The following is a 57,671-nucleotide window of genomic DNA, read 5'->3' as shown; positions in this document are numbered from 1 at the left end:
AAGAGCAGTTCTGTGACGTCATCATGCGTCATACCAATATGACTCGCGCTCAAGCAAAAACACGCGCTGAAGGTCTGCTGGAAATCGTTGATATCCACCCTAGCCGATTGAGTGATTACCCGCACCAGTTCTCTGGTGGTATGCGTCAACGTCTAGTAATCGCAATCGCTTTGGCTCTGAACCCAAAAATGATCATCATGGACGAACCGACTACCGCATTGGATGTAGTGGTTCAACGTGAAATTCTACAAAAAATTTACGCGCTTAAAGAAGAGTTTGGTTTCTCAATTCTATTCATCACACATGACTTGTCATTGATGGTCGAGTTCTCGGATCGTATCGGCATCATGTACTCAGGTGAGTTGATTGAAGTCGCGCCTTCTAAGCAAATTCTGGAAAGTCCTTACCACCCTTACACCAAAGGTTTGGGTAGCTCTTTCCCTCCACTAACTGGACCAAAGACCAAATTGACTGGTATTCCAGGTAACCCGTTGAACTTGCTAGAAGTTCCACAAGGCTGCCGCTTCCAAGCTCGTTGCGACCGCGTACATGAAGCATGTACACGTGTACCAACCCAATTACGTCAAATTGAACCAGGTCGCCTCTCAAATTGCCATTTGTACGGCGACACCATTGCTCAAGCTAAGGTTTAACAACAAAAAAACGCTAGCTAAGAACAAAAATTACACTGGAGAGAATTATGAGCAAACAATTCGGCGAACTGCTGATTGAGGGTAAAAATGTCGTTAAGGACTTCCCTTTAAACAGTAACTCAATCAAACAATCTAAGATGCGCGCAATCAACGACGTCTCTTTCAAAATGTACAAGAGCCGCGGCTTGTCAGTGGTAGGTGAATCTGGTTCAGGTAAGTCTACTACTGCAAAAATGATTGCAAAAATGTACGCACCAACCGATGGCATCATTGAATACAAAGGTCGTGATATCCAAGACATCACCTCTCGTCACGATTTAATGACCTACCGTGAAGGTGTACAAATGGTGTGGCAAGACCCGTTTGGCTCGCTAAACCCAACGCACAATATCTTCCACCATATTGCGCGCCCGCTGCTGATTCATAAGAAAGTAGCACCGGGCAACAAGAAAGAACTGGAAGAGCGTGTGTACGACCTACTTGAACAAGTTGGTCTTATTCCACCAAAAGAAACGGCGCAAAAGTTCCCGCACCAGCTATCTGGCGGTCAGCGTCAACGTGTAAACCTAGCTCGTAACATCGCAGTTGGTGCTGAAGTGGTATTGGCGGATGAGCCAACATCGATGCTCGATGTATCAATCCGTGCCGGTGTTCTGAACTTGATGGAAGAGATGAAGTTCGAGAAACAAATGTCTCTTCTTTACATCACTCACGACATCGCGACAGCGCGTTACATTGCTGAAGATCTCGCGGTCATGTACGTAGGTCACATGGTTGAATGGGGCGATACTGAAGAAATCATTCACGATCCTCAACACCCATATACGCAACTGTTGGTATCTGCGGTTCCAGATCCATCGAAGTCTATTCACGAGAAACTGAAAGGCAACAAAGGGGAAATCCCACTTTGGACACCAGAATCTGTCGGCTGTCCATTTTCTGGACGTTGTGTACACGCTACCGACAAATGTCGCGAACGACTACCGGGCGTCACTCAACTGTCCGACAACCACTTTGTCCGCTGTTACTTATTTGAAGATTAATCATAACGAACGAGGGTCAGGTTCAGCCTGGCCCATTCCTGTTTTTATCGTTTCCCGGAGACATTGAATGCTGCTACTGACTAACCACATTGGTTATGAACGTCTGGGCCCAAAGAAAGCCATTATCCAGACCGAACAACCACACTTGTCTTCTTACACTGCTCAATTGATTTGTACCACTAGCGAGCAAACCGTGGCAACTTTTGCGGTTGAAGAACAAGGTAAAGTGGCGAACTGGCATCAGGGCTATTTCTACCTCATCGACTTTTCCTCTTTCACAACGTCAGGTGACTATTTCTTGCAAGTAGAAGATACGCGCTCTTCCTCTTTCATCGTTGGCGAACACATTCTGTTGGATCAAACTTTGTCAGATGTGATCCACTACTTCAAATCGCAACGTTGCGGCGGGATCTTCGATCAACAAGATCGACAACTTCCAGTACTAAACTCCAATAAAAAGGTTGATGTACACGGCGGCTGGTACGACGCATCAGGAGACGTTAGCAAGTATTTAAGTCACCTTTCATACGCGAATTATCTGAATCCTCAACAAACCCCAATGGTGGTTTGGAACATCCTAAAAGGGGTTTCGTTGCTTGAAGGAAGCGAAGACATTGCAGCTTTCACACGTACACGTCTGATTGAAGAAGCCCTGTTCGGTGCAGACTTTCTTGTGCGTATGCAAAACGAAAAAGGCTTTTTCTACATGACGGTCTTTGACAAGTGGAGCAAAGATACTGCGCAACGCGAGATTTGCGCGTACGAAACTCAACTTGGTCACAAATTTGACGACTATCAAGCAGGCTTTCGACAAGGTGGCGGTGTCGCCATTGCAGCGCTAGCGGCAGCGTCGCGTTTAAGTGTTCACGGTGAATACGATCAACAAAAATACCGCAACGCTGCCGAAAATGGTTACTGGCACTTAAAAGAGCACAATACACAGTACCTCAATGATGGGGAAGAAAACATTATCGACGAATACTGTGCGCTACTGGCTTGTGTAGAACTGTTTAAAGCAACCAAAGAAACTCGCTACTTGAAAGAGAGCCGTTTGTGGGCGCAACGTTTAGTTGCACGCCAAATGAGCGACGAGCAGATTCAACACTTTTGGTCAGCAAACCAAGACGGCAGCCGTCCATATTTTCACGCAGCCGAAGCTGGTCTACCAGTTATTGCCCTATGCGAATATCTATCAATTGAAGACGACTCAGCACGAGCGGAATCGGTAAAACGTATCGTCAACCTAGCGTGTGAGTTTGAGATCACAATATCGAATAAAGTGATCAACCCATTCGGTTACCCTCGCCAATATGTTAAAGGCGTAAATGAGTCAAAACGCGAGGCATTTTTTGTCGCACACAACAATGAATCCGGCTATTGGTGGCAAGGCGAGAATGCTCGACTGGGCTCACTCGCGACCATGGCGTACCTTGCTCAACCGCATATAGCGTCGCAAGAAGTACTGCAACAACTTTCTGTGTTTGCTCAAGATGCATTGAACTGGGTTGTAGGCTTAAACCCATACGACATGTGCATGCTAGATGGCCATGGTCGTAACAACCCTGATTACCTCCCTCAATATGGTTTCTTCAACGCAAAAGGTGGCGTGTGTAACGGAATCACTGGCGGCTTTGAAGACGAGGAAGACATTGCATTTAATCCACCAGCACAAAAAGAAGACGTGTTACAAAACTGGCGCTGGGGCGAACAATGGATCCCGCATGGCGCTTGGTACTTACTCGCGATAATCAGTCAAGCTCAGCATGTTTCTCAGTTGGCGACCTCTAAAAATATGAAGGAAGAATAATCATGGGAATGTATTTTGTCGGTATCGATGGTGGCGGCACGTCATGTCGAGCCAGGATTAAAGATTCACAAGGTAATTTTCTTGGCGAGGCCAAAAGCGGCAGTGCCAACATCATGCTAGGTGCTGAAATAGCAATGGCTTCGATTCTTGAATCCATCACTTCGGCTACCGAGCAAGGCGGTCTAACACAACAAGATTTCGCGTCGATGCACGTCGGCTTAGCCCTTGCTGGCGCAGAGCACAAAGCATCTTGGCAAGCCTTCATGTCTCTTCCTCATCCATTTGCCAGTATAACTATGAATACCGATGCTTACGGTGCGTGCGTTGGTGCACACAATGGCGAAGATGGCGCAATCATGATTGCGGGAACCGGTTCTTGTGGCATCTACCTTAACGGATTCGAGCAACATGTTGTCGGTGGTCGTGAGTTCCCTATTTCGGATCAAGGTGGCGGCGCAGTGATGGGGCTACGCCTAGTTCAGCAAGTTTTGTTAGCTGAAGATGGCATCAGAGAAAAAACGCCCCTAGCACAACACGTTATGACGCATTTCGAAAATGAGGTCGACAACGTGGTGGCGTGGTCAAAACAGGCGCTTCCTCGTGATTATGGGCAGTTTTCTCCGGCTATTTTCCAACATGCGGAACAAGGCGATGCACTGGCCATTGAAATGCTGAAGCAAACCGCAGCGGATATAGAAATGTTTCTCGTGGCATTAAACAAGCGCGGCGCAACACGTATTTGTTTAATGGGCAGCATAGCTGAACGCATTGTACGTTGGCTTTCACCACCAGTTCAGCAATGGATTGTTGAGCCACAGTTTGACGCGATTGAAGGCGCAATTATGTTTGCTGGCAAACCAGAACATAACCTTTACTCGCTCAGTGCGGCGTAGGAGTAGATATGGAATATCGTGTTGATCTCGTAGTCCTTTCTGAGCAGAAACAAAACTGCCGCTTTGGCCTCACCTTTCATAACTTGAGCGACCAAGACCTAAACAGCTGGAGCTTAACTTTCGCTTTCGATCGTTACATTCTTCCAGACAGCGTTTCAAATGGTCAACTGACTCAAATTGGTAGTTTTTGCACACTTAAGCCAGAAGGGGTGGTACTGGCTGCCAACCATCACTATTACTGTGAATTCAGTATTGGTTCGAACCCATTCCGTTATTACTCGGATGGCTTTAACGAAGCGATGATCAACTTTGTCGTTGATGGAAACCCACAGCGCGCACAAGTGGATGTCACGCCTATCGTATTAGCTTCACCATACCGTGAACGCAGTGAGATTCCTGCAAGTTTAACCCATGCACAGCCCTTGCTGCCAAAACCAAACCATATTGAGGTCAGCGATCACTATTTTAGCTTTGATCATCATGCTGGCGTCGCGGTTTATTCAAGCCTGGCCAATTCAGCTAAAGAATGGCTACTTGATGAGCTTAAGCGCATTCACCAATTTGAGTTCGCATCAGACAATGGCAGTCAGATCATCTTCAAAGGCAACCCAACCTTGGATGAAGGCGCTTACAAACTGAAAGTAGCCGAAGAGTCAATCAAAATTGAAGCAGGATCTTCGTCTGGTTTTACCCATGCTTGTGCAACGTTATTACAACTAATCAAAGTTGGCGATCAACCTAACTCAATGGAAGTAGTTTGCTGTTCAATCAAGGACAGGCCACGCTTTCGTTACCGCGGTATGATGCTGGATTGTGCTCGTCATTTTCACTCCGTTGAGCAAGTCAAACGCTTGATCAACCAACTGGCTCATTACAAGTTCAATACGTTCCATTGGCATCTTACCGACGATGAGGGTTGGCGAATTGAAATCAAATCACTGCCTCAACTGACCGATATTGGTGCTTGGCGCGGATTGGATGAGATCAATGAACCACAGTACACGCACTTTGATGAACGTTACGGCGGCTTCTACACACAAGAAGACATCAAAGACGTTATCGAATTTGCATCGCAACGCGGCATCACCATCATTCCTGAAATTGATGTACCTGGTCATTGCCGAGCCGCCATCAAGTCGTTACCACACCTATTGGTAGAAGCGGAAGATACCACCGAATACCGCAGTATTCAGCATTACAACGACAACGTCATTAACCCTGCTCTGCCGGGGAGTTATGAATTTATCGACAAAGTGCTAGAAGAAGTCTCTGCGCTTTTTCCTGCGCCTTACGTTCATATTGGTGCCGACGAAGTACCTAACGGCGTATGGTCAAAAAGCCCAGCATGCCAAGCACTAATGGAACAACTGGGTTACAGCGACTACAAAGATTTGCAAGGACACTTCTTGCGTTATGCCGAAGACAAACTTCGTAAATTGGGCAAACGCATGCTGGGCTGGGAAGAGGCTCAACACGGCGACAAAGTCAGTAAAGATACGGTGATCTACTCATGGCTAAGCGAAAAAGCGGCATTGAACTGTGCTCGCCAAGGCTTTGATGTGGTGCTGCAACCAGCACAAACCACTTACCTAGATATGACCCAAGACTACGCACCTGAAGAACCGGGCGTGGACTGGGCAAACCCACTGCCACTAGAAAAAGCTTACAACTACGAGCCGCTCGCTGAAGTGCCTGCTGACGACCCAATACGTAAGCGCATTTGGGGCATTCAAACAGCATTATGGTGCGAAATTATCAATAACCAACCTCGCATGGACTACATGATCTTCCCTCGTTTAACTGCAATGGCAGAAGCATGTTGGACAGACAAACAACACCGAGATTGGACCGACTATTTATCACGCTTGAAAGGCCATCTACCTCTGCTTGATTTGCAGGGAGTGAATTACCGTAAACCGTGGAAGTAATACAAAACTGATGTCGAAACATCACGCTTGAAGAGTTTTTAAATTTTGGCTGCTGATGCAGCTTCGTAAAAAGGAAAGACACAAATGAAATACGGCTATTTCGATAACGAGAATCGCGAATACGTCATCACTCGCCCTGACGTACCAGCACCATGGACCAACTACCTAGGTACTGAGAAGTTCTGTACGGTTATCTCGCACAACGCGGGTGGCTACTCGTTCTACAACTCTCCAGAATACAACCGTGTTACTAAATTTCGTCCAAATGCGACATTCGATCGCCCAGGACACTACGTTTACTTGCGTGATGATGAGACAGGTGATTACTGGTCAATCTCTTGGCAACCAGTTGCGAAGAGCCTAGACGAAGCAAACTACGAAGTTCGTCACGGCTTGTCTTACTCTAAGTTCAAATGTGAATACAGCGGTATTACCGCAACAAAAACTCTGTTCGTGCCAAAAGGCGAAGACGCTGAAATCTGGGATGTAGTGATTAAAAACACCTCTGACAAACCACGTACGATCAGTGCATTCTCATTTGTTGAGTTCTCATTCAGCCACATTCAATCTGATAACCAAAACCATCAGATGTCTCTGTACTCAGCAGGTACGGCTTACAATGAAGGCGTGATTGAGTACGACCTGTACTACAACACCAACGATTTCGAAGGTTTCTACTACCTAGCTTCAACATTTGATCCAGATTCATACGACGGTCAACGTGACAGCTTCCTTGGCCTATACCGTGACGAAGCAAACCCGCTAGCGGTAGAACAAGGTAAGTGTTTCAACACAGCACAAACGTGTTACAACCACTGTGGCTCTCTGCACAAGCAATTCACTATCCAGCCGGGTGAAGAAGTTCGCTTTGCTTACATTCTAGGTATCGGTAAAGGCAATGGTGACCGTCTACGTGCTAAGTACCAAGACCTTGCAGAAGTCGACAATGCATTTGCGGGTATCAAAGCACACTGGGATGAGCGTTGTGGCAAGTTCCAAGTGAAATCACCAAACGAAGGTCTAGATACCATGATCAACGCTTGGACGTTATACCAAGCGGAAACGTGTGTGGTGTGGTCTCGCTTTGCTTCATTCATCGAGGTGGGAGGCCGTACTGGTCTTGGTTACCGCGATACAGCGCAAGATGCAATCTCAGTTCCTCACGCTAACCCAGCAATGACGCGCAAACGTATCGTTGACCTACTGCGCGGCCAAGTAAAAGCGGGCTACGGTCTACACCTATTCGATCCAGATTGGTTTGATCCAGAAAAAGCGGATGTTAAACCATCGAAATCCCCAACCGTAGTTCCAACACCTTCTGATGAAGACAAGATTCACGGCATCGAAGACACTTGTTCCGATGACCATCTATGGCTAGTTCCAACCATCTGTAAGTACGTGATGGAAACCGGTGAGCACAGCTTCTTCGACGAAGTGATCCCTTACGCCGACGGTGGCGATGCAACGGTTTATGACCACATGAAAGCCGCGCTAGACTTCTCGGCGGAGTACGTAGGTCAAACCGGTATCTGTAAAGGTCTGCGTGCAGACTGGAACGACTGTCTGAACCTAGGTGGTGGCGAATCTTCAATGGTGTCGTTCCTACATTTCTGGGCACTGCAGGAGTTCATCGACCTAGCGAAATACCTAGGCAAAGAAGCCGACGTAGAGAAATACACGGAAATGGCAGCAAACGTGCGTGAAGCTTGTGAAACCCACCTTTGGGATGACGAAGGCGGTTGGTACATCCGTGGTCTGACGAAGAATGGCGACAAGATCGGTACTGCGCAACAAGCGGAAGGCCGAGTACACCTCGAGTCAAACACGCTTGCGGTACTTTCCGGAGCGGTATCTCAAGAGCGCGGCGAAAAAGCGATGGACGCTGTCGATGAGAACCTATTCTCTGAATACGGCCTCCACCTAAACTCACCATCTTTTGCAACACCGAATGATGATATCGGCTTCGTAACTCGTGTTTACCAAGGCGTAAAAGAGAACGGTGCGATCTTCTCGCATCCAAATCCATGGGCTTGGGTAGCTGAAGCGAAACTGGGTCGTGGTGATCGTGCAATGAAGTTCTACGATGCACTTAACCCATACAACCAGAACGACATCATCGAAAAACGTATTGCAGAACCTTACTCATACGTACAGTTCATCATGGGTCGTGACCACCAAGACCACGGTCGTGCAAACCACCCATGGTTAACAGGTACGTCAGGCTGGGCTTACTTCGCTGTTACCAACTTTATCCTTGGTGTGCGTACAGGCTTCGATGGCCTAACTATCGATCCATGTATCCCAACGAACTGGCCTGGTTTCGAAGTGACTCGTCAATGGCTAGGTGCAACGTACAACATCAAAGTAGTTAACCCAGACTCAGTAAGCAAAGGCGTTAAGTCGATTACTGTGAACGGTGAAGCAGTGAATGGTGCCTCTGTCCCAGTTCAAGCGGAAGGTTCAGTAAACGAAGTTATCGTTACTCTAGGTTAATCATCTTTTGGGGGAGTCCTTCTCCCCTTTTGATTTATCCGGTGCATTTATGTTTTACAAGTGCATCGGTTCGCTAGCAAAGATTTAAGACGCGGTGGGATGCCGCTCTTATCGAGGATCGAATCATGATCAAATTTGGTACAGGCGGTTGGCGTGCATTTATTGGTGAGGAGTTCACCAAAGATAACGTACGCTTGGTTGCCCAAGCAGTTGCAAACATCACGAATAACGAATCGGTTGCTGATCGCGGTTTTGTGATTGGCTATGACCGTCGTTTTCTTTCCGATAAAGCAGGTCGTTGGTTCGCTGAAGTTTTAGCAGCAAACGGCATTGTTGTCAGCTTTATCGACAAATTTGTCCCAACACCTATCGTAATGTTTAAAGCGAAAGAAATGGGCTGCGCATACTCGGCATGTATTACCGCATCACACAACCCTGCCGATTACAACGGCATTAAAGTCTTCATTGAAGGCGGTCGTGACGCAGATGAAATCATCACCCAAAAAATCGAATCACAAATAGACGCGCTCACTGCGCACGATGTAAAAAGCGTCGACTTTGAACAAGCGGTTGAAGATAAGCTGATTGAAATCATCAATCCGATGAACGAATTCGTTGACTCAATCATCGACTTTATCGACATCGAAGCGATCAAGAAGGCGAATTTACGTGTTTTGATCGACCCAATGTTTGGTGTCGCGAAAAACGCACTGCAAACCGTATTAATCAACGGCCGCTGTGACGTTGATGTGATTAACGATGGCAAAAACCCAGATTTCGGTGGGTTAATGCCTTCGCCAAGCGCTGCAACACTCTACCGTTTGATGCACCTAGTGAAAGAGCAAGGTTACGATATTGGCATCGGTACTGATGGCGATGCGGACCGTCTTGGTATTATCGACGAAAAAGGTAACTTCATTCATCCAAATGAAGTGCTACTGCTGCTTTACTACTACCTACTTGAATACAAAGGCTGGAAAGGCTCCGTGGTACGTAACATCGCAACCACCCACCTTCTCGATAAAGTCGCCGAAGATCATGGCGAGAAATGCTTTGAGGTTCCTGTAGGCTTTAAGCACATCAGCTCCCAAATGGAAGCGGATGACTCACTGATTGGCGGGGAAAGCTCTGGTGGCCTAACCATTCGCGGCCACATCAAAGGTAAAGACGGCGTATTCGCATCAAGCCTATTGGTAGAAATGATTTCAGTAACCGGCAAGAAGCTGTCTGAGTTGCTGGATGAAATCTACGGCAAGTACGGCTATGCCTACATGGCAGAAGGCGATTGCAAGTTCAAACCAGCGCAAAAAGACGTACTGTTCAACAAGATTTATGTTGAAAAGCAGTTGCCTGAGTTTGAGTTTGAAATCGAAAAAGTCAGCTATGAAGATGGTGCGAAAGTCTACTTCAAAAACAGCGGTTGGATAATCGCTCGCTTCTCTGGCACTGAGCCACTGCTACGAATTTTTGCAGAGATGCAAGATAAGGACACTGCGGAACGTGTTCTTCAACAGTTTAAAGACTTCTTGTCTTTATAACTGAACCTTGTGCCCGCTTCGAGCACTATGATGAGAGTCAACGCTGTCTGAAAAGGCGCTCATCAACAGGAGAAGAGCACTTGCCCGGCTCCACAGCCGGGCTTTTTTATTGTATGTTGGAAAGTCGTAAACGAGATAGCAAAGATACTCAGGAGCGTTAAGCAAATGCCAGGACGCCTTGCGTTTCAATTTTCACCGCGACGGACTCACCTATATTTAATGCTTGCGAAGCTGTAGCTAACAAACGGTCACCATTCGCGTTAATCACATAACGGCAGTGATCACCCATAAAATGCTGTTCCAATACGGTTACCGAACTATCTTCATCGGATTGAATTTGTACATGCTGCGGTCTTAGCAGTAAAGAGCACTCCGCCTGTACTGGAATATCTTGTTGAGCCGTGGCTTCAACCACGCCCAAGTGGGTTTCATATTCTGAATTCGAAACCCGTTTAGCAGCAAGGTAACTGCCACCACCTAAGAAATCAGCGACAAATTTACTTGAAGGTTGGTAGTAAAGCTCAGATGCTGTGCCATATTGCTCGATGACTCCATTGTTCATCACTGCCATTTTATCGGCGAAAGCAAAAGCCTCTTCACGGCTATGCGTAACAAAAATGGCAGTCACACCTTGGGCCTTAAAAATCTTACGGATCTCACTTATCAACTCATGGCGAACTTGCGTATCAATATTAGAAAACGGTTCATCCAGTAACAGTAAGTCTGGGCTGTAAGCTAATGAGCGAGCAATCGCAACACGCTGCTGCTGTCCACCAGACAATTGATGAGGATAACGATCGCCATAACCTTGAAGATGCACGAGTTCTAACATCTCTTGAACTTTGGCATTTTTCTCTTTTGTCGAGCACTGCTTTAAGCCAAAGGCAATGTTTTGCTCCACCGTCAAGTGAGGAAAAAGTGCGTAATCTTGGAAAATCATCCCTATATTACGCTGTTCTGGCGGCAACCAGTTTTCCCCATCATCAATTGTGACGCAATTTAGACTCATTTCGCCTGACGTTAACGGCAATAATCCCGCAACGGCCTTTAATAGTGTTGTTTTCCCACAGCCACTAGCTCCTAGCAAACAGACAATCTGCCCTTGTTCTACCTCAAGAGACAATGATTCGAGTACGGTTTGATCATCATATTGGCACGTTAGGTTTTTAATTGATAATGCACAGCTCATCAGTGATTTTGCTCCAGTGAACGGTTAACAACAACAAGCGGGATCAACCCAACAAGAACCAACAGGACCGCTGGTAAAGCGGCCAATTCTAAATGCTCATCCGAGGCGAAGTTATAAACGTATGTGGCTAGTGTTTCAAAGTTAAACGGACGAAGTAACAAAGCCGCATTGAGCTCTTTCATTGACTCGATAAACACTAATAAAGCCGCAATCAGTGCACCGCGCTTAACCAGCGGAAAGTGCACGCGCCACAGCATGGCATTGGGCTTACAACCCATAGTGCGCGATGCCATATCTAACGACGGAGAAATTTTATTTAAATTACTTTCGATACTACCAATCGCTACCGCGGAAAAGCGCACAACCATGGCAAATACTAGTGCGAACATGGAACCAGAAAAGATAAGTCCCGGCCTTCCCCACTCCATGGCTTTAGCAACGTCGTTGACACGATGATCCATAAACAGCACAGCGACCATCACACCGATGGCTAGTACCGTTCCTGGTACTGCATAGCCCATAGAAGAAAGACGCATAAATGCCAAGCTTTCTCGTTTACCATTGACTCGATGGGTAAAGTTAACGATCAGTGCGACAGCAACACCAATAATCGCAGCAATAACAGACACAACTAAGCTATTCCATGCGTATTCACGAAACTCTGAGGTCCAACTCTGTGCAAAATAAGTGATCGCATAATCAATCAGCTGTAGTAGCGGCAAAATAAACGCGACCGAAACCAAGCCCCAGCACCAAACTAGTGCGGTCCACTTTTTCCAGCCCGTCAACTCGTAACGAAAATCTTCGTGACTGTTAAATTGGCTTTGAAAAAGCTTTTGTTTACGGCGGCTGTATCGTTCTGCACTAAGAAGCAGTACTACAATGACGAGCATCATGGCAGAAATCTTGGCTGCCGCATTAAGATTAGAGTACCCCAACCAAGTATCGTAGACCGCTGTGGTTAACGTATTCACAGCGAAGTAACTTACCGTACCAAAGTCGCCAATGGTCTCCATTGCGACCAATGATAAACCCACTGCGATAGAGGGTCTTACTAACGGCATCGAGATGCGCCAAAAACTTTCCCATGGAGAGCACTTGAGCAAACGCGCGCTTTGCAATAAAGAGACATTTTGCTCCATAAACGCAGCCCGGCACAATAAATACACGTAAGGATACAACACCAAAGCCAACACAAAGGTCGCACCAGGCAACGTACGAATGTCAGGGAACCAATACTCGCCAGGTCCCCATCCGGTTACATCACGCAAAAAGATCTGAATCGGGCCTGCAAAATCAAACCAATCAGTAAAAATATAACCAATGATATAACCTGGCATTGCAAGAGGTAGTACCAATGCCCACTGCAACCATTTTTCGGTCGGCAGTTTACACATGGCCATTATCCAAGCGCTTGGAATACCAAGAATTAAGGACAGCACCATTACGCCAACAGTTAGCGCAACCGTGTTAAAAATATAAGTCGGCATGACCGTTGCCATTAAATGAGCAAACAAATCATCCGTTTCACCAATCGCGGTGTAGAAGATCGCTAAGATCGGCAAAACCAGTAGCAGAGTTATTACCCCACTACTGGTTTTCCATAAAGAGTGTTTATCTTTCATCGCCTAATTACTGCAAGGCTGTATGAAATACAAATGCTGTTGCAAATACATCTCATATCCTTTAATCAAATGGGGGTACTGTTATACCCCCACAAGGAATTAAAGGTCAAATTTCACTTCGTCTAATAGCTTAATTGCCGCTTCGTGGTTGGCTGCAATATCGTCTAGAGAAAGCTTGTCTGCTTTAAAGTCACCCCAAGATTCCACAAGCTCAGAACGCTTCACGCCTTCTTTAACTGGGTACTCATAGTTAACTTCTGCGTACATTTGCTGCGCTTTGTCACCCGTTAGGAATTCCATTAGCTTCACAGCATTGTCTTTGTTTGGAGAGTACTTCGCCATCGCCATACCAGAGATATTCACGTGAGTGCCTGTAGTCTCTTGGTTAGGGAAGTTGATGTAAACTGCATCAGCCCAAGCTTTTTGCTCTTTGTCGTTAACCATTTTACCTAGGTAGTAGCTGTTACCTAGAGAAACATCACATAGGCCTTCTTTGATCGCTTTAACTTGTGCACGGTCGTTGCCTTGTGGTTTGCGAGCAAGGTTTGCTTTCACGCCTTCCAACCACTCTTTGGTTTCTGCTTCGCCATTGTGAGCAATCATTGCTGAAACTAGAGAAACGTTGTACGGGTGCTTACCGCTACGAGTACAAATTTTACCTTTGAACTCTGGCTTAGCTAAGTCTGCGTAGTTGAAATCTGCGCCTAGTTTACCTACGCGATCACGTGATGAATAAACGCTACGAGAACGTAGAGTTAGAGCAAACCACTCATTCTCTTTATCTTGGTATTGAGCAGGTACGTTTTCTTCAATGATTTTGCTATCGACTTTCTGAACTAAACCTTTGTTTGTCAGTTCAGCTAGACGGCTGATGTCTGTCGTAAGAATAACGTCAGCAGGGCTGTACTCACCTTCTTGAGCTAGCTTTTCTGCTAAGCCTTTTTTAGCAAATTTTACGTTTACTTTGATGCCAGTTTCTTTAGTGAACTCATTGAACATAGGTTCAACTAGGAAAGGTTGACGGTAAGAGTAGACGTTCACTTCTTCAGCAGCCATTGCTGTTGGAGCTAGAGTAGCGCAAGTTAGTGCTGAAAGAGTTAGCAGTTTTTTCATTGTTTAATCCTTTACCATGCTAATGATAACGTTTATCAGTTGCGTTATTATATGTATGTTCAATAAGAAGACAATGACGAATATTAAAAAACCTGCTCATCGGAGCAGGTTTTATTGTGTTAAGTGTGTAACCATTTATTACAAGCTAATGATTATTTCACCGTAACAAACTCTGGGTAAGCACCAACACCACAATCATGCATGTCCATACCTTCCATTTCTTCATCTTCTGTAACGCGAATCCCAACGGTTGCTTTCAAGATTGCCCACACAACTAGGCTGGCACCAAATACCCAAGCAAAGATAACTACGGCACCTAAAAGCTGTGCACCAAACGTTGCATCACCGTTGCTCAGTGGCACTACCATTAGGCCGAAGAAACCACACACACCGTGAACTGAGATAGCACCTACTGGATCGTCAATTTTAAGTTTATCTAGAGCAATGATACTGAATACTACTAGTGCACCCGACACCGCACCAATCGCAACCGCGTACAGTGGTGATGGCGATAGAGGGTCTGCAGTGATGGCAACCAAGCCAGCTAGCGCGCCATTGAGAATCATCGTTAAATCGGCTTTACCCCAAGTAGTTTTACAAACGAATAGCGCCGCAATTGCACCGGCAGCCGCTGCTGCGTTAGTGTTTAGAAAGATCTGACCTACCGCTGTAGCATTCTCAAAATCTGAAACCATCAACTGAGAGCCACCGTTAAATCCAAACCAGCCAAACCAAAGGATAAAAGTACCCAACGTTGCCAAAGGCATGTTAGAACCTGGAATCGGATAGATTTCACCATTTTTACCGTACTTACCCTTACGCGCGCCAAGCAGTAACACACCAGCAAGAGCAGCAGAAGCACCAGCCATATGTACGATACCAGAACCCGCAAAGTCACTAAATCCAGCTTCTGCTAGGAAGCCTCCACCCCATGTCCAGTAACCTTCCATTGGATAGATAAACGCAGTTAAAATCGCAGAGAAAATCAAGAAAGACCAAAGCTTCATGCGCTCAGCTACCGCACCAGAAACGACGGACATGGCAGTTGCAACGAAGACAACTTGGAAGAAGAAGTCAGACTCTAAAGAGTGGTCGGCCCCTTCACCTTGAGTACCAATTAGCGTACCAAATGAAGGTAACCAGCCTCCTTCTCCATTATCGACATACATGATGTTATAACCGACAATCAGAAACATCGTACATGCGATAGCGTACAAACAGATGTTCTTCGTAAGAATTTCTGTTGTGTTTTTAGAGCGCACAAGGCCAGCCTCTAGCATCGCAAAGCCTGCTGCCATCCACATTACCAACGCACCGGAAATGAGGAAGAAAAAGGTGTCAAGTGCGTAACGTAACTCGGTTACTGTTGTTGCTAATTCCATAATAAGTATCTCCAATCCTTTGAATTCTTAAAGTGCTTCTGCGTCCATTTCGCCAGTTCGGATACGCACCGCTTGGTTCAGATCGTAAACAAAAATTTTACCGTCGCCGATTTTTCCGGTTTGCGCAGCTTTTGTAATTGCTTCAACAACGCGATCTACATTGTCTGCGTGAGTCGCGATTTCAATTTTCACCTTTGGTAGAAAATCGACTTGATACTCTGCACCGCGATACAATTCCGTGTGACCTTTTTGACGACCGAACCCTTTAACTTCTGATACTGTCATCCCTTCGATACCGACATCAGCCAATGCTTCTCGTACATCGTCTAATTTAAACGGCTTAATAATGGCATTGATTATTTTCATTGAGTTATCTCCGAAGCTTTCATCCTGAAACACTTCTTATAATCCAATCTACGTGCCAAGTTTTTAAGTTATTGAATAATAAAAACTAACCTCAATTTACATATCTATAAACAAAAAGGGCGCACCATATCGGTGCGCCCTTTTCACAAATTTAAAGCAACGGCAGAGAAGTTACCCAAAACTGTGCATTAAATGTTCAAAAAGTCTTTCCACTGTTCGATAAGTGCCATGAAATCCTCTATCCCACAACTTGCTGTACTTTCTGCATTGTAGAAGTCGAACTCACTTTCCATCTCGACATCATATTCATGGGCTAATGCGTTTTCTTGTACAAGAACTTCGTCGCCCTGAATCATCAAGCTAATTTCCGTGCCTGTTAGGTTATGCTCCTGAGAAGGCGCTGAAAATGACCGCTCAATTAGCTTTTCAACCTGTGCAATCTTCATCGGATCTTTGCCAATTTCTTCTTGCAACCAGCGCCCTACAATCTCATGTCCCATGCTACATTTTACGTAGTACTCGCCCATCAACGTGTTACGAATGAATTCAAATTCCACCGAGATTGCCTATTTCGTATCAATTTGGTGCGAGTATAGCGAATTGCTCCCATAAAAAAAGCACCTCATATGAGGTGCTTTCGAATTGTGCATTTCTGATTATGCCGGTTCTTGGAAGATCACTTCGTCCGCTTTCTTGGTGTATTGATCCATTTTATGGAAGTTCAAGTAGCGGTATGTATCCGTTGCCGTAGCGTCGATTTGCTTCGCGTATTCTAGGTATTCTTCTTTGGTTGGAATCTTACCTAGAATTGCACCTACTGCAGCTAGCTCAGCTGACGACAGGTAAACATTCGCACCAGTACCCAGACGGTTCGGGAAGTTACGCGTTGAAGTCGACATTACTGTTGATTTATCTGCAACACGCGCTTGGTTACCCATACAAAGTGAACACCCTGGCGTTTCAATACGCACCCCTGCACGTCCGAAGATACCGTAGTAGCCTTCTTCAATCAGTTGGTCTTTATCCATCTTTGTTGGTGGCGCTACCCAAAGGCGCGTTGCTAACTGGCCATTGAACTTATCAAGCAATTTACCTGCTGCGCGGAAGTGACCGATGTTCGTCATACAAGAGCCGATGAACACTTCATCAATCGCTGTGCCTTGTACTTCAGACAACAAACGAGCGTCATCTGGGTCATTCGGTGCACATAGTACTGGCTCATTGATTTCAGCCATATCGATTTCAATCACATGTGCGTATTCAGCGTCTTTATCTGCTTGCATCAGCTCAGGGTTTGCTAGCCACTCTTGCATTGCAGTAATGCGGCGCTCGATAGTACGGCGATCACCGTAGCCTTCAGAGATCATCCACTTCAGCATCACGATGTTAGAGTTTAAGTACTCTTCGATCGACTCTTGAGACAATTTCACAGTACAACCTGCCGCAGAACGCTCTGCAGATGCATCAGAAAGCTCAAATGCTTGCTCAACCGTTAGCGTTTCTAAGCCTTCAATCTCAAGGATACGGCCAGAAAATTCGTTGATCTTGCCCGCTTTTTCTACCGTTAGTAGCCCTTGCTGAATCGCGTAGTAAGGGATGGCATGAACAAGATCACGCAGTGTAATACCCGGTTGCATTTCACCTTTAAAACGAACCAAGATTGACTCTGGCATGTCTAGCGGCATAACGCCTGTCGCAGCTGCAAAGGCAACCAAGCCCGAGCCAGCTGGGAATGAAATACCCAGAGGGAAACGAGTATGTGAGTCACCACCCGTACCAACAGTATCCGGCAGTAGCATACGGTTCAGCCATGAGTGGATAATACCGTCACCAGGACGAAGAGATACACCACCGCGGTTCATAATAAAGTCCGGAAGTGTATGGTGAGTGTTAACGTCTACTGGTTTTGGATAAGCCGATGTGTGACAGAAAGACTGCATGACAAGATCAGCAGAGAAGCCGAGACACGCCAAGTCTTTAAGTTCATCACGAGTCATAGGGCCAGTAGTATCTTGCGAACCTACTGTCGTCATCTTCGGCTCACAGTAGGTTCCAGGACGGATGCCTTCTACGCCACATGCTTTACCAACCATTTTCTGTGCAAGCGTGTAACCCTTGCCAGAATCTGCGATTTCACCAGGTTTACGGAATACATCCGAAGGCTCAAGACCTAGCGATTGACGCGCTTTGTCTGTCAAACCACGACCGATGATCAATGGGATACGACCACCAGCACGAACTTCATCAATCAGTACTTCTGTTTTTAGCGAGAACTCAGCTAGAACCTCACCAGTTTCGTGGTTGCAAACTTTACCTTCATATGGGTAAACATCGATAACATCGCCCATGTTGAGCTTAGTTACGTCAACTTCAATTGGTAGTGCGCCAGCATCTTCCATTGTGTTAAAGAAGATAGGGGCAATTTTGCCACCAAGCACATACCCACCAGCTCGTTTGTTTGGAACGTAAGGGATATCATCACCCATAAACCAAAGCACTGAGTTGGTTGCCGATTTACGTGAAGAGCCAGTACCAACAACATCACCAACGTAAACCAATTGATGACCTTTGTCTTTTAACTCTTCAATTTGCTTGATCGGGCCAATAGTACCCGGTTGATCAGGGTTTATTCCTTCACGCTCGTTTTTAAGCATCGCCAGTGCGTGTACTGGAATATCAGGGCGAGACCAAGCGTCAGGTGCAGGTGAAAGGTCATCCGTGTTCGTTTCACCTGTTACTTTAAATACGGTTAGAGTGACTTTTTCTTCAAGCTTAGGCTTAGAAAGGAACCACTCAGCATCAGCCCATGATTGAAGTACTTTCTGTGCATGCGCATTGCCTGCTTTTGCTTTCTCTTCTACGTCATAGAAAGCATCAAACATCAGCAGCGTATGAGACAGCGCTTTTACTGCGATCTCTGCCAGTGCTTCATCATCCAATAGCTCAACTAGTGGCTCGATGTTGTAACCACCTTGCATAGTGCCTAGCAGTTCAGCCGCTTTTTCACGACTCACTAATGGTGATTTAACTTCACCTTTTGCTACTGCTGTTAGGAAACCCGCTTTTACATAAGCAGCTTCATCAACACCTGGAGGGATACGATTTTCAAGTAGGTCAAGAATGACTTCTTCTTCACCTTGCGGGGGATTTTTCAGAAGTTCTACAAGTCCAGCAACTTGTTCTGCGTCTAGCGGTTTAGGAACAACTCCTTCAGCAGCACGCTCTTCGACGTGTTTACGGTAGGCTTCAAGCACGACTTTTTCCTCTCATTGCGGTTCCTCCTCTATTATTACTATTGTTAAAGTAAAGGAGTGAACATCCTTGGAAACTTGGCTCTCCATTGCCCTTGTTTTCATTCAATTATGATTGAGAAACAGCGCCGTAGAGGCCAAACTGTGGGCAAAATAATAGCAAATTTAACCTTAAATTAAAATCTTATCATTTTGACCAACATAGCAACTTACGACTAAAGTTCTGCTAATTTTGACCAAATATGCCAAGTTTTTGCTTTCTCATACCCGGTTAATTAAACGATGTTCCTACGATCAAATACACAGCATCCAAATCTTGCTCGGTACGACCGTATGCCAACATTATTGGTCCTATTGGTGAGTCAACACCAAAGAAGATGGAGCCAGCATTGTAAAGCGGCGCTTCGTTTAGTTTCAGATCATTATCAGACCAAACGCCGCCATATTCGACCGATGCGCCCAGGTAGACTGGAGCTTCAAACAATCCGAAATCATTATCAAACCACTTATATCGGTACACCAAACTGCTGAAAAATAAGTTCTGTCCGATCAGGCTATTTCTTGGGATTCCAGATAGGCTTAAAAAGCCGCCCAACTCTCTGGGATCAAGCGGTAAAGATGAGTTTTTACTCTCTACAAAACTATATTCAGCATGTCCGACTAAAGTATGACGCTGATGACTCACTGCACCTTTAAATCGTGCAGAGATTTCATAAACGGTATCTTCAATAATTTTGTCAGTTTCTAAAAGGCTAACGCCTTGAGGACTTTGATCATGAGACACTAAATATTCGAGATCGACTAAAAGCCCACGAGTCGGAAATGCGAAATCATCGAGTGTATCTAGGCGATAATTGGCAAACAGGCCACGACGTTCAAAATCCAATTTACCAGCAGAAGCCAAAGTAGAAAGCTCAATATCTCCGGTTGAGTAGCGAGCGCCAAATCGAAGTTCTTGCCACAATGTGGGTTGGATACCTATCGCTAACTCTGTTGTAAAATCATCGTAAGTGACCGGAAAAAAGTCATTTACTGACTCTAAATCTGGTGCTTGAGGCTCTGTTAAAGGTAAGTTTCGGCTCTCACTACCATAGGAAATTCGCCCCGATACAAAAAGTTCTTGGCTAGATAAAACAGGGGAATACAACTCAGCTTCAATCAGCTTATCCGTGCCCATTTCTACGTTGAACGCCAACTCCGCGCCATGAGAGTTTAAATTGGTAAAGTTGGTCGATATTCCTATGCCGTACTGGCTATCTGTATCGAAGTCATCTTCAAGAAAAAATCGGAAGTTGAGATAATTAGGCCCCCACGACTTCTCGTTAACATCAAAAACCAACAATGTCTCACCATCAACCTCTTCAAAGTGATAAGTGATGAGCTCGAACCGATCTAACGCGTAGAGGTTTTCAACGGCTTTCTCAATTTCGGCCGTTGAAATACGACGTCCGGTTTCTAATTCAATACGATTCGTCAACAACACATCGCTGTAGTGCGTGTTATTAACAATCACTATGTCATCAACCACACGCTGATCGCCATAAATCAAAGTTTTACGAACTTCTTGTTTGCGATCGATGTATTTTTGATAGTCCGCATTGGACAAGCGCAACCCTTTCAGCTTGTCTTTTAACTGCTTGGTAATATCGTACCCAGCTTGAAAAGCCCAAGGCATTTTGTCGAACTCGACAGTTTCCATGGTGCCCACATTGGGACGAATATAGATATCTTGAGATTCAAGCTCGTCCACTTGCTGTTGTGTACTACGACGAACGAGATAGTTAGAGAGTTGGTCCGCGACAGTAAACAGCCCCGTAAATTCATCTTCGGTTTTGTAGTCGGTGCTAATATCGACGGCAATAACGACATCAGCCCCCATGGCGCGAGCCACATCGACAGGCATGTTATTGACGACACCGCCATCGACAAGCATATGGCCATTGAGCTTATAGGGAGGAAGCGCTCCTGGTACAGACATGCTAGCCATCATGGCGTCCACAAGGTAACCATTGCCCAGTACGACTTCTTCTAGGGCAAGAATATCTGTCGCAACAGAACGATAGGGAATGGCAAGATCATCAAAAGAATCGAATCGCCCTAAGTTCCCTGTAGTCTCACGCAATACTCGCAACATGTTCTGGCCTTGCACCACACCCGTTGGTGCTCGTACCTCACCGAACCTTAAGCCGAGGTCGGTATTAATTTGATAGCGGTCTTCATACTCTTTGTCACGAACTCGACGTTGGCTACGGTCAACACGATCTCGATAACCGCTGCCCCAATCGACGGTGTAGATAAAACTCTCAATTTCATCAGCACTCATCCCCGTGGCATAGAGCCCACCCACATAGGCGCCCATACTGGTACCGGTCACAATATCGACAGGGATCTGCATTTCTTCCAATGCTTTTAAAACCCCAATGTGTGCCGCCCCTTTCGCTCCGCCACCAGCGAGCACAACCGCCACCTTTGGTCGAGGTTCCAAGTCATCCGTTTTTGTTAGAGAGTTTGCGAGGGAAACAGAAGGAGTGATCATCAAAAAGGTACTAACCCAAAGCGCAAAGTTGCGAACCGATGGGCTTGATAACAGCTTTTTGAACATTCACTTCTTCCTTTATTGAATATCTGATCAAGTAGGGCGTGCTAGCAGTACTGTACTAACACGCCCTAATATGTACTAAGAATTAATCAGATAAACAAGCTAATGTTGTTGATTTGGCGATGCTACCAATCAAATATGCTATTTAACCAGTTTGATTTCTTCTCACACTGTTGCTTTATCTGACCGGTTTTATCCCAAACCGGCAGTTTGTAATCACTACGGCAGTTCATTTCTAAACCTCCACCTGATGTCGGCTTGAACCCTAATGTGGTGATTTCTCTTGGCCATGGGAGCTCTAAGCGCTCAGGAATACGCTGCTTCAAGTACTCTGCGTACACTCGTAATGCACCACTCGACCCCGTTAGATTCACGGGTTTATTATCGTCGCGGCCTAGCCAAATTGTCGTCACCTCACGACCATCAACACCGACAAACCAACTATCGCGGTTGTCATTACTGGTACCCGTTTTTCCTGCCAATGCAGCCCAACCAAACTGGCTTTGTAAGAAGCGGCCAGTGCCTTGAGCAACCCCTTGTTTCATCGCGTAGGTCGTTAGCCATGCAGCTTGTTCATCCACGGCTCTTGATGAACGAGGCAAGGATTGATACAGCACATTACCTTCCATATCCATGACTGAGCGCAGAGCGGTCAGTTTTGCACGCTTACCTGAATTCGTCAGAGTCTGATACATCTGTGCAACTTCGAATGGCGTCAAAGAAAACGAACCCAAAAACATCGAAGGCACTGGGCGAATTTCGTCTTTGTTCACGCCCAAACGCTCTAAAGTATTGGAGACTTCAGGAATGCCAAGTGCCATACCTAAGCGCACGGTTGGTACGTTAAGTGATTTCGCTAAAGCAATGTAAAGTGGCACATCACCACGATATTTTCTATCGTAGTTGCGCGGCGTCCACACGTTACCTTTACTGCTCTTCAGACTTAACGGCGTGTCGTGTAGCGTCGTGCCTAGGTTGTATTTATCCGGTTGTTCTAGAGCCGTTAAGTAAATCGCTGGTTTCACCAAAGAACCAATCGGACGACTGGCATTGAGCGCGCGGTTAAAGCCTTCATAACCGACACGTTTACCACCTACCATCGCACGGATTTCACCACTATGGCGATCAACGGCCACAGCTGCGGCTTCTAACTCTTTACCACCCCGTTTAGCTAGTTCTGGGATCTTTTTCGCGATAGCTTGTTCCATTTTGCTTTGCGATACTGGGTCCAGAGACGTAAATACGCGCAGTCCGGTCTCTGCCTTAAATCGCTCCCCAACTTTTTCTTTTAATTCAATACTCAATTGTTGGAAATAAGCTGGCTGACGGCTCGCAATACGTGGCTTGCTTTGCGTATCGAGTGGACGACTTACAGCTTGTTCATACTGCTCTGAAGTCAACATGTTTTGCTGCATTAACAGGCGCAGAACGAGATCACGACGCTCTTTCGTTCTCTCAGGGTAACGAATTGGGTTGTAGTAAGACGGTCCTTTTACCATCCCAACTAACATCGCCAGTTGATCGATTCGCAACTCCTGAATTGGCTGCCCAAAATAGTAACGCGACGCCAAGCCAAACCCGTGGATCGCTTCACCTCCACTTTGACCTAGGTACACTTCGTTTAGGTAGGCTTCTAAGATACGATCTTTGCTGTAACGGTAATCCAAAATTAGCGCGATATACGCTTCTCGAACTTTACGCCACAGTGTTTTATCACGAGTCAAAAACAGGTTTTTTGCCAATTGCTGAGTCAGCGTACTACCACCTTGAACAGTACGACCCGCCTTAATGTTCGCAACCAATGCACGTGCAATCGCGAGCGGTGACACCCCGTCATGTTGATAAAAATCCCGGTCTTCGGTCGCAAGCAGTGCATCCACCAAAATTTCAGGGAACTGATCACGACGTAAGAAAAGGCGCTGTTCATCACGGTCTTTCTCCAGCATGCCCAACATCTTCGGTTCTAGGCGCAAGTAACCAAGGTCTCCTCGAGATTCTAAAGACTGAATACGTTGCAAGCCGGAATCAGAGAAATGCAGCATAATGTGACGATCCGGCTCGGGACCATCGGCAAACTCGAATGGACGACGAATCAATTCAATCCGAGTGGAAGAAGAGGAATATTCGCCTGGGTAACGAGGTTGACTCACTTTACGGTAATTCAACACATCTAGCTCGTTGCGCAGTTCTTGGATGGTGATATTCTCACCAGGGCTTAGATTCAAGATACGGGCATAAACCACCGTTGGCAGCTCAAACAGCTGGCCTTCAAAGCGTTCTTTCACCACACTATCTAAGTAAATCCCAACAAACAGCAAAACAGCGGCAAGTGCAACGCCAGCTTTCCAGCTAAACGACCACAGAACTTTCAACCACGAACGTTTCTCGTTAGTCGGTTTTTTACTCGGCGTACGTCGAGTCTGTTTTGCGGTTCCTTTATTGGTTGTACTTTTCTTCGCTGGCGCTTTTTTCGCGCTAGGCTTCTTGCTGTCAGTCATTATTCAATTGTCTTTTTGTTTTCGTTGTTGCTACATGATTGGCAGGATCATCTGGCCAAACGTGTTTTGGGTAGCGCCCTTTCATCTCTTTTTGAACGTCTTTGTAGCTTCCGTTCCAGAAAGCCGCCAAGTCCGACGTTACTTGCAATGGACGTTGTGCCGGTGAAAGCAGTTCAAGCACCAAACGCTTGCGGCCAAGAGCCACCGTTGGGGAACCACTCTCCCCAAATACTTCTTGCATACGCACCGATAATATCGGCTCGTGGCCATATTGGTAACGGATACGCTTCTTTGAACCTGTGGGCAGTTGGTAATGCTCAGGTAACCATTCATCCAGTTGTTGATTGAGTGGCCAACCTAATCGAGCATTAAGCGCTTCGACCAAGTTTATCTTGCTCAGGTCTTTAACCGAGCTGACAGACGTCATGTATGGCTCTAACCACTCCTCTAATGAATCCAGCAAACTGGCTTCATCAAACATTGGCCATGACTGCTCAGGTAACCATTCCACCGCACAACGAATCCGAGCCAACAAGCTCTCCGCTGCCGGTGTCCAGTTTAGACTCTGTAAGCCCTGGCGGCGGACATACGTGAGTAAAGCTTGTGTCATTTTTTCTTTGCCAGGGCTTGGCAACGGCTCGCGTTCAACGACCAGCAGACCGAGTTTTGTTTGTCGCTCAGCTATTAGACGGCCTCTTTTTTCATCCCAGTCCACTACTTCTTCAGACGAAAATAGCGTATCAAAGGTCGTTCGCAATATATTGACATCCAATTCACATGCCGAATGAATTTGACTTGAGTTAGAATGAGAACGCATTAAGTCAACGGCAACCAAATACTCACAGCCACCTAGCATGTCTTCCTGACGACATTCTGCACCATGACCATTAGCCAAAGTAAATCGCCCAAATTGATTTGTGCGCTGCTGCGCAATGCGATCTGGAAATGCCAAACTTAACACCAGCGGTAATGCATCTTCATCCACGCCTTTCAGGTCAAATACCGTATCCAATTTGTACGCTAGAGATTGAGCACGCTTGAACAATATCGACTTTTTTGGATGAGTACCAACAAGCCAACGATGCAAGCTATGAGCGATATTGGTAACATTTCTCTCTGGCTCTTCAATCAGTGCGACCGCCGCCAAAGCAGCATTTAACATCTTATCACTGTAAGATTGCGCTTTAATTAGCATCGCAGCCGCACGAGGCTCAACGCCTAGTTCATGCGCCTGTTTTCCTTCGGACGTTAATTGCCCTTTTTCCGTCAGTAGTCCCAATGACACCAATAGCTGCTTCGCTTGTTCCAATGACGCATTAGCGGGAACATCAAGCCACTTTAGATCGTGGATATCACTCGCTCCCCAAAAGGCAAGCTCCATAACTAAACTAGCTAAATCGGAATGCAAAATTTCGGGTTGGGGAACCAGCGGTTGCTGCTTGAACTGGTTTTCAGAATAAAGACGAACACAAATGCCCTCTTCTATTCGTCCCGCTCGTCCTGCACGCTGAATCGCTGAAGACTGTGCAATGCGTGTTTGCTCTAAGCGTGTTAAACCGTTTTTCAAATCAAAGCGGGCAATACGCTCTAACCCAGAATCAACGACGAGGCGAATGCCTTCAATCGTTAGTGAAGTTTCTGCAATGTTGGTCGCTAGAACGACTTTACGCTTACCTTGTTCTGCTGGCGTAATCGCTTTTTGTTGATCTGCAAAGCTCAGTTGACCATAAAGTGGGCATACGTCGATATCATCCGCTAAATGAGACAACCGCTCTTCAACTTGTTTTATGGCACCAACACCCGGTAGGAAAGCTAACAAAGATCCAGACTCTTTGTTCATAAGACTTTCTATTGTTTTTGCCATACTCGTAGGTAAATGCTCGTTCACACCTAACGGCTGGTAGCGCATTGCCACATCAAAGCTGCGCCCTTCAGATTCAATGTAACTGGCTTCCGGCAACAACGATTGTAATGCTTGTTGGTCAAGCGTTGCCGACATTACCACCAGCTTGAGATCGTCTCGCAATGCCTCTTGAACTTCTAAACTGAATGCCAAAGCGATATCGGCATGAATGCTGCGTTCATGAAACTCATCAAAGATCAGTAGATCAACCCCATCCAGTTCAGGGTCAGTTTGAATCATCCGAGTCATGATCCCTTCGGTCACGATCTCCAGCTGCGTTGCAGAACTTACCTTTGCCTCGCCACGAACTCGATAACCCACGCGTTGACCAACTTGTTCTCCCAATTGCTCAGCAAGATAACGGGCAATGTTACGCGCCGCGAGTCGTCTTGGCTCAAGCATGATGATTTTTCCAGCAACCGAATGATTTAAGAGTAACTGCAAAGGGAAGTAAGTCGACTTACCGGCACCAGGCGCCGCTTTTAAGATCACTTGATGTTGATTTTTGACCGCCGTCAGCAACTCAGGCATCACGGCTTCAATCGGCAATTGTGACAAAGGAAATACCTTATGGTGTAATGGTGGCAACATTGTACATAAAAAATTTTTTGTCTAAATAAGCAAATGCATTTCACACCCGCTTTAGAGTCCGCCACTCTACTCAAACGTTATAAACGCTTTCTTGCCGATATCGAGCTCGATACTGGTGAAATCCGTACAATCCACTGCGCAAATACAGGTGCAATGACGGGTTGTGCAACGCCCGGAAACAAGGTTTGGTTTTCTACTTCCGACAACCCGAAACGAAAATACCCCAATAGTTGGGAGTTGAGTGAGACCGAACAAGGCCACCGTATTTGTATCAACACCGCGCGTGCCAATCAATTAGCCGTAGAGGCTATTGAAAATAATGTCATTTCAGAGCTTTGTGGTTATGACACACTTCAAACTGAGGTGAAATACGGCAATGAAAATAGCCGAATTGATATCTTGCTCAGCGCAGACGACAAGCCAAAGTGCTATATAGAAGTGAAAAGCGTCACTCTTCTTGATGAGACCGACTCTACTGGACAAGGATACTTCCCAGATGCGGTCACGACTCGGGGACAAAAACACCTGAGAGAGCTCACAGAAATGGCACAAAATGGAAGTAGAGCCATACTTTTATTCACTGTTTTACATTCAGGTATTGAAAAAGTATCCGCGGCGCACCATATAGACGCGAAATATTCACTATTACTCAAACAAGCACAAGACGCTGGAGTGGAAGTTCTCTGCTACAAAGCTGAACTGAGCGATACTGGAATGAAGCTGATTTCCGCTATTGATTTTATCAATTAAGAGAAAAAATGATGTCGTCTTCACATTGACGATAACTTTGCGATTCAGTATTTGCTTGCACCGCCTCTTTTTGCTATAGATACCCGCCTTAAATTGACTGCGTAGCAGTTGACTAGGTGTAAGTAGGAGATGCTGTATGCCAGAATCAAAGAAGAAAACGATAGGCATCCTAGCCATTGCCGGCGTGGAGCCATATCAGGAAAAACCTGGTGAAGAGTACATGTCACCAGAGCAGGTTGAACACTTTACGAAAATCTTAACAGCTTGGCGCGACCAGCTAAGAGCTGAAGTGGATCGTACTGTTCACCACATGCAGGACGAAGCAGCAAACTTCCCAGATCCAGTTGACCGCGCCTCTCAAGAGGAAGAGTTCAGCCTAGAACTGCGTAACCGTGACCGCGAACGCCGTTTGATCAAGAAGATTGAAAAGACTTTGGATAAAATCAAAGAAGACGATTTTGGCTTCTGTGAGTCTTGTGGCGTAGAGATTGGCGTTCGCCGTCTTGAAGCACGTCCAACCGCTGACCTTTGTATTGACTGTAAAACACTTGCAGAAATCAAAGAGAAGCAAATGCAAGGTTAATCACCCAGCATTATGATTGTTGAAGGGAGCTCAGGCTCCCTTTTTGTTTTGGCTACCTTCGCACCCTATTTGTTTACTAAATTCGAGATACACGCATGACACGCTATGTAGGTCGATTCGCCCCATCTCCTTCTGGTCCACTGCATTTTGGTTCACTGATTGCCGCTCTTGGCAGTTATTTTCAAGCGAAAGCACAAAATGGAGCTTGGTTAGTACGTATTGAGGACTTAGACCCACCAAGAGAAATGCCAGGTGCAGCGCAACTTATCCTAGAGGCACTCAAGGCCTATCAGCTGCATTGGGATGGAGAAGTGGTATACCAGAGCGAACGTCACGACCTTTACCAAGCTCAAATAAACAAATGGCTCGAAAATGGAGAAGCCTATTATTGCCAATGTACTCGTAAGCAAATTAAAGAGCATGGCGGTTTTTATCCTGGCACTTGCCGCGATAAAAACTTGAAAGAAGGCGCGATTCGCCTAAAAATGACCAAGCCTGTCGCTCATTTCCTCGACCAAAAGCGGGGAACCATTACGATTCCAGAGCAACTCGTTAATGAAGATTTCATTATTAAACGTCGAGATGGATTATTTGCTTATAATCTTGCGGTAGTATTGGACGACATCGACCAAGGCGTCACAGAAGTCGTGCGAGGTGCAGACTTAATCGAGCCGACAGGGCGTCAAATTAGCCTGTACCAAATACTTGGTCAGCCAGAAGTTAGCTACTTGCATTTACCATTGGCGATGGACAACAACGGCAATAAATTGTCGAAACAAAATCACGCGACGGCTATTGATATAGATACACCAAAACCTACTCTATTGCGCGCCATGACATTTTTAGGTTTCGAGATACCTGAAACCGTAAGGGCGGCCAACATAGAAGATATTCTTCGTTGGGGCTGCGAAAACTGGCGCTTGGAACAGCTTCCAGCAGAGATCGAGATCACACCGTGATTCTCAAATGGCATTGTGTAGGCTATCATTAGCCGCAAATTAGGCCCTAGAGGCGTATAAAACTAACCAAAGCAAGATTGGATTAAACCCAGTTATTGCCAGATGCACATGAATACAAACGACTATACACCAAGCGAACCTGCCACAATTCCAGAGCTCGCTCTCAATGTAATAACTCGTGAAGAGCACAACATTTCGCGTAAGCAGATCAGTGATAATGCGCTGAAGGTACTGTACCGCCTAAATGGTGCTGGTTTCGATGCTTTTCTTGTGGGTGGCGGGGTTCGAGACTTACTGCTTGGACAAAAACCAAAAGATTTTGACATTGCGACCAACGCAACTCCGGAACAGATCAAACAGCTATTTCGTAACTGCCGTTTGATTGGTCGCCGCTTCCGCTTGGCTCATATTATGTTTGGCCGAGACATCATTGAGGTTGCGACATTCCGTGGTCACCACCAAGAGCAAAAGAATAAGAGCATTTCTCAGCAATCAAAAGAGGGTATGCTGCTGCGTGACAACGTCTACGGCACCATCGATGAAGATGCTGAGCGCCGTGATTTCACGATTAACTCGATGTACTACAACATCGCAGATTACTCGATTCACGACTACGCACGTGGTATTGAAGATTTAGAAGATCGCCTAATTCGACTGATTGGTGATCCAGAAACACGCTACCGTGAAGACCCTGTGCGCATGCTGCGTGCGGTTCGTTTCGCGGTAAAACTAGACTTTGATATTGAAGAAGACACCGCAGCGCCAATCGAACACATGGCACCGTTGCTCGGTGACATTCCGTCAGCGCGTCTTTTTGAAGAGTCACTCAAATTATTGCAATCCGGTCATGGCTTAGAAACCTACCACCTACTGCGTGAGTACAACCTATTCCAGCAACTATTCCCGACGATTGCAGCGCACTTTACAGAAGATTACTCCTCTCACACTGAGCAGATGTTGGATCTTGTCCTAGATTCTACCGACATGCGCATCGAAGATGGGAAACGCATCAATCCAGCATTTATGTTTGCTGCAATGCTGTGGTACCCACTGTGTGCGAAAGCCGATGAACTGATGGAAGAGCGCAACTTAGGCCATTACGACGCCATTATGGAAGCGAGCAACATCATTCTTGACGAGCAAGTTCGCACAATTGCCATTCCAAGACGCCACACCGCAACCATTCGCGAGATTTGGCAGTTACAGCTTCGTCTTCCACGACGTAACGGTAAACGTGCATTCCGTCTTATGGAGCTCAATAAATTTAGAGCTGGCTTTGATTTTCTTGAAATGCGCGGTGAAATTGAAGGTGGTGACACTCAGAAGCTTGCCAAGTGGTGGGAAACTTTTCAAAATGCAGGCCGAGAAATGCGTCAAGCAATGGCTGCCGACTTAGACGGTCAATCACCGAAAACAGGCCAGCGCCGCCGTAAAACTTATCGCAAGAAAAAGAGTAAGCCCAAATCATGATTACAGCGTACATTGCGGTAGGCAGTAACTTGGCTGATCCTGTCAGCCAAGCGAAGCAAGCGATTGAAGCATTAAAAACGCTGCCTAAATCAGAGTTTGTTCAAGCTTCTTCGCTATACAGCAGCACGCCAATGGGGCCACAACACCAACCGGATTACATCAATGCGGTTGTGTCTATTAACACCAGTTTGACGCCTATTGAATTGCTCAATTGCACACAAGCTATAGAGCAAGAACAAGGGCGTGTCCGTAAAGACGAACGCTGGGGACCAAGAACCTTGGACCTCGACATTGTGCTTTATGGCAATGAGGTGATTAATTCCGAGAGGCTGATCGTTCCTCATTATGGAATGAAAGAGCGTGAATTCGTACTCTACCCTCTTGCGGAAATTGCACCAAGTTTACAACTCCCTGATGGGACCGAGGTCTCTAAACTACTGGAACAAGTAGATAGAAACGGCCTCAGTATCTGGCAGTCATAGCCAACTCCTAGTAAGGATAAAACCATGAAAAAAATGACCATCAACGACCTAATCAAGTGGAAGCAAGAAGGTCGTAAATTTGCTACTTCAACCGCTTATGATGCGAGCTTTGCCCAACTGTTTGAAAGCCAAGAAATGCCAGTACTTCTTGTTGGTGATTCTCTAGGTATGGTTTTGCAAGGTCACAACGATACTCTGCCAGTAACGGTCGATGATATCGCTTACCATACTCGTTGCGTACGCGCTGGTAGCCCAAATTGTTTGTTGATGGCAGACATGCCATTCATGAGCTACACCACGCCAGAGCAAGCTTGCGAAAATGCGGCTAAACTGATGCGTGCTGGTGCCAATATGGTAAAAATTGAAGGTGGTGACTGGCTTGTCGACACGGTGAAAATGCTCACTGAACGATCAGTTCCAGTTTGTGCTCATCTTGGTTTAACTCCTCAAGCTGTTAATATTTTTGGTGGTTACAAAATCCAAGGTCGCGATCAAGAAAAAGCAGACCGCATGGTAAAAGACGCATTAGCGCTGCAAGAAGCAGGCGCTCAAATCGTCTTACTAGAATGCGTACCAGCTGAGCTTGCTGAACGTATTACGCAAGTGCTTGACGTTCCTGTTATCGGTATTGGTGCAGGTAACGTAACAGATGGTCAAATTCTCGTAATGCATGATATGTTTGGTATTTCTGCCAACTACATGCCGAAATTCTCCAAAAACTTTCTTGCTGAAACAGGTGATATGCGCAAAGCCGTTACTAAATACATTGAAGATGTAGCCAACGGTGTATTCCCAGACGACGCTCATACCATTGCCTAGAGGATAAATGCATGCAAACTTTTGCGGAAATCTCAGCAGTTCGTGAACACCTTAAAACCTTTAAACGTGAAGGTCGTAAAGTGGCGTTTGTCCCTACCATGGGCAACCTTCACGAAGGCCACTTAACTTTAGTGCGTAAAGCACGCGAATACGCTGATATCGTTGTCGTAAGCATCTTTGTTAATCCGATGCAGTTTGATCGTGCTGACGATTTAAATAATTACCCACGCACGCTAGAGGAAGACTTAAGCAAGTTAACCTCTGAAGGGGTCGATGTGGTATTTACGCCAACACCAGAAGTTATCTACCCAGAAGGTCTGGATAAGCAAACCTTCGTCGATGTCCCTGGCCTATCAACAATTCTCGAAGGCGCGTCTCGACCAGGTCATTTCCGTGGCGTGACGACGATTGTGAATAAGCTGTTTAACATCGTACAACCGGATGTCGCGTGCTTCGGCGAGAAGGACTTCCAACAACTTGCGGTTATCCGCAAGATGGTTGATGACCTAGCAATGGACATTGAAATCATCGGTGTACCAACCGTACGTGAAATGGACGGTTTAGCAATGAGTTCACGCAATGGCTTGCTTACGCTGGACGAGCGTCAACGTGCTCCTGTACTTGCTCGTACAATGCGTTGGATCAGTAGTGCCATTCGCGGTGGCCGCGATGACTACGCATCGATCATCGAAGATGCAAGCGACCAACTTCGAGCTGCAGGTCTGCACCCTGATGAGATCTTCATTCGTGATGCTCGTACATTACAAGTGATCACACCAGAAACGACACAAGCTGTCATTCTGATGTCTGCGTTCCTAGGCAAAGCTCGTCTTATCGATAACCAAACGGTAGATATGGTTGTCGAAGCGAAGGAAGAAGCTGAATCTAACAATACAAACTCAGAGAGCGCAGAGTAAGCTCTGAGTCATAAAAGTAAAAAGGTCGACTCTTAGTCGACCTTTTTTATACTCTACGTATAGACGCAATCTAACCCTTCAGGGCGAGTTTTAAACCGCTTGTGCAGCCACATCCACGCTGGAATATCACGTTTTATCATTTTCTCAAGCTCTTGGTTCAAGATGCTTGCCGCTTTAACCGCATTACGTCTCTCGAAACGCTCGCTAATGTCTTTTCCAATGTACAGCGTGTAATGGTGATTTTTACTCACTGTAACGCCAGATATAACCGCGCACTTTGTTGCATCAATGAGAACACTAGACCCGACGGTACTCGCCGCTTGTTCAACAGCAAAAAACGGCGCAAAAACAGAATGGCTAACGCCATAATCATGGTCGGGCAAATACCAAAGTCGATGACCATTCTTCAGAACTTTGAGCATTGATTTCACGTCTTTTCGATCAATCATTTGATGTCCAAAACGAGTTCGACCTCGATGTTGAATAAACTCATAAGCAGGATTCGAATTTGGGCGATAAACGCCATAACCTTGGGCAAACTGGCTAAAAATACGAGCGGTTATCTCCAAGTTTAAATGGTGACTGCACACCACCAACACACCACGTCCATTATTTTCCTCAGCGAGTAAACGATCTTTTCCAACAATAGAGGTTATCCGACGTATCCGCCAATCTGGCCAAAACCAAGCGATACCGGTTTCGATGATAGCCATTCCAGTATATTGAAAGTTTTTTCGTACTACGTCCTTACATTGCCAATCCGTAAAATCAGGGAAACACAGCTGGAGATTACGCAGAGCGATCTTGTGTCGGCGCTTCATTACATGCATCGCAATACAGCCGATGCTTCTACCTAAGATTCGCAATACTACGTATGGCAGTACATTAACAAGAATCGCTAAAGATCCAAATGCCAGCCATACAGACCAATATTTGGGCTTAAGTAACTGATAGGAGAAAGGCGGCGGCGAGACAATATTCATAGGATCACTCATTTATTACAAATGATTGAAACCTACCATGATAAAAACCGAAAAATTGTATGGGTATGTATTGTTATGCACGCGAAAGAGCAGCGTGAATCGCCGCTCTTTGCTTTATGAGAATGGCTTAGCTTCTTAGCCCAATCCCTTTGGTTACTAGATAATGCGCAATGGCATACAGTGCAACAACAAACACTGCAAGTACACTAAATGAAGTGACAATGCCCACATCCGAGACACCTAAAAAGCCGTAGCGGAACGCATTCACCATGTAGACGATTGGGTTGATCTTAGAAACGCCTTGCCAAAATTCAGGCAGCAGACTGATCGAATAAAAGACTCCTCCCAAGTAAGTTAAAGGAGTCAATACAAACGTAGGGATGATCGAAATATCATCAAACGTTTTTGCGTAAACCGCATTGATCAAGCCACCGAGAGCAAATACAACCGACGTCATGAAGACAGTCGCGACAATAATGCCCCAGTGCTCCACTTGCAAATCAACGAACAAAAGTGACACACAAGTAACAATTGCACCGACCAACAAACCTCGAGTCACGCCGCCCACCACATAGCCAGCAATAATCACATAGTTTGGTACCGGTGCCACCAGCAGTTCTTCAATATTCTTCTGTAGCTTTGCACTAAAGAATGACGACGCCACGTTCGAGTATGAGTTAGTGATCACCGACATCATGATCAAACCTGGAACAATGTACTCCATGTAACTAAAGCCGCTCATCTCACCAATTCGAGAGCCAATAAGATTGCCGAAAATGATGAAGTACAACGTCATCGTAATGGCTGGCGGCACTAAGGTTTGCACCCAAATACGTGTAAAACGAGTAACTTCTTTGCTCAGCAAGCTGCGAAATGCCGTCCAATATAAACCGTACATTTAATTACTCCCCTCTCTTACAATGCTGACAAACAACTCTTCAAGTCGGTTGGCTTTGTTACGCATTGAGAGAACTTTAATGCCATGCTCTGTTAACTGACTGAATACCGAATTCAATCCTTGGCTCTTATCTAGTTCTATCTCTAAAGAGCCATCAACAATACTTTGTCGATTAACACCTTCAAGCTCAGGCACCTCGACTTCTGACTCAATATCCAAGATAAATGTCTCGACGCTTAGCTTACCTAGTAACGCCTTCATGGTGGTATTTTCAATCAGCTCACCACGATTAATAATGCCGATATTTCGACACAGCATCTCCGCTTCTTCTAGGTAGTGTGTCGTTAAAATAATCGTAATTCCTTGCTCTTGGTTGATCTCTTTCAGAAACCCCCACATTGAGCGGCGTAGTTCAATATCCACTCCAGCCGTTGGTTCATCTAAAATGAGTAATTGCGGCTCGTGCATCAAAGCTCTTGCGATCATTAAACGACGCTTCATCCCACCGGATAGGTTACGAGCACGCTCTTGGCGTTTTTCCCATAAATCCAATTTTTTCAGGTATTTTTCTGCTCTTTCTTTGGCTAATACTTTAGACACACCGTAATAGCCAGCTTGCTGCATCACAATTTGCTCAACGGTTTCAAACTGGTTGAAGTTGAACTCCTGTGGCACCAAGCCTAAATTCTGCTTGGCCAATTCGAGGTCGGTATCAATGTCATAACCGAAAACTTTCGTCGTTCCGGAGGTTTTATTCACTAAGGAGGAAATGATGCCAATCGTGGTCGATTTTCCTGCACCATTGGGACCCAGAAGCGCGTAGAAGTCACCCTTTTTCACTTGGAGACTTATACCTTTTAACGCCTCAAAGCCACCTGCATACGTCTTGCGCAGTTGTTCAATTTCTAATGCGTACATAAGGTCTTGATTGCCGTTTGTTTGTGATTACTAATACCGACTCATATTTAGCAGCGGTTTACTACAAAATCGCCTTGGGTATCGTATTGGAGGTTCATCAGTTTATCGTTGAATAACGATGATTACAAATAAACCTTTCGATAATATTGGAAATATAACCCTTACCTCGTAAAGGTTATCTCTAAGTAAGACAAAATAGAGCATAAAAAAACGCAACAGGACACTGTTGCGTTTTTAACTGTCAGAATGATTACGCCGTTATGCGCTGATACTGATCTGCCTCAACATGTGCCACCGCCGCATTCAATGCTTCGTAACGGAATTGGTACATATTTTCATCCGGGACAAGGTCAATCACATGGAATTTCTCTAGCTGTTCTCGTGTTCGCTCATTCGGGCATAATAAATACACGGCACAATTGGCATCGAGAGCATCCTTAATCGCATTCTCTAACGCCAAACCGACGGTCACATCAATCATTGGTACATCCGTAAGATCGAGAATCATCACGTCATAGTCCGAAATACTAGAGTGCTGACGTGAAATGGCTTTAGAAACACTAAAGATCATCGGACCGGAAAGATAAAAGAACAGCACTTTACCATTAGCACGATCCAACAAACCACGCTCGCTGTCAGTCAGCGGCACATCATCTTCATCCGCGTCACTGATCGCTTTTACTTGTCGCGCCTGCTCTCGGCTCAAACGCTCGATGATGATAATGTTCGAGATAAAGACGCCTAAACCCACCGCAACGATAAGATCAACGAATACTGTAAGCAACATAACGCCATACATCACCGCCATTCCGGAAAAGCTTACCTTATGTGCCCTCTGAATAAAGCTCCAGTCTAGGATGTTAAAGCCAACATACACCGCAATGCCTGCTAACACAGCCATCGGGATTGGCTCTGTTAACCCGCCAGCAACCAGTACAACCAACGCCAACATTAGTGCACGAATCACACCAGATAATGGCGAACGAGCCCCAACTTGGATATTCGTTACCGTCCCCATGGTAGCCCCCGCCCCTGGCAGCGCACCAAACAAGCCTGAGATCATGTTAGCTAACCCTTGACCTCGCAGCTCTTTATCTGAGTCGTGTTCTTTACGAGTTAATGAGTCACCGATAACCGCCGTTAACAAAGTATCAATACAACCTAATGTGCCGAGCACTAATGCATCAATGACCATCTCGACAAACATATCTGTGTCAATATAAGGGGCGACGAGAGAAGGTAACCCAGCAGGAATTTCACCGATACGACGAATATCTTCTGTATCAAAGAGAATCACAGACAATAAAGTCACCGCGACCAATGCCACGAGCTGTGCAGGAACGTATTTACGATATTGCTTAGGGAAGAAAAAAAGAATCCCCAAAGTCAGTAGTCCCAAAAACAACTCACTGAACTTAAGGTTAGAAATGGTCTCCGGCAAAGCAGATAACGTTCCGAGTACTCCCCCTGAAGGCGCGGCATGCCCCATCAAAGGCGATAACTGCAGAATGATAAGAATCACACCAATGCCAGACATAAACCCGGAAATAACGCTGTAAGGCATCAAGGTAACGTATTTACCCAGTTTTAACGTCCCCAATAGGATTTGGAACGCGCCAGCCATCATGACAACCGTGAAAGTCATAGCCATGCCCGTTTCTGGGTATTTCGCCATCATACTGGTTAATACTGCGGTCATGATTACCGTCATTGGCCCTGTCGGTTCTGATATTAACGTATTAGAACCTCCAAATAACGAGGCAAACAAACCGACCATTATTGCCCCCCAAAGGCCGGCCTCAGCACCGGCTCCGGATGCAACACCAAACGCTAACGCCAGAGGGAGAGAGATAATCGCTGTGGTTACCCCGCCAAATACATCCCCTTTGAAATTGATATCTTCAAAACGACTACCGAACACTGCTGATTTTCCCTGCATTCAATTTTAAAAAGTAAAATATCACTACTTTAACGAGCTAGGCGAAAATTTAAACCATAAATAGATTAAGGCTAAATTCACACCACAAATAGTTTCACCAGATTTTACTTTTTTCTTAATGAAAACTAGTCAGATGAGTCCTATCTGACGAATATTTAACGAGATCGAAATTGTAACATTGTGTATAGTTACAACACTGATCGCTTGCATGTGCACACAAACAGCGGCAGCGATTTTGTCTTTTAAGGGAAGTAGTTTGCAAAATGCCGGAAATAAAACAGTTATTTGAAAACAATTCGAAATGGTCTCAAGAGATCAAATCTGATCGACCTGAATACTTCGCAAAACTCGCTGAGGGGCAAAAGCCTGATTTTCTTTGGATTGGCTGCTCTGATAGCCGCGTTCCTGCCGAGCGACTAACCGGGCTATACTCAGGTGAACTCTTTGTTCATCGGAATGTTGCAAACCAAGTTATCCATACTGATCTCAACTGTCTATCTGTCGTCCAGTACGCCGTAGATGTGCTTAAGGTTAAACACATCATTGTCTGTGGACACTATGGATGTGGTGGCGTAAACGCAGCCATTGATAACCCTAAGCTAGGTCTTATTAATAATTGGCTGTTACATATCAGAGATATCTATTTCAAACACCGCACTTACCTAGATCAAATGCCGCAACAAGATCGAGCGGATAAACTAGGCGAGCTTAATGTTGCAGAGCAAGTGTACAACTTGGGTAACTCAACCATCCTGCAAAACGCTTGGGAGCGTGGGCAAGATGTTGAAATTCATGGTGTGGTATACGGAATTGAAGATGGTCGCTTAGAGTACTTAGGCATTCGTTCTAACTCTAAGGAAACCGTAGAAGCGTCTTACCAGAAAGCTCTTTCGACGATTCTAAATACAGACAACAAGCTCCTTTGTCGCTAAGTCATATCTAAAAGTTGAACGAAAAACGCCCATCTTAGATGGGCGTTTTTTTATATTTTTAATGCTGAACTCAATAATTATTCTTGAGGTACAACTTTACCGATGTATGGTAAGTGGCGGTATTTCTGCGCGTAATCAATACCCACCCCAACGACAAACTCATCTGGAATTTCGAAACCAATCCAATCCACAGGAACATTCACTTCACGACGAGATGGCTTATCTAGGAGCGTACAAATAGCGATAGACTTCGGCTCACGTAGCGAAAGAATCTCACGGATTTTATTTAGTGTGTTACCAGTGTCAATGATGTCTTCAACAAGCAGAATGTCTTTACCTTTGATGTCATCATCCAAATCTTTCAAGATACGAACGTCACGTGAGCTTTCCATCGTATTGCCGTAGCTTGACGCAGTCATAAAATCAACTTGGTGAGTCAGTTCGATAGCACGTGCCAAGTCTGCCATAAATACAAATGAGCCACGCAATAAGCCTACCAACACAAGATCTTCACTACCTTGATAACGCTCTGTAATTTGTTTGCCTAATTCACGAACTCGCTCCTGAACTTCTTGCTCAGAAATCATGACTTCTATTGTATGTTTCATACTGTGCTCAATCTAAATTTGTGGGTTGAGGTAAGTCGCACGCAAACGATCACCTAATCTTACGGCGTGTAGTGTATCACCACGTTCATTGGGTTGAAAGTCGCATCCTGTTGCCAAAAAATCTTGGAAGAAGGTCTTAGTTTTATAAAGTTCATAGCTAAATTTATCAATAATAATGACATTACTGTATATAAATTGTTCTACAGATGTTGACCTTGTGCATATGCACCATTACACTCATCACTGCTTTAAGCAACTATTAAAATAATCAATTAGGGGGTTACCCCCAATATCAACTCAAATGGCAAGGAAAATGGATATGGACTCAATTGCAAAGAGACCTAGAACTAGGCTTTCTCCAATTAAGCGTAAGCAACAGTTAATGGAAATCGCATTGGAAGTATTTGCGCGCCGCGGCATCGGTCGTGGTGGTCACGCAGATATCGCAGAAATTGCTCAAGTTTCTGTGGCGACTGTTTTTAACTACTTCCCTACACGCGAAGACTTGGTGGATGAAGTTCTCAATCACGTCGTACGTCAGTTCTCAAACTTCCTATCGGATAACATAGACCTAGACTTACATGCACGTGAAAACATCGCCAATATTACTAATGCGATGATCGAGCTTGTCAGCCAAGACTGTCACTGGCTAAAAGTATGGTTCGAGTGGAGTGCTTCAACACGTGATGAAGTATGGCCATTGTTTGTTTCAACTAACCGTACTAACCAGTTGCTGGTACAAAACATGTTCATTAAAGCAATTGAACGCGGTGAGGTGTGTGACCAGCACGATTCAGAACACTTGGCAAACCTCTTCCACGGTATTTGTTACTCACTGTTTGTCCAAGCGAACCGCGCTAAAGGTGAAGCGGAACTGAAACATCTAGTGAATTCATACTTAGATATGCTTTGCATTTACAACCGTGAACACTAAAGCTTAACTAGTAATATATGTCAGCCCACCGTTTGGTGGGCTTTTTATTGTCTGCTGTCAGCTAAGCACACATTTATATTCCTATGTAACAAGCATAAAAAAACCGCTGCAATGCAGCGGCTTCTATCATTCAGTCAGAAAAAGCTTACTTCTTCTTAACTGCTTTTTTGTTTGGAAGGTCAGTGATTGAACCTTCAAATACTTCAGCAGCTAGACCTACAGACTCGTGTAGAGTTGGGTGAGCGTGGATAGTCAGAGCGATATCTTCTGCATCACAGCCCATCTCAATTGCAAGGCCGATTTCACCAAGTAGTTCACCACCGTTAGTACCAACAATAGCACCACCGATTACGCGGTGAGTTTCTTTGTCGAAGATTAGCTTAGTCATACCGTCTGCACAGTCAGATGCGATTGCACGACCTGATGCTGCCCATGGGAATGTTGCTACTTCGTACTTGATGCCTTCTTCTTTCGCTTCTTTTTCAGTCTTACCAACCCAAGCCACTTCTGGCTCAGTGTACGCAATTGAAGGGATAACTTTAGGGTCGAAGTAGTGCTTCTTACCAGAGATAACTTCAGCAGCTACGTGACCTTCATGCACACCTTTGTGAGCAAGCATTGGTTGACCAACGATATCACCGATCGCGAAGATGTGAGGAACGTTAGTACGCATTTGCTTATCAACGTTGATGAAGCCGCGCTCGTCAATTTCTAGACCCGCTTTTTCACCGTCGATTAGCTTACCATTTGGTACACGACCGATAGCAACTAGAACCGCATCGTAACGCTCAGCTTCAGCTGGCGCTTTCTTGCCTTCCATTGAAACGTAGATACCGTCTTCTTTTGCTTCAACTGCTGTTACTTTCGTTTCTAGCATTAGCTTGAACTTGTCTTTGATACGCTTAGTAAATACTTTCACGATATCTTTGTCTGCTGCAGGAATTACCTGGTCAAACATTTCAACAACTTCAACTTTAGAACCTAGAGAGTGGTAAACCGTACCCATTTCTAGACCGATGATACCACCGCCCATGATAAGCAGTTTTTCTGGCACTTCTTTTAGTTCAAGAGCGTCAGTAGAGTCCCAAATACGTGGGTCTTCATGCGGGATAAATGGCAGTTTGATTGGACGAGAACCAGCCGCAACGATTGCGTTGTCAAAGTTAACAACTGTTGGCTCACCTTCGCCTTCTACAAGGATAGAGTTAGGGCCAGTGAACTTACCGTAACCGTTAACTACTGTTACGTTACGCATCTTAGCCATACCGCTTAGGCCGCCAGTTAGTTGGTTAACAACTTTTTCTTTCCAGATGCGGATTTTGCTGATGTCTGTTTGAGGCTCACCGAACACAACGCCGTGGTCAGCCATCGCTTTCGCTTCTTCAATTACTTTAGAAACGTGAAGCAGTGCTTTAGATGGGATACAACCCACGTTCAGACATACACCGCCAAGCGTGCTGTAACGTTCAACTAGTACAGTTTCAAGACCTAAGTCCGCACAACGGAATGCAGCGGAGTAACCAGCAGGACCAGAACCAAGTACAACAACTTGGGCTTTAATTTCTTTGCTCATTTTGACCTCTTGTAGTCATTATCCCTAACAGGCTGAGTGGGTATCGATTTTTTATGTTTAAGAGAGATTTGTTTTAAACAGTTATTTTCAGACCGCTAACAGTTTACAGAGATGTTAATGGTGTGAAAAGTAAATCAATTTAGCCTGTGAGCTAGACAACAATTCGATTGTGAAAACCCTGAACGAAGCAAGGCTGATAACCAAATTGTCGGTAATTATGATTAGCAGAGGCGGCTAAGTTGCCGCCTCTCATTCATCTAATTTCTATTACAGAACTAGACGACGAATGTCAGATAGACATGAGTTTAGGTAAGTGATGAAGCGCGCACCTTCAGCACCATCGATCACACGGTGGTCGTATGATAGAGACAGTGGAAGTTGTAGACGCGGTTCGAACTCTTTACCGTTCCATACCGGTTTCATTTCTGACTTAGACACACCTAGGATACCAACTTCTGGCGCGTTTACGATTGGAGTAAACGCCGTACCGCCGATACCGCCTAGGCTAGAGATAGTGAAACAGCCACCTTGCATGTCAGCAGCTGTTAGCTTGCCTGCACGTGCTTTCTTAGAAACCGCCATTAGCTCTTCAGATAGCTCGTAGATGCCTTTCTTGTTCACGTCTTTAAATACAGGAACAACTAGACCGTTTGGTGTATCTACCGCGATACCAACATTCACGTATTTCTTCAGAATTAGGCTCTCACCGTCTTCTGATAGAGAAGAGTTGAACGCTGGGAACGCTTCAAGCGCTTTAGCTACCGCTTTCATGATGAACACAAGTGGTGTGATCTTCATGCCAGTGTCTTTCTTCGCTTCAATCGCGTTTTGCTCTTTACGGAATGCTTCAAGAGCCGTGATGTCTGCGTTATCCCACTGTGTAACGTGCGGGATCATTACCCAGTTACGGTGTAGGTTTGCGCCAGAGATCTTCTTAATGCGAGATAGCGGTTGAACTTCTGTCTCACCAAACTTGCTGAAGTCCACTTTTGGCCATGGTAGTAGACCAAGAGCCGCGCCGTCGCCTTTGCCAGATGCTGCTGCACCTGCGCCAGACTCAAGACGCTTAAGTGCATCTTTCACGTAAGCTTGAACGTCTTCTTTTAGGATACGGCTCTTACGACCAGAACCTTTAACCTTAGAAAGATTAACGCCAAATTCACGCGCTAGACGACGAACAACTGGAGACGCGTGAGCGTACTCATCGTTTTCTTTGAAATCGCCAGTCGCTGCTGGAGCTGCTGCCGCTGGAGCTTCTGCTTTAGGAGCCGGAGCTGCAGGTGCTGCCGCTTGAGCTGGAGCTGGAGCTGCTGCAGGAGCAGGTGCTGCACCCGCCACTTCGAATACCATGATTAGTGAGCCAGTAGACACTTTGTCGCCAGCTGCAATCTTGATTTCTTTAACTGTGCCAGCGAAAGGTGCAGGAACTTCCATAGAAGCTTTGTCACCTTCAACAGTGATTAGAGATTGCTCTTCTTCCACTGTGTCGCCAACCGCAACCATGATCTCAGTAACTTCAACTTCGTCGCCGCCGATATCTGGAACGTTCACTTCTTTTGCCGCAGACGCTGCTGGAGCTGCTGCCGCAGGAGCTTCAGCTGCCGCTGGTGCTGCTGGAGCGCCTGAACCTGCTGTTTCGAATACCATGATAAGTGAGCCAGTCGATACTTTATCGCCTGCTGCAACTTTGATCTCTTTTAGAGTACCTGCGAATGGCGCTGGAACTTCCATAGAAGCTTTGTCGCCTTCAACAGTTAGAAGAGATTGCTCTTCTTCGATGCTGTCGCCAACGGCAACCATGATTTCAGTAACTTCTACTTCATCACCACCGATGTCTGGTACGTGAACTTCTTTTAGTTCTGCCGCTGCTGCTGGAGCTGGAGCTGCTGCTGGAGCTGCTTCTGCCGCAGGAGCAGGTGCAGCGTCAGCTGCACCCTCGGCTTCGAAAATCATGATTAGAGAACCAGTAGAAACCTTGTCGCCTTCTGCAACTTTGATTTCTTTAACGATACCCGCTTGAGAAGCAGGAACTTCCATAGAAGCTTTATCGCCTTCAACTGTGATCAGAGACTGCTCTTCTTCAACCTTGTCGCCAACGCTTACAAGAATCTCAGTAACTTCAACCTCATCCGCACCGATGTCTGGTACATTAATTTCGATTGCCATTTCTTATCTACCTTCTTAATTAAGCGTATAGCGGGTTTGTTTTCTCTGTGTCGATGTCGAATTTCTTAATTGCTTCTGCAACTACAGATTTCTCAACTTCGCCACGTTTCGCTAGTTCAGTTAGCGCTGCTACTACTACGTAACCTGCGTTCACTTCGAAGTGACGACGTAGGTTTTCACGGCTGTCTGAACGACCGAAGCCATCAGTACCAAGAACTTTGAAAGACTCAGCAGGAATGTATGCACGAACCTGCTCTGCGTAGTTCTTCATGTAGTCAGTTGCTGCGATAGCAGGTTCAGTACCCATTACTGTTTGGATGTAAGGTACTTTCGCTTCCGCTTCTGGGTGAAGCATGTTGAAACGCTCTGCATCTTGGCCATCGCGAGTTAGTTCGTTGAATGACGTTACAGAGTAAACATCAGAAGCAACACCGTAATCATCGCTTAGGATTTGAGCTGCTTTACGTACTTCATTCATGATAGTACCAGAGCTCATTAGCTGAACTTTCGCTTTGTCGCCCGTGTAAGTTTCTAGCTTGTAGATACCTTTACGGATGCCTTCTTCAGCGCCTTCTGGCATTGCTGGCATTGCGTAGTTTTCGTTCATTAGCGTTAGGTAGTAGAACACGTTTTCTTGTTCTGGACCGTACATGCGACGGATACCGTCTTGCATGATTACAGCTACTTCGTACGCGAACGTTGGGTCGTAAGAAATACAGTTAGGAACCGTACCCGCCAAAATGTGCGAGTGGCCGTCTTCGTGCTGTAGACCTTCACCGTTCAACGTTGTACGACCCGCAGTTGCACCTAGTAGGAAACCACGTGCTTGTTGGTCACCAGCCATCCACGCCATGTCGCCAACACGTTGGAAGCCGAACATTGAGTAGTAGATGTAGAACGGAATCATTGGTAGGTCGTTTGTCGAGTATGAAGTCGCAGCAGCAACCCATGAAGACATAGCACCTAGCTCGTTGATACCTTCTTGTAGAACCTGACCTGAAGTCGCTTCTTTGTAGTAAGAAACAACGCCACGGTCTTCTGGTGTGTATGTTTGGCCGTGCGGGTTGTAGATACCGATTTGACGGAACAGACCTTCCATACCGAATGTACGTGCTTCGTCAGCAATGATAGGAACGATGTTCTTACCAATGTTCTTGTTCTTAAGTAGAACGTTTAGTGCACGTACGAATGCCATAGTAGAAGAGATATCACGCTTCTGTTCTTCTAGTAGTGGCTTGAATTCTTCTAGCTCGGGAACGATGAATTCTTGAGTGAATTTTGGTAGACGCTGTGGCGTGTAGCCGTGTAGCGCTTTACGACGAGCGTGTAGGTATTCGTACTCTTTTGAACCTTCTTCAAGTTTCAGGTACGGAAGTTCTTTCACTGCTTCGTCAGTTAGGATGTCTTGAAGACCTAGACGATCACGTAGGTGTAGTACGTGAGTCATGTCCATCTTCTTAACTTGGTGCGCGATGTTCTTACCTTCAGCCGCTTCACCCATGCCGTAACCTTTAACAGTCTTAGCTAGGATTACTGTTGGACGACCTTTAGTTTCTGCCGCGTTTTTGTATGCCGCGTATAGCTTAGAAGACTCGTGACCACCACGCTTAAGTGCGAAGATTTCGTCATCAGTCATGTCAGCAACAAGTGCAGCTGTCTCTGGGTACTTACCAAAGAAGTGCTCACGTACGTACGCGCCATCTTTTGATTTGAATGTTTGGTAGTCGCCGTCGATCGTTTCATTCATAAGCTGTAGAAGCTTACCAGTCGTATCTTTAGCTAGTAGTGAATCCCAGTTGTTACCCCAGATTACCTTCACTACGTTCCAACCAGCACCTTTGAACAGACCTTCAAGTTCTTGAATGATCTTACCGTTACCCATTACAGGGCCATCTAGACGCTGTAGGTTACAGTTGATTAGGAAACATAGGTTGTCTAGTTTCTCACGCGCAGCGAAAGAGATAGCACCACGTGATTCTGGCTCATCCATCTCACCGTCACCTAAGAACGCGTAAACGCGCTGCTCTGAAGTATCTTTAAGACCACGGCCTTCTAGGTACTTAAGGAAACGAGCTTGGTAGATAGAAGCGATTGGACCTAGGCCCATCGATACTGTCGGGAACTGCCAGAATTCAGGCATCAGTTTAGGGTGCGGGTATGAAGGAATACCTTTGCCGTCTACTTCTTGACGGAAGTTGTCTAGCTGCTCTTCAGTTAGACGACCTTCAACGAATGCACGTGAGTAGATACCTGGTGAAATGTGACCTTGGTAGTAAACTAGGTCGCCACCATCCTTCTCGTTTGGTGCACGGAAGAAGTGGTTGAAACATGTCTCGTAGAACGCAGCAGAAGACTGGAAAGACGCCATGTGGCCGCCTAGCTCTAGGTCTTTCTTAGATGCACGTAGAACGATCATGATAGCGTTCCAACGAATAATTGAGCGAATACGACGCTCAAGTGTTGTGTCACCTGGGTATGCTGGTTCTTGGTCTGCAGGAATCGTGTTGATGTAGTTAGTTGTGATACCTGTTGGCATATCAACACCGTCTAGACGTGCTTTATCTAGAACTTGCTCTAATAGGAATTGAGCACGCTCTAGACCTTCTTCACGTACAACTGACTCAAGCGCTTGTAGCCATTCTTGAGTTTCCAGTGCATCTACGTCATGCTTCATATCAGACATGGCGATCTATCCTTCTGTTGGTTGGATCTACTTATTTAAGTAACGCTCTTACGAGTCATTACCCTGCTGAATTCGACGTAGAGAACGCTCTCGTCGAGACTCTTCTCGAGTCAAATCCAACAATGTTTCTTCGATGTAAGCCAAGTGCGAGTGGGACATTTCTCGCGCCTTTTCAGGCTGACCAGAAACAATCGCATCCACGATATTGGCTCGGTGTTTACTGACTTTCTCGACCGCTTCTGGGCGGCGACGTAGTAATTTAAAATTTTGTAGAATATTTTGCTCAAGCAAAGGTGCTAAGCTTCGAACAATGTGCAACAAAACCACGTTGTGCGCGGCTTCTGTCAAAGCGATCAAAAATTGCATCACTTCCGCAGATTCAGCTTCGATATCGTTGTTTGCTTGCTCTTGGCTAATGCGTTCAAGGCAACCTTGAATACGCGCAAAATCTTCTTCGGTACCACGTAAAGCTGCAAAGTAGGCTGAAATTCCTTCCATCGCATGACGAGACTCAAGCACATCAAGCTGGGTTTCAGAATGACTAGACAACAAATTCAACAAGGGATCTGAAAAGCTCTTCCAGATATTCTCACTTACGAATGTTCCGCCACCTTGGCGACGAGTCAACAAACGCTTCGCTTCCAAGCGTTGAATGGCTTCTCGGACTGAAGGACGAGACACATCGAACTGTTTTGCCAGTTCACGCTCTGGAGGCAGTTGTTGCCCCGGAGACAATGTTCCTTCCACTATCAACCTTTCTAACTCTTGTTCTATAACATCAGAGAGTTTTGGCTGACGAATCCTTTGATAAGCCATAATTTATTGTTCTTCTACTCTTGCAGGTAATTGGTAATACCAATTTTAAGTTGGTGCAGAAATTAACATAATTAAAACGCCACTGTCCAGCCGAAAATTGACCTAAATCATAGAACGAGCTTACTTCCAACACTCTGATAACAATCGACTGTTAAAACAGCAATAGAATTGGTATGACCAATTACATAAAGCATACAAATGGGAAGTCGACGTGCTAGCAGTTTTGGAAAAGAAATACAGAAAATGACAAAATTATCAGTCTATTTATTCACCAAAACGGCATGTACGAGCGTAAAAATGTAGTTAACTTTTAACAATCATTAATATTTCTGGTATCAAAAAAAGGCATACCTGATCGTATGCCTTATTTATTTCGCTTTTTTGAATTTACACTTTCGCTACAAATCAACGCTGTATAAGCAGTCTATATTTCACCCAATCAAAGCTTAGACCAGGATCGCTTTTTCTCAAGGGCGCAATATATTGATGACCGGTAATTCGTGGCGGGGTGATTTGAGGATAAGACTGCATAATCACCTCAGTGATCTCTGCAAGTGATTGATATTGCGCTTCTGTGTAGGCAGTAAATTCTGTCCCTTCAAGCTCGATACCAATGGAATAGTCATTACAACGCTCCCTGCCTGCGAAACTGGATTGACCGGCATGCCATGCTCTATCAAGAAAAGAAACAAATTGAACAACCTCGCCGTTTCTTTTAATCAAGCAATGTGCAGAAACGCCCATTTTGTGAATAACTTCAAAAAATGGATGTTCATTTGGGTCTAGCTTGCCAGTGAAGAAGTCCTCTATATATGGTCCACCAAACTGCCCAGGAGGCAAACTGATATTGTGTACCACCAGCAGAGAGATGTCGTTTATATCAGAGCGGGCATCAAAAAATGGTGACGGAACATGCTTTGCTTGTGTCAGCCAGCCATTCTCGATAATTGGGCGCATATCAACCTCTCTACTTTGCAAATTAACTGCTGAAATTATTGACACCGGAGAGTATCATTCGTTGCCATCTCCCTTTCAAGACAAGATTTGCGATGAAGAACACACACAACATTCAAGAACGCCTAGAATACCTTAAACAACAACTCCCTTTAGAGATCACTCGCTCTGTCGCTGATACCTTAAAAGAAGATCTAGGTGGCAGTGTCGACGCAGATAACGACATTACTGCATCTTTGATCCCTGCCGAGGCGGTTAATACTGCAACGATTATTACTCGTGAGCATGGTGTGTTCTGTGGTCAAGCATGGGCTGATGAAGTTTTTAAACAGCTCGGTGGCAAGGTCAGCATTGAATGGCACGTAAAGGACGGCGATAAAGTCGAACCTAACCAAACCCTTTGCACGCTGACAGGCCCTGCTCGTGACTTGTTGACTGGTGAGCGTAACGCAATGAACTTCATCCAAACGCTGTCTGGCTGCGCAACAGTTACCGCAGAGTACGCTGAAAAAATCGCGCATACCGAGTGTCGTCTACTCGACACACGCAAAACCATTCCTGGTCTGCGTAGCGCACTAAAATACGCCGTGACGTGTGGTGGTGGCTTTAACCATCGCATCGGCGTGTTCGATGCTTACCTCATTAAAGAGAACCACATTATTGCTTGTGGTGGCATCACTCAAGCCATCCAAAAAGCGAAAGAGCTTAACCCAGGCAAACCGGTAGAAGTAGAAACGGAAAGCTTAGAAGAGTTGAAACAAGCGATAGAGGCTGGTGCCGACATCATCATGCTCGATAACTTCACAAAAGAAATGATGCGTGAAGCCGTAGCGATTAACGCAGGTCGTGCCGCTTTAGAAAACTCCGGCAACATTACGCTAGAGACCATCGCAGAATACGCAGAAACCGGTGTCGATTACATTTCGGTAGGCGCGTTGACTAAGCATTTAAAAGCGATGGATCTTTCGATGCGCTTCAAATAATAAAAGCAACACAATCTAAATTACTTCAACCAACTCAGTGAGTTGTGAGTAATTCATCATTTAAAAGGGCCAATTGGCCCTTTCTTTTTATCCACTAAAAAATAGTACTACTCGCAAAACTCTGCATGCGATATGCAACTTTTCACCAAAGAGTTTTATCTCACTCGAGAGCCCATCCCTTCCCCATTTTCAACCCACCTTAACTCTCCATAATCTTTCGCCAATGCAAGAGCATTATTAATTTTTAGGAAAGGGTTAAAAATGAAAAACAGTAAACAGAAAAAACAGCAAGGTTTTACCTTGATTGAATTAATGATTGTCGTCGCGATTATTGGTATTTTGGCCGCATTTGCTGTGCCTGCTTATCAAAACTACACAAAAAAAGCGACGCTGGCAGAGTTCCCAAAAGCAGCTTCTGCGATGAAGTTAGCCGTTGAGTTGTGTGCACATGAAAATGCATCAAACGCAGCTACTTTTAAAACGAACTGCTTATCTGGTAGTAATGGTGTACCTTCAAAAATTAACAACCTAAATGATATCTCTATTGAAGCAGTTGCTGGATCATCAGGCGTAAATGTCATTGCAAAAGCTGTAGCAGTAAAAGGGCCGATTGCTAGTGGAGAACAGTATACTATGGCATCTAACTACACGACTAGTGGTATTGAGTGGGCGGGCTCATGTCAAGATTCTAATGGTAATAGCCAATCTGATTACTGTCCTGAATAATTCATGCAAACCAACCTCTCCACGATTCTTCGTCAAAAAGGACTATTGGCTTTTTCCCAAGAAGAATCGTTACTTGAGCAAGTCAAAGCTTCTGGCATTTCGATGCCGGAAGCTTTACTCAGTTCAGGGTTATTCACATCAAGCGAACTCGCTGAGCACTTAAGCTCTCTCTTTGGTTTAAATCAGCCCGAGTTATCTCAGTACGAGTACGCTTCGCTTTGTCAACAACTAGGTCTACGTGAATTAATCACTCGGCATAACGCACTCCCACTCCAACGTACGCCTTCAACGTTATTATTAGCGGTTGCCGACCCCACGAACCAACAAGCAGAAGATGACTTTCGTTTTGCGACAGGATTGCAAGTAGAACTTGTTCTCGCTGATTTTCGCGAGCTGACCGCTGCGATTCGGCGCTTATATGGCCGCGCACTTGGGCAAGAAAAGTCTGGGCTAAAAGAGATCAACCAAGAAGAGCTAGCCAACCTAGTTGACGTGGGCGCAGATGAAATCGACAACATTGAAGACTTGAGCCAAGATGAGTCTCCTGTTAGCCGTTACATCAACCAAATTCTATTGGACGCTGTGCGCAAAGGCGCATCCGATATCCACTTTGAGCCTTATGAAAAGATGTACCGCGTGCGCCTGCGCTGTGATGGCATCTTAATTGAAACACAGCAGCCACCAAGCCACTTGAGTCGCCGCTTATCCGCTCGTATCAAAATCCTCTCTAAGCTTGATATTGCAGAGCGACGTTTACCACAAGATGGGCGTATTAAGCTCAAGTTGAATCAAGACACCGCAATTGATATGCGTGTATCCACGCTACCTACTCTATTCGGAGAGAAAATTGTACTACGACTGCTCGACAGCAGCTCTGCGTCACTGGATATCGACAAGCTTGGTTATAGCGAACAACAAAAACAATTGTACTTGGATGCGCTGCGTCGCCCACAAGGCATGATTCTGATGACAGGCCCAACTGGGAGCGGAAAAACCGTTTCTCTGTACACTGGGCTGAGTATTCTCAATAAACCAGAAATCAACATTTCCACAGCAGAAGATCCGGTAGAAATTAACTTATCGGGCATTAACCAAGTACAAGTACAGCCCAAGATCGGCTTTGGCTTCGCAGAGGCATTACGCTCTTTTCTTCGTCAAGACCCCGATGTGGTCATGGTCGGTGAGATTCGTGACTTAGACACTGCGGAAATCGCCATAAAAGCATCGCAAACCGGTCACTTAGTACTTTCAACCTTGCATACCAATTCTGCGGCTGAAACGGTGATTCGTTTATCAAACATGGGCGTAGAAAGCTTTAACTTGGCCTCCTCTCTTAGTTTGATTATTGCCCAGCGCTTAGCCCGTAAACTGTGCTCGGTCTGCAAGCAACCACAAGAGCTTACCGTTCAGTTGCAACATCTCGGTATTCAAGCAAGCGACAACATTTTTAAAGCCAATCCCGATGGATGCAATGAGTGTACCCATGGTTATTCCGGCCGAACGGGGATTTATGAAGTGATGCGCTTTGATGAATTTCTTTCCGAAGCGCTTATTAAAGGCGCCTCTGTACATGAACTAGAAAAACTCGCCATCGCAAATGGTATGAGCACGTTACAAATGTCGGGCATAGAAAAACTCAAACAAGGGATCACAAGTTTTAGTGAACTACAGCGCGTACTTTATTTTTAATCCTTTAATCAGCAGTCACATCCATGAAAAGCACTACACCACAACTTAAAAACTTCCGCTGGAAAGGCATCAACAGTTCAGGCAAAAAGACATCTGGACAAACCCTCGCGATGACGGAAATTGAAGTACGCGAGCGTCTAGACGCACAGCACATCAAGATCAAGAAGTTAAAGAAAAGCAGTATCTCGTTTCTCACTAAACTCAGCCATCGCGTGAAAGGCAGAGACATCACGGTGTTTACCCGTCAGATTTCGACGATGTTGATAACCGGTGTACCCTTAGTTCAGGCTTTAAAATTGGTCTCAGAAAATCATAAAAAAGCAGAGATGAAATCCATTTTGATGAGCGTGACACGCGCCGTTGAAGCGGGGACGCCCATGTCAAAAGCCATGCGCACTGCAAGTGAACACTTTGACCCACTCTATACCGATCTTATCGCCACAGGTGAGCAATCCGGTAACTTAGCAGAAGTATTCGAGCGCTTAGCCACCTACCGAGAAAAAAATGAACAACTCCGTGCGAAAGTGATCAAAGCACTGATCTACCCAGCGATGGTAGTGCTAGTCGCGTTAGGCGTGTCGTTTATCATGCTCACCAAAGTCATTCCCGAGTTTGAAAAAATGTTTGTTGGTTTTGGTGCTGACTTACCGTGGTTTACCAGGCAAGTGTTAGATCTTTCCGCATGGACACAAAACTGGAGCCCATTTATAGCACTAGGCTCTATCAGTCTATTCATCTCAGCGAGAATCCTCTCTAAGCGTTCAGATTCTTTTCGCTTAATGCTCAACCGCTCTGTGCTTAAATTTCCGGTCCTTGGGCCTGTATTATCAAAAGCCGCTATCGCCAAATTTAGTCGAACACTCGCCACAAGCTTTACAGCGGGTATTCCAATTCTAACCAGTTTAAAAACCACATCAAAAACCTCAGGAAACTTACACTATCAACTCGCCATAGAAGAAGTTTACCGTGATACCGCCGCAGGTATGCCAATGTATGTAGCCATGCGCAACTGTAATGTGTTCCCTGAATTGGTGTTACAAATGGTTATGATTGGTGAAGAGTCTGGTCGACTTGACGATATGCTCAATAAAGTTGCAACGATCTACGAGTTTGAAGTCGACAACACCGTCGACAACCTTAGTAAAATTCTAGAGCCACTAATTATCGTATTTTTAGGTATCGTTGTTGGCGGATTAGTGACAGCAATGTACTTGCCAATCTTTAACTTAATGAGTGTATTGGGCTAGAATGAGCTGTTAACTCCTTTAAAACAGCATCTTGCTGATTTCACTCATCGCTCAAGAGACAAATATGGAAGTATTCCAGTACTACCCTTGGCTATTCGTTGTGTTTGCCACCATCTTCGGTCTGATCGTGGGTAGCTTCCTCAATGTGGTTATTTATCGACTACCTAAAATCATGGAACTAGAATGGCGACGCGAATGTGCCGAGTCATTTCCTGAATACAAAATAGAACCTCCTAAAGAAGTGCTGACCTTGAGCGTCCCACGCTCCTCCTGCCAGAAATGCGCAACACCGATACGTATTCGCGACAACATTCCTGTGATTAGCTGGCTGCTTTTAAAAGGCAAATGTCACAACTGTCAGGCAACCATTAGTGCACGCTATCCACTGATTGAACTGCTCACCGCGTTCTGTTCAGGCTTTATAGCTTATTACTTTGGTTTTAGTTACTTTACCGTTGCCCTACTCTTTTTTACTTTTATCTTAATCACCGCAACATTTATCGATCTCGATACTATGTTGTTACCTGACCAATTAACATTACCATTAACTTGGGCTGGCATTGCCTTAGCATTAGTCGAAATAAGTCCTGTTACTCTACAAGATTCTGTCATTGGTGCTATTGCTGGTTACCTATGTCTCTGGTCCGTTTACTGGGGCTTTAAGTTACTTACCGGTAAAGAAGGAATGGGGTATGGTGATTTTAAACTACTAGCGGCACTAGGAGCTTGGCTAGGTTGGCAGTCACTGCCGATGATCATTCTACTTTCTTCTGTGGTTGGCATCTTATTTGGCATCATTCAACTACGCTTGCAAAAGCAGGGAATTGAAAAAGCTTTCCCTTTCGGTCCTTACTTAGCAATTGCTGGTTGGATAAGCTTAATTTGGGGCGACCAGATTTTAAACTGGTACTTTACTTCAGTTCTAGGAGTGTAAATGGCTTTGGTTATTGGTTTAACAGGTGGTATCGCTAGTGGAAAAACAACCGTCGCGAATCTGTTCAAACAACAATTTAAAATCGATATCGTCGATGCCGACATTGTAGCAAGAGAAGTTGTCGAGCCAGGTACTCCCGGCCTAAACGCGATTATTGAACACTTTGGTCACGATATCGTTCGTGAAGACCAAACTTTAGATCGCGCAAAGCTGAGAGAAAAAATCTTTTCGAATTCAGATGAAAAAGCATGGCTCAACGCACTGTTGCACCCGATAATTCGTGAAAAGATGATCGAAGATTTGCAGCAAGTCACTTCAGAGTATGCGTTACTTGTGGTGCCGTTGCTCGTAGAAAACAAGCTAGATAGTTTGTGTGATCGCGTTCTTGTCGTCGATGTAGAACCGAATACACAGATATCTCGCACGATGAAACGAGACAATGTGAGTGAAGATCAAGTTCGCGCCATCCTTGCCTCTCAAGCATCAAGAGAGCAAAGGCTCGCGCTTGCAGACGATGTGGTTAAGAATAATCCAAGTGACCCTGATCTTTTGCTTCAAATCACAGATTTGCACGAAAAGTACCTAGCCATGTGTAAGAAAAATCTGCGAAAATAGGAACGAAACTCACAAAGGCTTATGTCGATGACCACGCACAAATTTGAACATCCGTTAAATGAGAAAACTCGTATTTATCTAAGAGTGGAGTCTCTGCTGCGTCAGGCTCACTTGGCCTCTGGGTTTAGCGAAAATCATCAGTATCAACTGTTTTTCCGTGCGTTATTCGATATGGTTGAGATCTTCGAACAAATCCAACTGAAAAGTGAACTGGCTAAAGATCTTGAGAAGCAGCGGCTGTCGTACCGCCATTGGCTCAATGTTGATGGTGTCGATCAAGACGCATTAAATACCCTACTACAAGAGATAGATGTCGTTCATAGCCAACTAATGGGTGCTGAACGTTTTGGCCAAGCATTAAAAGAAGATCGCTTCCTAAGCTCTATCCGTCAACGCTTTAATCTACCGGGTGGTTCATGCTGTTTTGATCTGCCAGCATTACACTACTGGCTTCATCTACCTATTGAACGTAAAAAGCGTGATGCACAACAGTGGCAAGCAAGCTTAAAGCCCTTATCTGATGCGCTTTCGTTATGGTTAAAGCTCACTAGAGAGACCGGACATTTCAAAGCTCAAATCGGTCGTGCAGGTTTCTTCCAAAGTGACGCTGATGAAGCCAACATTCTAAGACTTCACATCCCAATGGAATATGGCGTGTATCCTATGATTTCAGGCCATAAAAACCGCTTTGCGATCAAGTTCATGTCGTTTGAAAACGGTCAAGCGTGCACACAAGATATTGAATTTGAACTTGCTGTGTGCAGCTAAGACGACACTACGCCTCGCCTCCATAATCTAAAATTCAACGCTTTATTGCGCTTATATTTGATAAAATTTCGTAGCAGCAATAGCGCGTTGAATAAGCCATCTTTAATTCGTTTAGGTATACTACCCTTTAACACCAATTAGTAATGGGACGCTCAACTATGTCTAAAGTTACCATCGTTCAATGTCCACAATGTGGCGCCGACGTAGAATGGGGAGAACAAAGTCCTCATCGCCCTTTCTGCAGTAAACAATGCCAAATGATTGATTTTGGTGAATGGGCAGATGAAGAAAACACCATCCCAGGCGCACCCGATATGTCCGATAGTGATGGCTGGTCTGAAGATCAGTACTAAATTAAGACCTAGGGTAAAGGAAGATCCTAGGTTCCTTCTTGGGGAATCTGAATCACGCTCCTTCGTCGCTGTCCAGAATGACGAATTTTAACCACGGTGCTCTATAATCTTTGACCATCATTTCCTGTCATTCCGAGGAGCCATAGCGGCATCAGGAATCTACTCATAGCAAGGATGAAGCTAACAACATAAATACTTGCATGCTCGACTAGTAGATTCTGAATCACGCTCCTTCGTCGCTGTCCAGAATGACGAATTTTAACCACGGTACCCTGTAATCTTTGGCTATCAATTCCCGTCATTCAGAGGAGCCATAGCGACATCAGGAATCTATTCACAGTAAGGATGAAGCTAACAACTTAAACACTTACATTCTCAACTAGTAGATTCTGAATCACGGTCCTTCGTCGCTGTCCAGAATGACGAATTTCAACCGCGGTACCCTGTAATCTTTGGCTATCAATTCCCATCATTCAGAGGAGCTATAGCGACATTAAGAATCTACTAACAGCAAAGATGAAGCTAACAACTTAAACAATTGCATTCTCGACTAGTAGATTCTGAATCACGCTCCTTCGTCGCTGTCCAGAATGACGAATTTTAACCACAGTACCCAGTAATATTTGATCATTGTTTCCCGTCATTCCGAGGAGCCATAGCGACATCAGGAATCTATTCACAGCAAGACAGAGGCGTGGAGTGTACGTCAGTGCATGAGCATCGACAGTGCAGGTCGGGTGAAAAGAAACGAGCAAGCTAATTACACAAATAAAAAAAACGGAGCCCTAAAAGGACTCCGTTTAAGATGAGAACGCTAGTTATAGCATTACTTCTTAGCAAGTTTCTCTTTGATACGAGCAGACTTACCAGAACGCTCACGTAGGTAGTACAACTTGGCACGACGTACTGCACCACGGCGTTTAACTTCGATGCTATCAACGATTGGAGAGTGTGTTTGGAACGTACGCTCAACACCTTCACCGTTAGAGATCTTACGTACAGTGAAAGCAGAGTGTAGACCACGGTTACGGATTGCGATTACAACGCCTTCGAAAGCCTGTAGACGCTCACGGTCACCTTCTTTTACCTTAACTTGAACTACAACAGTGTCACCTGGTGCAAATTTAGGTAGGTCTGATTTCATTTGCTCTTCTTCAAGAGCTTTGATGATGTTACTCATTTTTTAAATTCCTAGAATAAACTGATACTAAATAAATTAGGTTACTTTGCGTTATGTTCTTTAATGGCTTTATGCTCATTAACAAACTCAGCAAGTAATTGTTCCTGTTCGTCAGTCAGAGCTAGGTTTTCCAGGAGCTCTGGTCTTCTTAGCCAAGTACGGCCCAACGACTGCTTGAGTCGCCATTGACGAATGTCCTTGTGATTGCCTGACATCAGTACAGCTGGTACCTCTTTGTCATCCAATACTTCTGGACGCGTATAGTGAGGGCAATCTAACAAGCCATTTGCAAAAGAGTCTTCTTCTGCTGACGCGAAATCCCCTAGTACACCCGGAACAAACCGAGAGACAGAGTCGATTAACGTCATGGCTGGTATCTCACCACCCGTCATCACAAAATCACCAATCGACCATTCTTCGTCGACTTCAGATTGAATGATGCGCTCATCTACCCCTTCATAACGACCACAAATCAGAAGCAAGTTCTCATTCGTTGCCAGTTCTTCCACTCCTTTCTGGTCGAGCTTGCGACCTTGAGGAGAAAGGTAGATGACTTTCGTCTTGCCCGGTGAGGCTGCTTTCGCGGTATGAATGGCATCGCGCAAAGGCTGAACCATCATTAACATACCAGGGCCACCACCGTAAGGTCGGTCATCGACTTTGCGATGTTTGTCGTGAGTGAAATCTCTAGGATTCCAAGTCTCAATCGACAAAAGACCTTTTTTAACCGCTTGACCTGTTACTCCAAAATCAGTAACAGAACGGAACATTTCTGGAAAAAGGCTAATAACGCCAACCCACATGTTTATCTCGCTCTGTAATTTTGGAGATTAGAATCCAGGATCCCAGTCAACTTCGATCCGTTGAGCTTCGCGATCAACATTAATGATCACTTGCTCTTCAAGGAACGGGATTAATCG

Annotated in this window: 47 protein-coding genes (2 of these 47 running past the window's edge); 24 read left to right on the top strand and 23 right to left on the bottom strand. The window is 45.3% G+C overall.

Going from position 1 to position 57,671, the window contains the following annotated elements; translation table 11 throughout:
* The 7 genes from UQW94_RS10695 to UQW94_RS10665 form a co-directional block, all read left to right on the top strand.
* On the top strand, positions 1 to 653 hold the 3' portion of the coding sequence (locus UQW94_RS10695; protein ID WP_005386550.1) for an ABC transporter ATP-binding protein. Its footprint begins 331 nt before the window's first position; 653 of the gene's 984 nt are visible here — the last part of the coding sequence; the start codon falls outside the window, past its left edge; the stop codon is at positions 651 to 653.
* A gap of 47 nt (positions 654 to 700) precedes the next feature.
* On the top strand, positions 701 to 1,696 hold the full coding sequence (locus UQW94_RS10690; protein ID WP_213885647.1) for an ABC transporter ATP-binding protein: 996 nt from the start codon (positions 701 to 703) through the stop codon (positions 1,694 to 1,696).
* A gap of 67 nt (positions 1,697 to 1,763) precedes the next feature.
* Positions 1,764 to 3,503 carry a glycoside hydrolase family 9 protein gene (locus UQW94_RS10685; protein ID WP_322142232.1) on the top strand — a complete coding sequence of 580 codons (1,740 nt, stop codon included), beginning with the start codon at positions 1,764 to 1,766 and terminating at the stop codon, positions 3,501 to 3,503.
* Positions 3,504 to 3,505: 2 nt separating this feature from the next.
* Entirely contained in the window at positions 3,506 to 4,396 is an 891-nt protein-coding gene (locus tag UQW94_RS10680; protein ID WP_154205056.1) for an N-acetylglucosamine kinase, read from the top strand.
* Between the two features lie 8 nt (positions 4,397 to 4,404).
* The gene (locus UQW94_RS10675; RefSeq protein ID WP_322142231.1) at positions 4,405 to 6,324 is read left to right on the top strand and encodes a beta-N-acetylhexosaminidase; all 1,920 of its coding nucleotides are present in this window, start codon (positions 4,405 to 4,407) and stop codon (positions 6,322 to 6,324) included.
* A gap of 84 nt (positions 6,325 to 6,408) precedes the next feature.
* Complete coding sequence (locus UQW94_RS10670; RefSeq protein WP_017820407.1) at positions 6,409 to 8,817, top strand: GH36-type glycosyl hydrolase domain-containing protein; 2,409 nt, start codon at positions 6,409 to 6,411, stop codon at positions 8,815 to 8,817.
* A gap of 125 nt (positions 8,818 to 8,942) precedes the next feature.
* Positions 8,943 to 10,355, top strand: a complete 1,413-nt coding sequence (locus tag UQW94_RS10665; protein ID WP_167415431.1) for a phosphoglucomutase/phosphomannomutase family protein — start codon at positions 8,943 to 8,945, stop codon at positions 10,353 to 10,355.
* A 157-nt stretch (positions 10,356 to 10,512) separates the two neighbouring features.
* Here the strand turns inward: UQW94_RS10665 and UQW94_RS10660 are convergent, their stop codons facing one another.
* The 10 genes from UQW94_RS10660 to hrpB all read right to left on the bottom strand — a co-directional run bounded on the left by UQW94_RS10660 (position 10,513) and on the right by hrpB (position 26,839).
* Entirely contained in the window at positions 10,513 to 11,544 is a 1,032-nt protein-coding gene (locus UQW94_RS10660; RefSeq protein WP_005380055.1) for an ABC transporter ATP-binding protein, read from the bottom strand.
* Entirely contained in the window at positions 11,544 to 13,169 is a 1,626-nt protein-coding gene (locus tag UQW94_RS10655) for an ABC transporter permease (protein WP_005386564.1), read from the bottom strand. The genes UQW94_RS10660 and UQW94_RS10655 overlap by 1 nt, the downstream gene beginning before the upstream one ends.
* A 99-nt stretch (positions 13,170 to 13,268) precedes the next feature.
* Positions 13,269 to 14,282: a Fe(3+) ABC transporter substrate-binding protein gene (locus tag UQW94_RS10650; RefSeq protein WP_005386566.1), complete on the bottom strand. Its 1,014-nt coding sequence runs from the start codon at positions 14,280 to 14,282 to the stop codon at positions 13,269 to 13,271.
* Positions 14,283 to 14,434: 152 nt separating this feature from the next.
* Positions 14,435 to 15,664, bottom strand: a complete 1,230-nt coding sequence (locus UQW94_RS10645; protein ID WP_047102648.1) for an ammonium transporter — start codon at positions 15,662 to 15,664, stop codon at positions 14,435 to 14,437.
* Between the two features lie 27 nt (positions 15,665 to 15,691).
* Positions 15,692 to 16,030, bottom strand: coding sequence for a P-II family nitrogen regulator (locus UQW94_RS10640; RefSeq protein WP_005386570.1), 339 nt, complete (start codon positions 16,028 to 16,030; stop codon positions 15,692 to 15,694).
* Between the two features lie 188 nt (positions 16,031 to 16,218).
* On the bottom strand, positions 16,219 to 16,587 hold the full coding sequence (locus tag UQW94_RS10635; RefSeq protein WP_017635908.1) for a YacL family protein: 369 nt from the start codon (positions 16,585 to 16,587) through the stop codon (positions 16,219 to 16,221).
* A gap of 99 nt (positions 16,588 to 16,686) precedes the next feature.
* On the bottom strand, positions 16,687 to 19,284 hold the full coding sequence (gene acnB / locus UQW94_RS10630; protein WP_005380009.1) for a bifunctional aconitate hydratase 2/2-methylisocitrate dehydratase: 2,598 nt from the start codon (positions 19,282 to 19,284) through the stop codon (positions 16,687 to 16,689).
* Between the two features lie 268 nt (positions 19,285 to 19,552).
* The gene (locus tag UQW94_RS10625) at positions 19,553 to 21,883 is read right to left on the bottom strand and encodes a patatin-like phospholipase family protein (RefSeq protein ID WP_322142230.1); all 2,331 of its coding nucleotides are present in this window, start codon (positions 21,881 to 21,883) and stop codon (positions 19,553 to 19,555) included.
* A 122-nt stretch (positions 21,884 to 22,005) separates the two neighbouring features.
* The gene (gene mrcB / locus UQW94_RS10620; RefSeq protein ID WP_262658612.1) at positions 22,006 to 24,378 is read right to left on the bottom strand and encodes a penicillin-binding protein 1B; all 2,373 of its coding nucleotides are present in this window, start codon (positions 24,376 to 24,378) and stop codon (positions 22,006 to 22,008) included.
* On the bottom strand, positions 24,371 to 26,839 hold the full coding sequence (hrpB, locus tag UQW94_RS10615) for an ATP-dependent helicase HrpB (protein WP_213966903.1): 2,469 nt from the start codon (positions 26,837 to 26,839) through the stop codon (positions 24,371 to 24,373). Before hrpB ends, mrcB begins: the two co-directional genes overlap by 8 nt.
* Before the next feature lie 66 nt (positions 26,840 to 26,905).
* On the opposite strand from hrpB, the gene sfsA reads away from it, so the two are divergent.
* The 7 genes from sfsA to panC all read left to right on the top strand — a co-directional run bounded on the left by sfsA (position 26,906) and on the right by panC (position 32,852).
* Positions 26,906 to 27,622, top strand: coding sequence for a DNA/RNA nuclease SfsA (sfsA, locus tag UQW94_RS10610; protein WP_017635909.1), 717 nt, complete (start codon positions 26,906 to 26,908; stop codon positions 27,620 to 27,622).
* Between the two features lie 136 nt (positions 27,623 to 27,758).
* Positions 27,759 to 28,205, top strand: coding sequence for an RNA polymerase-binding protein DksA (gene dksA / locus UQW94_RS10605; RefSeq protein WP_005386584.1), 447 nt, complete (start codon positions 27,759 to 27,761; stop codon positions 28,203 to 28,205).
* 95 nt (positions 28,206 to 28,300) lie between these two features.
* Positions 28,301 to 29,164, top strand: coding sequence for a tRNA glutamyl-Q(34) synthetase GluQRS (gene gluQRS, locus UQW94_RS10600; RefSeq protein WP_104975576.1), 864 nt, complete (start codon positions 28,301 to 28,303; stop codon positions 29,162 to 29,164).
* Between the two features lie 102 nt (positions 29,165 to 29,266).
* Complete coding sequence (gene pcnB, locus UQW94_RS10595; RefSeq protein ID WP_005386589.1) at positions 29,267 to 30,634, top strand: polynucleotide adenylyltransferase PcnB; 1,368 nt, start codon at positions 29,267 to 29,269, stop codon at positions 30,632 to 30,634.
* A complete protein-coding gene (gene folK, locus UQW94_RS10590) occupies positions 30,631 to 31,116 on the top strand; it encodes a 2-amino-4-hydroxy-6-hydroxymethyldihydropteridine diphosphokinase (RefSeq protein ID WP_104975577.1) in 486 nt (161 codons plus the stop codon). The genes pcnB and folK overlap by 4 nt, the downstream gene beginning before the upstream one ends.
* 24 nt (positions 31,117 to 31,140) lie before the next feature.
* On the top strand, positions 31,141 to 31,935 hold the full coding sequence (panB, locus tag UQW94_RS10585) for a 3-methyl-2-oxobutanoate hydroxymethyltransferase (RefSeq protein ID WP_005386592.1): 795 nt from the start codon (positions 31,141 to 31,143) through the stop codon (positions 31,933 to 31,935).
* Positions 31,936 to 31,946: 11 nt separating this feature from the next.
* Positions 31,947 to 32,852 carry a pantoate--beta-alanine ligase gene (gene panC, locus UQW94_RS10580; protein ID WP_005380005.1) on the top strand — a complete coding sequence of 302 codons (906 nt, stop codon included), beginning with the start codon at positions 31,947 to 31,949 and terminating at the stop codon, positions 32,850 to 32,852.
* A 53-nt stretch (positions 32,853 to 32,905) separates the two neighbouring features.
* Here the strand turns inward: panC and UQW94_RS10575 are convergent, their stop codons facing one another.
* The 4 genes from UQW94_RS10575 to UQW94_RS10560 form a co-directional block, all read right to left on the bottom strand.
* Positions 32,906 to 33,835, bottom strand: a complete 930-nt coding sequence (locus tag UQW94_RS10575) for a Kdo(2)-lipid IV(A) acyltransferase (RefSeq protein WP_322142229.1) — start codon at positions 33,833 to 33,835, stop codon at positions 32,906 to 32,908.
* Positions 33,836 to 33,962: 127 nt separating this feature from the next.
* Positions 33,963 to 34,733 (bottom strand): ABC transporter permease, encoded by a 771-nt coding sequence (locus UQW94_RS10570; RefSeq protein ID WP_322142228.1) that lies wholly within the window; start codon positions 34,731 to 34,733, stop codon positions 33,963 to 33,965.
* The gene (locus UQW94_RS10565) at positions 34,734 to 35,651 is read right to left on the bottom strand and encodes an ABC transporter ATP-binding protein (RefSeq protein WP_005380000.1); all 918 of its coding nucleotides are present in this window, start codon (positions 35,649 to 35,651) and stop codon (positions 34,734 to 34,736) included.
* Between the two features lie 250 nt (positions 35,652 to 35,901).
* On the bottom strand, positions 35,902 to 37,572 hold the full coding sequence (locus UQW94_RS10560) for a SulP family inorganic anion transporter (RefSeq protein WP_005379997.1): 1,671 nt from the start codon (positions 37,570 to 37,572) through the stop codon (positions 35,902 to 35,904).
* A gap of 281 nt (positions 37,573 to 37,853) precedes the next feature.
* Between UQW94_RS10560 and can the strand changes: the two genes are divergently transcribed.
* On the top strand, positions 37,854 to 38,522 hold the full coding sequence (gene can, locus UQW94_RS10555) for a carbonate dehydratase (protein WP_005379996.1): 669 nt from the start codon (positions 37,854 to 37,856) through the stop codon (positions 38,520 to 38,522).
* A 77-nt stretch (positions 38,523 to 38,599) separates the two neighbouring features.
* On the opposite strand, the gene hpt is transcribed toward can, so the two are convergent.
* Positions 38,600 to 39,130, bottom strand: a complete 531-nt coding sequence (gene hpt / locus UQW94_RS10550) for a hypoxanthine phosphoribosyltransferase (RefSeq protein WP_005379995.1) — start codon at positions 39,128 to 39,130, stop codon at positions 38,600 to 38,602.
* Positions 39,131 to 39,449: 319 nt separating this feature from the next.
* Between hpt and opaR the strand changes: the two genes are divergently transcribed.
* Positions 39,450 to 40,064, top strand: coding sequence for a transcriptional regulator OpaR (gene opaR, locus UQW94_RS10545; RefSeq protein ID WP_005379994.1), 615 nt, complete (start codon positions 39,450 to 39,452; stop codon positions 40,062 to 40,064).
* Between the two features lie 145 nt (positions 40,065 to 40,209).
* On the opposite strand, the gene lpdA is transcribed toward opaR, so the two are convergent.
* The 5 genes from lpdA to ampD form a co-directional block, all read right to left on the bottom strand.
* Positions 40,210 to 41,637 (bottom strand): dihydrolipoyl dehydrogenase, encoded by a 1,428-nt coding sequence (lpdA, locus tag UQW94_RS10540; RefSeq protein WP_005379993.1) that lies wholly within the window; start codon positions 41,635 to 41,637, stop codon positions 40,210 to 40,212.
* Between the two features lie 267 nt (positions 41,638 to 41,904).
* Positions 41,905 to 43,803 (bottom strand): pyruvate dehydrogenase complex dihydrolipoyllysine-residue acetyltransferase, encoded by a 1,899-nt coding sequence (gene aceF, locus UQW94_RS10535; RefSeq protein WP_005386611.1) that lies wholly within the window; start codon positions 43,801 to 43,803, stop codon positions 41,905 to 41,907.
* A gap of 19 nt (positions 43,804 to 43,822) precedes the next feature.
* Positions 43,823 to 46,486 (bottom strand): pyruvate dehydrogenase (acetyl-transferring), homodimeric type, encoded by a 2,664-nt coding sequence (gene aceE, locus UQW94_RS10530; RefSeq protein WP_213966906.1) that lies wholly within the window; start codon positions 46,484 to 46,486, stop codon positions 43,823 to 43,825.
* 48 nt (positions 46,487 to 46,534) lie between these two features.
* Positions 46,535 to 47,302 carry a pyruvate dehydrogenase complex transcriptional repressor PdhR gene (gene pdhR / locus UQW94_RS10525; protein WP_005379989.1) on the bottom strand — a complete coding sequence of 256 codons (768 nt, stop codon included), beginning with the start codon at positions 47,300 to 47,302 and terminating at the stop codon, positions 46,535 to 46,537.
* A 405-nt stretch (positions 47,303 to 47,707) separates the two neighbouring features.
* A complete protein-coding gene (gene ampD / locus UQW94_RS10520; protein WP_042521337.1) occupies positions 47,708 to 48,259 on the bottom strand; it encodes a 1,6-anhydro-N-acetylmuramyl-L-alanine amidase AmpD in 552 nt (183 codons plus the stop codon).
* Between the two features lie 92 nt (positions 48,260 to 48,351).
* Between ampD and nadC the strand changes: the two genes are divergently transcribed.
* The 8 genes from nadC (at position 48,352) to yacG (ending at position 55,571) form a co-directional block, all read left to right on the top strand.
* Positions 48,352 to 49,239: a carboxylating nicotinate-nucleotide diphosphorylase gene (nadC, locus tag UQW94_RS10515; RefSeq protein WP_047102656.1), complete on the top strand. Its 888-nt coding sequence runs from the start codon at positions 48,352 to 48,354 to the stop codon at positions 49,237 to 49,239.
* A gap of 261 nt (positions 49,240 to 49,500) precedes the next feature.
* The gene (locus UQW94_RS10510) at positions 49,501 to 49,965 is read left to right on the top strand and encodes a pilin (protein WP_322142227.1); all 465 of its coding nucleotides are present in this window, start codon (positions 49,501 to 49,503) and stop codon (positions 49,963 to 49,965) included.
* A 3-nt stretch (positions 49,966 to 49,968) separates the two neighbouring features.
* The gene (gene pilB, locus UQW94_RS10505) at positions 49,969 to 51,654 is read left to right on the top strand and encodes a type IV-A pilus assembly ATPase PilB (protein ID WP_213960731.1); all 1,686 of its coding nucleotides are present in this window, start codon (positions 49,969 to 49,971) and stop codon (positions 51,652 to 51,654) included.
* 23 nt (positions 51,655 to 51,677) lie between these two features.
* On the top strand, positions 51,678 to 52,901 hold the full coding sequence (locus UQW94_RS10500) for a type II secretion system F family protein (RefSeq protein WP_017635918.1): 1,224 nt from the start codon (positions 51,678 to 51,680) through the stop codon (positions 52,899 to 52,901).
* A gap of 64 nt (positions 52,902 to 52,965) precedes the next feature.
* Complete coding sequence (locus UQW94_RS10495) at positions 52,966 to 53,835, top strand: prepilin peptidase (RefSeq protein ID WP_213917222.1); 870 nt, start codon at positions 52,966 to 52,968, stop codon at positions 53,833 to 53,835.
* The gene (gene coaE / locus UQW94_RS10490; protein WP_017635920.1) at positions 53,836 to 54,450 is read left to right on the top strand and encodes a dephospho-CoA kinase; all 615 of its coding nucleotides are present in this window, start codon (positions 53,836 to 53,838) and stop codon (positions 54,448 to 54,450) included.
* 27 nt (positions 54,451 to 54,477) lie between these two features.
* Positions 54,478 to 55,218, top strand: a complete 741-nt coding sequence (gene zapD, locus UQW94_RS10485) for a cell division protein ZapD (protein WP_005373086.1) — start codon at positions 54,478 to 54,480, stop codon at positions 55,216 to 55,218.
* Between the two features lie 158 nt (positions 55,219 to 55,376).
* Positions 55,377 to 55,571 (top strand): DNA gyrase inhibitor YacG, encoded by a 195-nt coding sequence (yacG, locus tag UQW94_RS10480; RefSeq protein ID WP_017635922.1) that lies wholly within the window; start codon positions 55,377 to 55,379, stop codon positions 55,569 to 55,571.
* 826 nt (positions 55,572 to 56,397) lie between these two features.
* Here the strand turns inward: yacG and rplS are convergent.
* The 3 genes in view from rplS to rimM are tightly spaced (at most 41 nt apart) and all read right to left on the bottom strand, a layout consistent with a single transcriptional unit that may run on beyond the window.
* Complete coding sequence (rplS, locus tag UQW94_RS10475; RefSeq protein ID WP_005379971.1) at positions 56,398 to 56,751, bottom strand: 50S ribosomal protein L19; 354 nt, start codon at positions 56,749 to 56,751, stop codon at positions 56,398 to 56,400.
* 41 nt (positions 56,752 to 56,792) lie between these two features.
* Positions 56,793 to 57,554, bottom strand: a complete 762-nt coding sequence (gene trmD / locus UQW94_RS10470; protein ID WP_322142226.1) for a tRNA (guanosine(37)-N1)-methyltransferase TrmD — start codon at positions 57,552 to 57,554, stop codon at positions 56,793 to 56,795.
* 27 nt (positions 57,555 to 57,581) lie between these two features.
* On the bottom strand, positions 57,582 to 57,671 hold the 3' portion of the coding sequence (rimM, locus tag UQW94_RS10465; protein WP_005379964.1) for a ribosome maturation factor RimM. Its footprint extends 459 nt past the window's final position; 90 of the gene's 549 nt are visible here — the last part of the coding sequence; its start codon lies beyond the right edge, outside the window; the stop codon is at positions 57,582 to 57,584.

The sequence above is a fragment of the Vibrio sp. PBL-C16 genome, assembly GCF_034321865.1.
GTDB classification, from domain to species: Bacteria; Pseudomonadota; Gammaproteobacteria; order Enterobacterales; family Vibrionaceae; genus Vibrio; species Vibrio alginolyticus.
Note: the sequence above shows the minus strand (reverse complement) of the source record. Positions and strands in the feature narration are given on the sequence as shown.

Bases quoted from the DNA above. Each gene is read 5' to 3' on its own strand.
- UQW94_RS10665 (WP_167415431.1), top strand. From the start codon at position 8,943: ATGATCAAATTTGGTACAGGCGGTTGGCGTGCATTTATTGGTGAGGAG.
- UQW94_RS10640 (WP_005386570.1), bottom strand. From the start codon at position 16,030: ATGAAAATAATCAATGCCATTATTAAGCCGTTTAAATTAGACGATGTA.
- UQW94_RS10650 (WP_005386566.1), bottom strand. From the start codon at position 14,282: ATGAAAAAACTGCTAACTCTTTCAGCACTAACTTGCGCTACTCTAGCT.
- aceE (WP_213966906.1), bottom strand. From the start codon at position 46,486: ATGTCTGATATGAAGCATGACGTAGATGCACTGGAAACTCAAGAATGG.
- mrcB (WP_262658612.1), bottom strand. From the start codon at position 24,378: ATGACTGACAGCAAGAAGCCTAGCGCGAAAAAAGCGCCAGCGAAGAAA.
- lpdA (WP_005379993.1), bottom strand. From the start codon at position 41,637: ATGAGCAAAGAAATTAAAGCCCAAGTTGTTGTACTTGGTTCTGGTCCT.
- zapD (WP_005373086.1), top strand. From the start codon at position 54,478: ATGACCACGCACAAATTTGAACATCCGTTAAATGAGAAAACTCGTATT.
- UQW94_RS10565 (WP_005380000.1), bottom strand. From the start codon at position 35,651: ATGTACGCATTAGAAATTGAACAACTGCGCAAGACGTATGCAGGTGGC.
- UQW94_RS10510 (WP_322142227.1), top strand. From the start codon at position 49,501: ATGAAAAACAGTAAACAGAAAAAACAGCAAGGTTTTACCTTGATTGAA.
- sfsA (WP_017635909.1), top strand. From the start codon at position 26,906: ATGCATTTCACACCCGCTTTAGAGTCCGCCACTCTACTCAAACGTTAT.
- dksA (WP_005386584.1), top strand. From the start codon at position 27,759: ATGCCAGAATCAAAGAAGAAAACGATAGGCATCCTAGCCATTGCCGGC.
- pcnB (WP_005386589.1), top strand. From the start codon at position 29,267: ATGCACATGAATACAAACGACTATACACCAAGCGAACCTGCCACAATT.
- pdhR (WP_005379989.1), bottom strand. From the start codon at position 47,302: ATGGCTTATCAAAGGATTCGTCAGCCAAAACTCTCTGATGTTATAGAA.
- yacG (WP_017635922.1), top strand. From the start codon at position 55,377: ATGTCTAAAGTTACCATCGTTCAATGTCCACAATGTGGCGCCGACGTA.
- gluQRS (WP_104975576.1), top strand. From the start codon at position 28,301: ATGACACGCTATGTAGGTCGATTCGCCCCATCTCCTTCTGGTCCACTG.
- panB (WP_005386592.1), top strand. From the start codon at position 31,141: ATGAAAAAAATGACCATCAACGACCTAATCAAGTGGAAGCAAGAAGGT.
- UQW94_RS10680 (WP_154205056.1), top strand. From the start codon at position 3,506: ATGGGAATGTATTTTGTCGGTATCGATGGTGGCGGCACGTCATGTCGA.
- can (WP_005379996.1), top strand. From the start codon at position 37,854: ATGCCGGAAATAAAACAGTTATTTGAAAACAATTCGAAATGGTCTCAA.
- UQW94_RS10570 (WP_322142228.1), bottom strand. From the start codon at position 34,733: ATGTACGGTTTATATTGGACGGCATTTCGCAGCTTGCTGAGCAAAGAA.
- coaE (WP_017635920.1), top strand. From the start codon at position 53,836: ATGGCTTTGGTTATTGGTTTAACAGGTGGTATCGCTAGTGGAAAAACA.
- UQW94_RS10575 (WP_322142229.1), bottom strand. From the start codon at position 33,835: ATGAATATTGTCTCGCCGCCGCCTTTCTCCTATCAGTTACTTAAGCCC.
- UQW94_RS10670 (WP_017820407.1), top strand. From the start codon at position 6,409: ATGAAATACGGCTATTTCGATAACGAGAATCGCGAATACGTCATCACT.
- pilB (WP_213960731.1), top strand. From the start codon at position 49,969: ATGCAAACCAACCTCTCCACGATTCTTCGTCAAAAAGGACTATTGGCT.
- UQW94_RS10495 (WP_213917222.1), top strand. From the start codon at position 52,966: ATGGAAGTATTCCAGTACTACCCTTGGCTATTCGTTGTGTTTGCCACC.
- UQW94_RS10660 (WP_005380055.1), bottom strand. From the start codon at position 11,544: ATGAGCTGTGCATTATCAATTAAAAACCTAACGTGCCAATATGATGAT.
- opaR (WP_005379994.1), top strand. From the start codon at position 39,450: ATGGACTCAATTGCAAAGAGACCTAGAACTAGGCTTTCTCCAATTAAG.
- folK (WP_104975577.1), top strand. From the start codon at position 30,631: ATGATTACAGCGTACATTGCGGTAGGCAGTAACTTGGCTGATCCTGTC.
- UQW94_RS10500 (WP_017635918.1), top strand. From the start codon at position 51,678: ATGAAAAGCACTACACCACAACTTAAAAACTTCCGCTGGAAAGGCATC.
- ampD (WP_042521337.1), bottom strand. From the start codon at position 48,259: ATGCGCCCAATTATCGAGAATGGCTGGCTGACACAAGCAAAGCATGTT.
- UQW94_RS10625 (WP_322142230.1), bottom strand. From the start codon at position 21,883: ATGTTCAAAAAGCTGTTATCAAGCCCATCGGTTCGCAACTTTGCGCTT.
- trmD (WP_322142226.1), bottom strand. From the start codon at position 57,554: ATGTGGGTTGGCGTTATTAGCCTTTTTCCAGAAATGTTCCGTTCTGTT.
- panC (WP_005380005.1), top strand. From the start codon at position 31,947: ATGCAAACTTTTGCGGAAATCTCAGCAGTTCGTGAACACCTTAAAACC.
- UQW94_RS10675 (WP_322142231.1), top strand. From the start codon at position 4,405: ATGGAATATCGTGTTGATCTCGTAGTCCTTTCTGAGCAGAAACAAAAC.
- nadC (WP_047102656.1), top strand. From the start codon at position 48,352: ATGAAGAACACACACAACATTCAAGAACGCCTAGAATACCTTAAACAA.
- UQW94_RS10655 (WP_005386564.1), bottom strand. From the start codon at position 13,169: ATGAAAGATAAACACTCTTTATGGAAAACCAGTAGTGGGGTAATAACT.
- aceF (WP_005386611.1), bottom strand. From the start codon at position 43,803: ATGGCAATCGAAATTAATGTACCAGACATCGGTGCGGATGAGGTTGAA.
- UQW94_RS10690 (WP_213885647.1), top strand. From the start codon at position 701: ATGAGCAAACAATTCGGCGAACTGCTGATTGAGGGTAAAAATGTCGTT.
- rplS (WP_005379971.1), bottom strand. From the start codon at position 56,751: ATGAGTAACATCATCAAAGCTCTTGAAGAAGAGCAAATGAAATCAGAC.
- hpt (WP_005379995.1), bottom strand. From the start codon at position 39,130: ATGAAACATACAATAGAAGTCATGATTTCTGAGCAAGAAGTTCAGGAG.
- UQW94_RS10685 (WP_322142232.1), top strand. From the start codon at position 1,764: ATGCTGCTACTGACTAACCACATTGGTTATGAACGTCTGGGCCCAAAG.
- UQW94_RS10645 (WP_047102648.1), bottom strand. From the start codon at position 15,664: ATGGAATTAGCAACAACAGTAACCGAGTTACGTTACGCACTTGACACC.